Origin of the sequence: Pantoea sp. ARC270, from assembly GCF_003236725.1 — a bacterium.
GTDB classification, from domain to species: Bacteria; Pseudomonadota; Gammaproteobacteria; order Enterobacterales; family Enterobacteriaceae; genus Pantoea; species Pantoea anthophila.
On sequence record NZ_PUGA01000034.1, the window covers coordinates 1 to 57,671 of the forward strand.

The 57,671-nt window shown below is 57.4% G+C and carries 53 protein-coding genes and 3 tRNA genes (1 of these 56 running past the window's edge); 38 read left to right on the plus strand and 18 right to left on the minus strand.

The window, feature by feature from the left end:
* Positions 1-190 precede the first annotated feature (190 nt).
* Positions 191-454, minus strand: coding sequence for a peroxide/acid stress response protein YhcN (gene yhcN / locus CKF42_RS15435; protein WP_009087487.1), 264 nt, complete (start codon positions 452-454; stop codon positions 191-193).
* A 508-nt stretch (positions 455-962) separates the two neighbouring features.
* Entirely contained in the window at positions 963-1,433 is a 471-nt protein-coding gene (gene argR / locus CKF42_RS15440) for a transcriptional regulator ArgR (RefSeq protein ID WP_009087485.1), read from the minus strand.
* Between the two features lie 428 nt (positions 1,434-1,861).
* Here argR and mdh point away from each other — a divergent pair, with 428 nt between their 5' ends.
* The gene (gene mdh / locus CKF42_RS15445) at positions 1,862-2,800 is read left to right on the plus strand and encodes a malate dehydrogenase (protein WP_009087483.1); all 939 of its coding nucleotides are present in this window, start codon (positions 1,862-1,864) and stop codon (positions 2,798-2,800) included.
* A 289-nt stretch (positions 2,801-3,089) separates the two neighbouring features.
* Here mdh and mscM read toward each other — a convergent pair whose 3' ends face one another.
* The 3 genes from mscM to rsgA form a co-directional block, all read right to left on the minus strand.
* A complete protein-coding gene (mscM, locus tag CKF42_RS15450; RefSeq protein ID WP_046102617.1) occupies positions 3,090-6,422 on the minus strand; it encodes a miniconductance mechanosensitive channel MscM in 3,333 nt (1,110 codons plus the stop codon).
* A 14-nt stretch (positions 6,423-6,436) separates the two neighbouring features.
* A complete protein-coding gene (asd, locus tag CKF42_RS15455; RefSeq protein WP_009087480.1) occupies positions 6,437-7,336 on the minus strand; it encodes an archaetidylserine decarboxylase in 900 nt (299 codons plus the stop codon).
* A 170-nt stretch (positions 7,337-7,506) separates the two neighbouring features.
* Positions 7,507-8,556 carry a small ribosomal subunit biogenesis GTPase RsgA gene (gene rsgA / locus CKF42_RS15460; RefSeq protein WP_009087478.1) on the minus strand — a complete coding sequence of 350 codons (1,050 nt, stop codon included), beginning with the start codon at positions 8,554-8,556 and terminating at the stop codon, positions 7,507-7,509.
* A gap of 101 nt (positions 8,557-8,657) precedes the next feature.
* Between rsgA and orn the strand changes: the two genes are divergently transcribed.
* From orn to CKF42_RS15480, 4 genes are all read left to right on the plus strand, one after another.
* Positions 8,658-9,206, plus strand: coding sequence for an oligoribonuclease (orn, locus tag CKF42_RS15465; protein WP_009087476.1), 549 nt, complete (start codon positions 8,658-8,660; stop codon positions 9,204-9,206).
* 154 nt (positions 9,207-9,360) lie between these two features.
* Positions 9,361-9,436: transfer RNA gene (locus tag CKF42_RS15470), tRNA-Gly, on the plus strand.
* 24 nt (positions 9,437-9,460) lie between these two features.
* Positions 9,461-9,536 (plus strand) — tRNA-Gly (locus CKF42_RS15475).
* A gap of 25 nt (positions 9,537-9,561) precedes the next feature.
* A tRNA-Gly gene (locus CKF42_RS15480) sits at positions 9,562-9,637 on the plus strand.
* A gap of 350 nt (positions 9,638-9,987) precedes the next feature.
* Here the strand turns inward: CKF42_RS15480 and queG are convergent.
* Positions 9,988-11,127, minus strand: coding sequence for a tRNA epoxyqueuosine(34) reductase QueG (queG, locus tag CKF42_RS15485; protein ID WP_009087474.1), 1,140 nt, complete (start codon positions 11,125-11,127; stop codon positions 9,988-9,990).
* Here queG and nnr point away from each other — a divergent pair.
* From nnr to CKF42_RS15560, 15 genes are all read left to right on the plus strand, one after another.
* Positions 11,126-12,646, plus strand: a complete 1,521-nt coding sequence (nnr, locus tag CKF42_RS15490) for a bifunctional ADP-dependent NAD(P)H-hydrate dehydratase/NAD(P)H-hydrate epimerase (RefSeq protein ID WP_111208578.1) — start codon at positions 11,126-11,128, stop codon at positions 12,644-12,646. The genes queG and nnr overlap by 2 nt on opposite strands.
* Positions 12,643-13,119 (plus strand): tRNA (adenosine(37)-N6)-threonylcarbamoyltransferase complex ATPase subunit type 1 TsaE, encoded by a 477-nt coding sequence (tsaE, locus tag CKF42_RS15495; RefSeq protein ID WP_009087471.1) that lies wholly within the window; start codon positions 12,643-12,645, stop codon positions 13,117-13,119. The genes nnr and tsaE overlap by 4 nt, the downstream gene beginning before the upstream one ends.
* Positions 13,116-14,777: an N-acetylmuramoyl-L-alanine amidase AmiB gene (gene amiB / locus CKF42_RS15500; protein WP_111208579.1), complete on the plus strand. Its 1,662-nt coding sequence runs from the start codon at positions 13,116-13,118 to the stop codon at positions 14,775-14,777. Before tsaE ends, amiB begins: the two co-directional genes overlap by 4 nt.
* Positions 14,778-14,825: 48 nt before the next feature.
* A complete protein-coding gene (gene mutL / locus CKF42_RS15505) occupies positions 14,826-16,682 on the plus strand; it encodes a DNA mismatch repair endonuclease MutL (protein WP_111208580.1) in 1,857 nt (618 codons plus the stop codon).
* Entirely contained in the window at positions 16,675-17,625 is a 951-nt protein-coding gene (gene miaA, locus CKF42_RS15510) for a tRNA (adenosine(37)-N6)-dimethylallyltransferase MiaA (RefSeq protein WP_111208581.1), read from the plus strand. Before mutL ends, miaA begins: the two co-directional genes overlap by 8 nt.
* Before the next feature lie 104 nt (positions 17,626-17,729).
* Positions 17,730-18,041 (plus strand): RNA chaperone Hfq, encoded by a 312-nt coding sequence (gene hfq / locus CKF42_RS15515; protein ID WP_009087468.1) that lies wholly within the window; start codon positions 17,730-17,732, stop codon positions 18,039-18,041.
* 73 nt (positions 18,042-18,114) lie between these two features.
* Positions 18,115-19,395, plus strand: a complete 1,281-nt coding sequence (gene hflX, locus CKF42_RS15520) for a ribosome rescue GTPase HflX (protein ID WP_009087467.1) — start codon at positions 18,115-18,117, stop codon at positions 19,393-19,395.
* A 92-nt stretch (positions 19,396-19,487) separates the two neighbouring features.
* Positions 19,488-20,726 carry an FtsH protease activity modulator HflK gene (gene hflK, locus CKF42_RS15525; protein ID WP_009087466.1) on the plus strand — a complete coding sequence of 413 codons (1,239 nt, stop codon included), beginning with the start codon at positions 19,488-19,490 and terminating at the stop codon, positions 20,724-20,726.
* A gap of 3 nt (positions 20,727-20,729) precedes the next feature.
* Positions 20,730-21,734: a protease modulator HflC gene (hflC, locus tag CKF42_RS15530; RefSeq protein ID WP_009087465.1), complete on the plus strand. Its 1,005-nt coding sequence runs from the start codon at positions 20,730-20,732 to the stop codon at positions 21,732-21,734.
* A 56-nt stretch (positions 21,735-21,790) separates the two neighbouring features.
* A complete protein-coding gene (locus CKF42_RS15535) occupies positions 21,791-21,991 on the plus strand; it encodes a DUF2065 domain-containing protein (protein ID WP_009087464.1) in 201 nt (66 codons plus the stop codon).
* A 166-nt stretch (positions 21,992-22,157) separates the two neighbouring features.
* Positions 22,158-23,456: an adenylosuccinate synthase gene (locus CKF42_RS15540; RefSeq protein ID WP_009087463.1), complete on the plus strand. Its 1,299-nt coding sequence runs from the start codon at positions 22,158-22,160 to the stop codon at positions 23,454-23,456.
* Between the two features lie 218 nt (positions 23,457-23,674).
* Complete coding sequence (nsrR, locus tag CKF42_RS15545; RefSeq protein WP_111208582.1) at positions 23,675-24,118, plus strand: nitric oxide-sensing transcriptional repressor NsrR; 444 nt, start codon at positions 23,675-23,677, stop codon at positions 24,116-24,118.
* Positions 24,119-24,134: 16 nt separating this feature from the next.
* A complete protein-coding gene (gene rnr / locus CKF42_RS15550) occupies positions 24,135-26,627 on the plus strand; it encodes a ribonuclease R (protein WP_046102608.1) in 2,493 nt (830 codons plus the stop codon).
* Between the two features lie 71 nt (positions 26,628-26,698).
* Positions 26,699-27,433 (plus strand): 23S rRNA (guanosine(2251)-2'-O)-methyltransferase RlmB, encoded by a 735-nt coding sequence (gene rlmB / locus CKF42_RS15555; RefSeq protein ID WP_009087460.1) that lies wholly within the window; start codon positions 26,699-26,701, stop codon positions 27,431-27,433.
* Positions 27,434-27,528: 95 nt separating this feature from the next.
* On the plus strand, positions 27,529-29,157 hold the full coding sequence (locus CKF42_RS15560; protein ID WP_111208583.1) for an isovaleryl-CoA dehydrogenase: 1,629 nt from the start codon (positions 27,529-27,531) through the stop codon (positions 29,155-29,157).
* Here CKF42_RS15560 and bsmA read toward each other — a convergent pair.
* Together bsmA and CKF42_RS15570 are read right to left on the minus strand one after the other, a co-directional pair.
* On the minus strand, positions 29,131-29,457 hold the full coding sequence (gene bsmA, locus CKF42_RS15565) for a biofilm peroxide resistance protein BsmA (protein ID WP_009087458.1): 327 nt from the start codon (positions 29,455-29,457) through the stop codon (positions 29,131-29,133). The genes CKF42_RS15560 and bsmA overlap by 27 nt on opposite strands.
* Positions 29,458-29,513: 56 nt before the next feature.
* On the minus strand, positions 29,514-31,445 hold the full coding sequence (locus CKF42_RS15570) for a methyl-accepting chemotaxis protein (RefSeq protein ID WP_111208584.1): 1,932 nt from the start codon (positions 31,443-31,445) through the stop codon (positions 29,514-29,516).
* 158 nt (positions 31,446-31,603) lie between these two features.
* On the opposite strand from CKF42_RS15570, the gene yjfP reads away from it, so the two are divergent.
* Entirely contained in the window at positions 31,604-32,353 is a 750-nt protein-coding gene (gene yjfP / locus CKF42_RS15575) for an esterase (RefSeq protein ID WP_111208585.1), read from the plus strand.
* 49 nt (positions 32,354-32,402) lie between these two features.
* Here yjfP and CKF42_RS15580 read toward each other — a convergent pair whose 3' ends face one another.
* Entirely contained in the window at positions 32,403-32,609 is a 207-nt protein-coding gene (locus tag CKF42_RS15580) for a hypothetical protein (protein WP_009087452.1), read from the minus strand.
* Between the two features lie 404 nt (positions 32,610-33,013).
* On the opposite strand from CKF42_RS15580, the gene rpsF reads away from it, so the two are divergent.
* From rpsF to rplI, 4 genes are read left to right on the plus strand one after another with little or no spacing between them, the layout of a single operon-like run.
* Complete coding sequence (gene rpsF / locus CKF42_RS15585; RefSeq protein WP_009087450.1) at positions 33,014-33,409, plus strand: 30S ribosomal protein S6; 396 nt, start codon at positions 33,014-33,016, stop codon at positions 33,407-33,409.
* Positions 33,410-33,415: 6 nt separating this feature from the next.
* Positions 33,416-33,733 (plus strand): primosomal replication protein N, encoded by a 318-nt coding sequence (priB, locus tag CKF42_RS15590; protein WP_009087448.1) that lies wholly within the window; start codon positions 33,416-33,418, stop codon positions 33,731-33,733.
* A 4-nt stretch (positions 33,734-33,737) separates the two neighbouring features.
* Entirely contained in the window at positions 33,738-33,965 is a 228-nt protein-coding gene (gene rpsR / locus CKF42_RS15595; RefSeq protein WP_002210155.1) for a 30S ribosomal protein S18, read from the plus strand.
* A gap of 39 nt (positions 33,966-34,004) precedes the next feature.
* Complete coding sequence (gene rplI, locus CKF42_RS15600) at positions 34,005-34,454, plus strand: 50S ribosomal protein L9 (RefSeq protein WP_046102603.1); 450 nt, start codon at positions 34,005-34,007, stop codon at positions 34,452-34,454.
* A gap of 68 nt (positions 34,455-34,522) precedes the next feature.
* Here rplI and CKF42_RS15605 read toward each other — a convergent pair whose 3' ends face one another.
* Positions 34,523-35,194 (minus strand): LysM-like peptidoglycan-binding domain-containing protein, encoded by a 672-nt coding sequence (locus CKF42_RS15605; RefSeq protein WP_158526768.1) that lies wholly within the window; start codon positions 35,192-35,194, stop codon positions 34,523-34,525.
* A gap of 220 nt (positions 35,195-35,414) precedes the next feature.
* On the opposite strand from CKF42_RS15605, the gene fklB reads away from it, so the two are divergent.
* Complete coding sequence (gene fklB, locus CKF42_RS15610) at positions 35,415-36,035, plus strand: FKBP-type peptidyl-prolyl cis-trans isomerase (RefSeq protein ID WP_009087442.1); 621 nt, start codon at positions 35,415-35,417, stop codon at positions 36,033-36,035.
* A gap of 44 nt (positions 36,036-36,079) precedes the next feature.
* Here the strand turns inward: fklB and CKF42_RS15615 are convergent, their stop codons facing one another.
* Positions 36,080-38,023: a bifunctional 2',3'-cyclic-nucleotide 2'-phosphodiesterase/3'-nucleotidase gene (locus CKF42_RS15615; protein WP_111208586.1), complete on the minus strand. Its 1,944-nt coding sequence runs from the start codon at positions 38,021-38,023 to the stop codon at positions 36,080-36,082.
* Positions 38,024-38,316: 293 nt separating this feature from the next.
* Here CKF42_RS15615 and cysQ point away from each other — a divergent pair, with 293 nt between their 5' ends.
* Positions 38,317-39,060, plus strand: coding sequence for a 3'(2'),5'-bisphosphate nucleotidase CysQ (gene cysQ, locus CKF42_RS15620; RefSeq protein ID WP_111208587.1), 744 nt, complete (start codon positions 38,317-38,319; stop codon positions 39,058-39,060).
* Positions 39,061-39,120: 60 nt separating this feature from the next.
* On the opposite strand, the gene CKF42_RS15625 is transcribed toward cysQ, so the two are convergent.
* Entirely contained in the window at positions 39,121-39,681 is a 561-nt protein-coding gene (locus CKF42_RS15625) for a YtfJ family protein (protein ID WP_111208588.1), read from the minus strand.
* Between the two features lie 315 nt (positions 39,682-39,996).
* Between CKF42_RS15625 and CKF42_RS15630 the strand changes: the two genes are divergently transcribed.
* Positions 39,997-40,203: a DUF1107 domain-containing protein gene (locus tag CKF42_RS15630; protein ID WP_003855513.1), complete on the plus strand. Its 207-nt coding sequence runs from the start codon at positions 39,997-39,999 to the stop codon at positions 40,201-40,203.
* 50 nt (positions 40,204-40,253) lie between these two features.
* Here the strand turns inward: CKF42_RS15630 and CKF42_RS15635 are convergent, their stop codons facing one another.
* The gene (locus tag CKF42_RS15635) at positions 40,254-41,582 is read right to left on the minus strand and encodes a hemolysin family protein (protein ID WP_009087434.1); all 1,329 of its coding nucleotides are present in this window, start codon (positions 41,580-41,582) and stop codon (positions 40,254-40,256) included.
* A 516-nt stretch (positions 41,583-42,098) separates the two neighbouring features.
* On the opposite strand from CKF42_RS15635, the gene CKF42_RS15640 reads away from it, so the two are divergent.
* From CKF42_RS15640 to CKF42_RS15650, 3 genes are read left to right on the plus strand one after another with little or no spacing between them, the layout of a single operon-like run.
* Positions 42,099-43,814, plus strand: coding sequence for an autotransporter assembly complex family protein (locus CKF42_RS15640; protein WP_181161960.1), 1,716 nt, complete (start codon positions 42,099-42,101; stop codon positions 43,812-43,814).
* Entirely contained in the window at positions 43,811-47,578 is a 3,768-nt protein-coding gene (locus CKF42_RS15645) for a translocation/assembly module TamB domain-containing protein (RefSeq protein WP_111208589.1), read from the plus strand. The genes CKF42_RS15640 and CKF42_RS15645 overlap by 4 nt, the downstream gene beginning before the upstream one ends.
* A gap of 2 nt (positions 47,579-47,580) precedes the next feature.
* Complete coding sequence (locus CKF42_RS15650; RefSeq protein WP_009087429.1) at positions 47,581-47,934, plus strand: gamma-glutamylcyclotransferase; 354 nt, start codon at positions 47,581-47,583, stop codon at positions 47,932-47,934.
* Positions 47,935-47,993: 59 nt separating this feature from the next.
* On the opposite strand, the gene ppa is transcribed toward CKF42_RS15650, so the two are convergent.
* The 3 genes from ppa to CKF42_RS15665 form a co-directional block, all read right to left on the minus strand.
* Positions 47,994-48,524: an inorganic diphosphatase gene (gene ppa / locus CKF42_RS15655; protein ID WP_009087427.1), complete on the minus strand. Its 531-nt coding sequence runs from the start codon at positions 48,522-48,524 to the stop codon at positions 47,994-47,996.
* Positions 48,525-48,624: 100 nt separating this feature from the next.
* Positions 48,625-49,074, minus strand: a complete 450-nt coding sequence (locus tag CKF42_RS15660; RefSeq protein WP_046102597.1) for a DUF441 domain-containing protein — start codon at positions 49,072-49,074, stop codon at positions 48,625-48,627.
* Between the two features lie 59 nt (positions 49,075-49,133).
* Positions 49,134-49,544, minus strand: a complete 411-nt coding sequence (locus CKF42_RS15665) for a lysozyme inhibitor LprI family protein (RefSeq protein WP_111208590.1) — start codon at positions 49,542-49,544, stop codon at positions 49,134-49,136.
* Between the two features lie 171 nt (positions 49,545-49,715).
* Between CKF42_RS15665 and CKF42_RS15670 the strand changes: the two genes are divergently transcribed.
* Positions 49,716-51,275 (plus strand): methyl-accepting chemotaxis protein, encoded by a 1,560-nt coding sequence (locus CKF42_RS15670; RefSeq protein WP_009087420.1) that lies wholly within the window; start codon positions 49,716-49,718, stop codon positions 51,273-51,275.
* A 46-nt stretch (positions 51,276-51,321) separates the two neighbouring features.
* Here CKF42_RS15670 and fbp read toward each other — a convergent pair whose 3' ends face one another.
* On the minus strand, positions 51,322-52,329 hold the full coding sequence (gene fbp / locus CKF42_RS15675; protein ID WP_009087416.1) for a class 1 fructose-bisphosphatase: 1,008 nt from the start codon (positions 52,327-52,329) through the stop codon (positions 51,322-51,324).
* Between the two features lie 168 nt (positions 52,330-52,497).
* Between fbp and mpl the strand changes: the two genes are divergently transcribed.
* Positions 52,498-53,850, plus strand: coding sequence for a UDP-N-acetylmuramate:L-alanyl-gamma-D-glutamyl-meso-diaminopimelate ligase (gene mpl, locus CKF42_RS15680; RefSeq protein WP_009087414.1), 1,353 nt, complete (start codon positions 52,498-52,500; stop codon positions 53,848-53,850).
* 91 nt (positions 53,851-53,941) lie between these two features.
* Here mpl and yjgA read toward each other — a convergent pair whose 3' ends face one another.
* Entirely contained in the window at positions 53,942-54,484 is a 543-nt protein-coding gene (gene yjgA, locus CKF42_RS15685) for a ribosome biogenesis factor YjgA (RefSeq protein ID WP_009087413.1), read from the minus strand.
* Between the two features lie 115 nt (positions 54,485-54,599).
* Between yjgA and pmbA the strand changes: the two genes are divergently transcribed.
* The 5 genes from pmbA to CKF42_RS15715 form a co-directional block, all read left to right on the plus strand.
* Positions 54,600-55,940 (plus strand): metalloprotease PmbA, encoded by a 1,341-nt coding sequence (gene pmbA, locus CKF42_RS15690; RefSeq protein ID WP_009087411.1) that lies wholly within the window; start codon positions 54,600-54,602, stop codon positions 55,938-55,940.
* 63 nt (positions 55,941-56,003) lie between these two features.
* Positions 56,004-56,390 (plus strand): cytochrome b562, encoded by a 387-nt coding sequence (gene cybC / locus CKF42_RS15695; protein WP_046102594.1) that lies wholly within the window; start codon positions 56,004-56,006, stop codon positions 56,388-56,390.
* 294 nt (positions 56,391-56,684) lie between these two features.
* Entirely contained in the window at positions 56,685-57,020 is a 336-nt protein-coding gene (locus CKF42_RS15705; protein ID WP_009087405.1) for a glycine dehydrogenase, read from the plus strand.
* A gap of 13 nt (positions 57,021-57,033) precedes the next feature.
* Positions 57,034-57,390 carry an SFCGS family glycine-rich protein gene (locus CKF42_RS15710; protein ID WP_009087404.1) on the plus strand — a complete coding sequence of 119 codons (357 nt, stop codon included), beginning with the start codon at positions 57,034-57,036 and terminating at the stop codon, positions 57,388-57,390.
* A gap of 2 nt (positions 57,391-57,392) precedes the next feature.
* A protein-coding gene (locus CKF42_RS15715) for a DUF4312 family protein (RefSeq protein WP_009087401.1) crosses the window boundary here: on the plus strand, positions 57,393-57,671 show its 5' portion. It continues 21 nt past the right edge of the window; the window shows 279 of its 300 coding nt (coding positions 1-279); it begins with the start codon at positions 57,393-57,395; its stop codon lies beyond the right edge, outside the window.

A 57,671-nucleotide genomic window follows, 5' to 3' on the forward strand; every position in this document is an offset into this window, starting at 1 on the left:
GTCTGGTTCATTGACTGCAAACCCTGCGCCTGTTCATTAGAAACCAGGCTGGCGGCACTGGCACCTGCTGAAAACAGGGCGATGCTCAGTGCAGCGATGGCAAGTTTGGTTTTCATTTTCTGCTCTCCTGAAATTCTGCTTACGCTCTCCGGCACGCGGCTTATCGCATCAGCCGGAGTGGGGCGACGCCTTAGTTATAGAGCGCGGCGGTCGCGTGATAATTGCCGTTGTTGTAAGCCTCAATGACGCGATAGGCTTTTGCGCCCTGCTGATCGGCTTTGTCGCTCAGTTTCTGTCGGATATCCATCGGTGAGCCCGCTACACCGCTGACACTGATGGTGCCGACAGCCTGCAGATCCTGTGCCTGAGAGGCGGTGATAGATTCTGCTGCCACAGCACCGAATGACAGGGCAGAGAGCACGCTAAGAGCAGCGATGGTAGTTTTTACGTTCATGAAATTTTCCTCGTCGTCTGTTTTTATCTTTTTAGTTAGTGTGATTTGCATCACGAAAAGAAGTATAGGACTAATAACGTCAGAAATTAATACCGCGCTAATAATGTTTTTTTGTGATTCTTTATCCTTATGGCTACTTTTAATAACCGGACGTTATAAAAACAGGGTGAAAAATGAGCTTTGAGCGTGTTTTAACAGCAGAAACAAGGGGATAAATGACTTTAACGTTTCGTGCGAAAGAAGGTGGTATATCGGGCTGGTGTTTGATCTGGATCCGGGCAATGCGGCCGGATTAGTGATGTAAAGCAGTGTAAAATAGCGCAAAAGGTGAAGCAGACGACGCTATCTGACCACCAGCCTGCTGCCTGAAAACGGGGGCAAGCCTCGCAGAACGGCAGTCACGAGAGGAGCGCGTAACGGGAAGAGGAGAAGCGCAAACCGCAGAGAAAGCGCGGGCAGAGAGATGAACTGACGACCAGGCGCAGGATGGCCGGCCGCCAGTCAGCGATCAGAGTTCCTGTTCAAACAGGTTGAGGATCGCGCTATGCAGTTGCTTGACCGTGAAGTCACGCGCACGGGTAATAAAGATGGTGTCATCCCCGGCAATGGTGCCAAGAATTCCTTCCGACTTTCCTAATGAATCCAGCAGGCGTGCAATCAGCTGTGCTGCGCCCGGACTGGTGTGAATGACCACCAGCGCATCGTTGTAGTCGATATCCAGCACCAGGTTTTTTAACGGGCTGGTGGTCGTCGGCACACCCAGCTCGGCAGGCAGGCAATAGACCATTTCCATTTTGGCATTACGGGTGCGCACTGCGCCAAACTTGGTCAGCATCCGCGAGACTTTGGACTGATTGATATTTTCAAAGCCCTCATCCTGAAGCGCCTGAACAATTTCGCCCTGGGAACTGAATTTTTCTTCTTTTAATAAGGCCTTGAAAGCCTTGATCAGATCGTCTTGTTTCGATGGGTTTCGCATAGGTTACCAATAAATAGAAAGAATAACCGCGCATCCGCCCGCGGCAGAGTGGTGATTATGCATTTAAATGCATTTTTATGCAATCGGTCGATTGATGAGCAGGGTTCGGGCGGCTAGCGGGCGGCGATAATAGCAAATAAATCCCTTCAGACCAAAACCCCTGTCACAGCCCCGAAAGGCGAAGGTTGCAAAGTTGTTATACTATTGGTGGTGTAGTAACAGAAAACGAACATAGCCGTTCTCTGTCTGACGACGGCACGGTTGTCGGTCATTCAGGCGACATGATAAGTAACTTTTGAATCCGGCGATTAAGTGTGAAAACACGTAGAATTAACAGCGGATTATCATTATCGCCTGAGCAGTTGATTAAGGTCTGACACAGATAGAATTTCGGCCCATCTCTGCCCCACCTTAATAAGGAGTCAAGAATGAAAGTTGCCGTTCTCGGTGCCGCTGGCGGCATAGGCCAGGCGCTCGCACTTCTGCTCAAAACCCAGCTTCCGGCAGGTTCAGCACTCTCACTGTATGACATCGCCCCGGTGACACCGGGTGTTGCCGTTGATCTCAGCCATATTCCCACGGCCGTCACTATTGAAGGGTTCAGCGGAGAAGACGCGACGCCAGCCCTGAAAGGTGCCGACGTGGTCCTGATTTCAGCAGGTGTCGCACGCAAACCCGGTATGGATCGTGCGGACCTGTTTAATGTTAACGCCGGTATCGTCCGTAACCTGATAGAACAGGTGGCGGCAACCGCGCCAAAAGCCCTGATCGGGGTGATCACTAACCCCGTCAACACTACCGTTGCTATCGCGGCGGAAGTGCTGAAAAAGCATGGCGTCTACGATAAGAACCGTCTGTTTGGCGTCACCACGCTGGATATCATTCGCGCCAATACTTTTGTCGCGGCGCTGAAAGGCAAGCAGCCTGACCAGGTTGAAGTGCCGGTGATTGGCGGCCACTCTGGCGTGACCATTTTGCCGCTGCTCTCTCAGGTCAAAGGGGTGAGCTTCAGCGATCAGGAGGTGGCGGATCTGACCAAACGTATTCAGAACGCCGGCACCGAGGTCGTGGAAGCCAAAGCCGGTGGCGGTTCGGCCACGCTGTCGATGGGGCAGGCAGCTGCGCGTTTCGGGCTGTCACTGGTACGCGCGCTGAATGGCGAAGCGAACGTGGTGGAGTGTGCCTATGTGGAAGGCGAGGGCGAACATGCGCGCTTCTTCTCACAGCCGCTGCTGCTGGGTAAAAACGGGATTGCTGAACGCAAGCCGATCGGCACACTCAGTGCGTATGAGCAGCAGGCGCTGTCAGGCATGCTGGAAACCCTGAAGAAAGATATCGAACAGGGAGAGGCGTTCGTTAAGCAGTAGCAGACGTCGCTGACTGAAAACGCCCGGCTTTCGTCGGGCGTTTTGTTTGTGACAAATTCGGATTCATCTGGCTGTGAGAGTGTGCCTGCGCGGGGAACACGGTCAGATCGGAAAGACGCAAAAGCCGTCATCCATGACACGCTCGGCCCGCACCATCCCTGGTGCGGGACGCTTTCCTCTTCTGACCGTGTTCCCCTCGCTTCAGGTTTATTCGTCGCGGTTAAATTCACCCTGCGCACACTTTATCAGCTTAACTTCACATCTCCCCGACTCTGCCAGGCATGCTCTCCTACAGGCCACCTGATTTATAGGCACGGGCCGCCGGTGTCCCGTTACTGGCAGGCAGCTTCTTACCCAGGGTCTCCATCCGCATCTGGAACGGCGGGAACGGCATCTCAATACCGTGCTGCTCAAATCCGCGCAGGATGAGCTGATGCAGCTCGTGACGCAGGGGCATACGATGTCCCATCTCCGCGGCATGCACCCGGAGTTCAAACAGCTGAATCCCCTGCTGCAAATCGACGAGGAAGGCTTCCGGCTGCGGTGTATCCAGCACATAACTGCAGCGTTCCGCCGCCTGCGTCAGGATGGTGGTGACCTGTTCGCTGCTCACTTTGGCCGGGGCCGGGATGGTAAGCACTACACGCGTAACGGAATCGGAGAGCGACCAGTTAATAAACTGTTCGGTGATAAAGGCCTTATTCGGCACGATAATCTCTTTGCGGTCCCAGTCGGTGATGGTGGTGGCACGGGTGTTAATCCGCGTAATGCTGCCGGTCAGGTCGCGAATCGTCACGGTGTCGCCAATACGAATCGGTTTTTCAAACAGAATAATCAGGCCTGAGATAAAGTTGGCAAAAATCTCCTGCAAACCAAACCCCAGTCCCACACCTAATGCGGCAACCAGCCACTGCAGCTTCGACCATTCGATGCCGATCATGGAGAAGCCAATGAGTCCGCCAATCAGCAGCAGCAGATATTTGGTCAGTGTGGTGATGGCGTAGCCGGTGCCTGGCGTCAGATTAAGATGCTGTAACAGCGCCAGCTCGAGCAGGGCTGGCATGTTGCGCACCAGCTGAGTCGTGATGATAAACACCAGAATAGCAATCAGTACCGACCCCAGGGTAATCGGCTGAATCGACTCCACGCCCTGCACGGAGGTACTGACATCCCACAGCTGAATATTTTCCAGGAAGCCGAAGGCCGAGTGAATTTCGGACCACAGGACAATCACCGAGACCAGGGCGATCAATGTCAGAAGGGAGCGCACCAGCCGCAGCGACTGCGCACTGATCGCATCCAGGTCGATCACCGGCTCCTCGACTTCAATCGCGTCGGTGTTCTGGGTGCCTTGCTCTTTCTCTTCTTCACTGCGCGCCCGGTTCGCCAGCATATCGGCACGGCGCTGACGGGCGCGATCAAAGCCCAGACGCCGCCGCTGAATCAGCATCCAGCGGCGGATGATGTGATAGATGACCAGCAGCAGGAACCAGATAGCGACTGAGGTTTCCAGACGGGCTAGCAGCGCCTGCGCGGTCGCCAGATACCCTACGGCAGAGGCGAGGGCTGCCATCAGCGGCATGGCGATCATCATGTTCCAGAGCATCCGGTTCACTATGTTATCGCCGTTTCCCTCTTTATCGAGATAGAGAGGGATGCCGGAACGCTTCAGGCTGACGGTGACGATGCTGATGGCCCCGCAGATCAGGATGAAACAGAGGCGGCCCAGCGATGCTGAGAACTTCCGGTCTTCAAGATTACCAAAGGCGATAAGCAACATGATCAGCGGCACAATCAGCCCGATACTCAGCGAGTAGTAGCGCATGGCGCGCGCGACCCGGTTCTGCGGCCAGCGGAAATGGACGATGAACAATCCGTTGGGGCGGGCAAAGGCGGCGCTGATCATGAATGCCCACAGCAGCGGCAGCGTGGCGGTAATGCCATCACCAATCGCCACTGCGATAGGGTAGGGCCAGGCGTTCTGCAGGCCATACCCCAGCGTACCCCACAATACGGGCAGCGGCAGCGCCACCAGAATCGACCAGAACACGGTGCGGATGGTCAGACGGAAGCGATCCTGTGTCACTTTGCCGACTTTGCTGGCAGAACGATCCAGAAAAGCATTGAAGTGGCGTCGCGAGCTGATACTGAAGCCAACCAGCAGCAGCGCACCAATAATCGGCAGCACCGTGTTGCGACTGGTAAACATCATTGCTATCGCTTTCCCAAGCTGACCCAGCGTATCCAGCGACAGCAGCCGGGAAAGATCTCTCGCCAGGTCCAGCGGATAGCTTAACCCTATGGGGCTGACGTCGGCGGTCCAGAAGAGATAGCGGTGCGTCGCATCTTTGACTTCACTGAGCGCATCCTGAAGCTGTGTATTGCCGACCTTCAGCTTGGTGATCTCCAGAATCAGCGTGTCACAGCCGGAGATCAGCGAATTGAGCAGTTCACGCTGGGTGCGGAGTTGCGCATCGAGGATACGCTTCTGCTCGGCGGTAAAGGGCTGACCATTGGCCTGATGCCCCTTACGCAGGGTTTCCTGCTGCGCCATCAGATCTTCGTAGTAGAGACGCTGCACGCGAAGTTGCGCCATCTCGCTGTCAATCTGCTGGGACTTTGGCATCTCGGGCAGTCGCGCAACCTGCGCCCGCAGCGCTTCACCCAGCAGGTTAGAGGCACCCAGCCACTGCGACTGCTCACGCAGCGTCGAGAGAGCCTGACGAACCTGAATGATCTGGTTAGTGGCGAGACGCTGTTGCGACGCAACCAGATCCATCCGCTGCGCCTGCTGATTCAGGGCGACAGAGAGTTCACGGTTAACCCGGAACTGATCGCTGATGTCCTGCGGCAAATCACCGCTGTTTTCTGCCAGCTGCTCGGTGCGGGCCAGCGCAACTTCGGCTTCGCGTTGCCGCTGGTCATTGAGTTGATTGCGCAGCGCCTGCAGGTAGTTATCCAGCTGCGTTGCTTTACGCTGATGGGCTTCCGCCCGCATCCGAGCCAGTTCCTGACGGTTATTGGCAGAGAGTTGTGCCAGGTCAAGCTCATCGACGAGTGCTTTATTCGCCGCATTTTCCGCCTGGCGAGCCGCCAGCTGGAGCTGCCCCTGCGGTGAGCTGCTGTTGCTGGCACTCTGCAGACGACGCTCACTCTCCGTCATCGCCCGGCGGGCATCCGTCTGCTGCTGCGGCAGTTGCGACAGGGAATCACTGATTTCCCGCGCCCGATCCTGCTCCTGGCGCGCCTGCCGCCCCTCTTCCAGAAGCTGACTGCTGACCTGCAGGATCTCCTGATCCAGTTCGGCGCTGCTCATATTACTGCGCACTGTTTTTCCGCTGTCGCTGAGCGTGGCGATCTGCTGACGCAGCTCCCGCGCCAGACGCGGAAAATCATCAATGACCTGCTGATACTGCGCTGCGCGCTCCAGGGAGTCATCACGTTCAGAGAGGAAATTCAGGGCGGCTTCAATCGACTGGATCTGCTCTGCCTGCGCGGGCGAGCTTTTGGCCGATTTTATCTCTTCCAGCTGCTGTTTGAGCTGGCTGGCGTCAGGAAGGCTGGCCGCAAAGGCCGGGCTGCTGAGCCAGAGGCTCAGCAGCAGAAGGAGAATCGAACGCACGGAGGACACTCAATTTAGTCGACGATGACGTCGGAGAGGTCTGTCGCGACCGGCAGCGCCAGGGCCAGCGGTTGTCCCAGACGGGTTTTACTTTCCGCTTCCAGGCTTTCAGCCAGTTTGACGCGACCCGGTGCGAACAGGTTGATGACGGTAGAGCCGAGTTTGAAGCGACCCATCTCCTGACCTTTCAGCAGGACCACGGCGCCTTCATCATCCGCTGCCGGATAGTGCCAGCGCTTAATTACGCCTTCACGCGGTGGCGTAATCGTGCCTGCCCAGACGGTTTCGATACTGCCAACAATGGTGGCGCCCACCAGGATCTGCACCATCGGCCCGATATCGGTTTCAAAGTAGCAGATGACGCGTTCGTTACGGGCGAACAGATTCGGGATGTTACGCGCGGTCAGCGGATTGACCGAGTAGAGATCGCCAGGTACATAGATCATCTCACGCAGGATACCGTTGCACGGCATATGAACGCGGTGATAATCACGCGGGGCCAGATAGGTCGTGACGAATTCGCCCTCCACAAACCGGGCCGCCATTCGTTCATCACCCGCCAGCAGTGCCTCAAGCGAGTAGTGATGACCTTTGGCCTGGAAAATCTGGTCACCGTCGATGTGACCGAGCTGGCTGATAGCGCCATCTGCGGGCAGGGCGATCAGGCTGGCGTCAGCATCCACCGGACGCGCATCCTCTTTAAGCGGACGCACGAAAAAGTCATTAAACGTCCGATAGCTGGCGGTGTCGGGCTTTCGTGCTTCCGCCATGTCGACTTTGTAAAACCAGACAAAGATGTCAATGACCAGTTTGGTCAACCAACCACCGCGGCGACTGGCGCCCCAACCGGCGAGTTCAGTCAGCCATTTCTTCGGGAGAATATGATTCAAGCCGAGTTTTAAACGATCAAACACCTTAGCCTCCTGGCTATTTTATGACGTTGAAAAAAAGGAAGCGGATTGTAGCAGTGCCCCGTTCTGATGGCGACTATACCTGATTCCGCGCATGCTGCACGGTCTGGGTCGCCGAATGGAAGGCACCTCGCAAAATCTTCTGGTCAGACCGGATCACGCGGTTATACCGGTTAACTCTCACCGTCAGGGAAATTTTTACGCGTTTTTACCTGCGCCATGCTCTCCAGGATACGGTGGTAGTTGTCGAAACGGGAGCGATGAATTTTACCGGCTTCCACCGCTTCGCGAATCGCACAGCCCGGGTCGCTGCCATGTTTGCAGTCGCGGAATTTGCATGCACCCAGGAAGGCGCGAAATTCGACAAATCCACGGGTAATCTGTTCCGGCTCCAGATGCCATAAGCCGAACTCGCGCACGCCGGGGGAGTCGATAACATCTCCGCCGTGCGGGAAGTGATAGAGCCGTGAGGCGGTGGTGGTGTGCTGACCTAAGCCGGAGCCGTCTGACACCTCGTTGGTCAGAATCGCGAGCTGCTCTTCTTTGTCGAAGCCGAGCAGGGCGTTCAGCAGGCTCGACTTGCCGACGCCGGACTGACCGGCAAAGATACTGACGCGATCGGTTAAGGCGGCTTCGAGATCGTCCAGGCCATTTTTCGCCCGGCTGGAGACCATCACTACGCGATAGCCAATCGCACGGTAGATATCCATCTGCTCATCGACCACGGCGCGCGCGCGCTCATCCAGCAGATCGGTTTTGTTGAGGACCAGTAGCGGCTCGATTTCCAGGGTCTCGCTGGCCACCAGATAGCGATCGATGATGTTAAGCGACAGTTCCGGCAGGATCGCAGAGACAATAATGATCTGATCGATGTTGGCCGCCATCGGCTTCACACCGTCATAAAAATCGGGACGGGTCAGCACGCTGGTGCGTTCATGCACCGCTTCCACAATCCCTTTGCCGCCGCTGGTTGCCGGACGCCACAGCACCCGATCGCCGGTCACCAGCGAACGGATCGTGCGGCGGATATTGCAGCGGTGGGCAACGCCTGCGCTATCCTCAACGTCAGCGTGCATGCCGAAACGGCTGACAACAACCCCATCTGCGGCTTCCCCAAACAGGTTGTCGTCCGCTTCCGGGCGCTCTTTACGCTGATTGAGACGGCGATCGTGGTTAGCGCTTACGCGGCGTTGTTGGCCCTTCGACAGTTTATTTTTACTCACTCACCCTCACAGCATTAGCCAGATTTCGCCCGGCTGGGCAAAACGTCTATGATACACCTTATTCATTGTGAATGACGACTATAGCAACCGCAGGAAACAGCATGGCTACTGGAAATGAACAGAACCTGATCTGGATTGATCTTGAGATGACCGGGCTTGATCCGGCTCACGACCGTATTATTGAGATTGCGACCCTGGTGACTGATGCCAACCTGAATATTCTGGCAGAAGGGCCGGTTATCGCGGTTCATCAGTCTGACGCGCAGCTGGCGCTGATGGATGAGTGGAATGTCCGCACCCATACCAACAGCGGTCTGGTTGAGCGGGTGAAGGCGAGCACGATTGACGATCGCGCGGCGGAGCTGGCCACCCTGGAATTTCTGAAGCAGTGGGTGCCGGCGAACACCTCACCTATCTGCGGCAACAGCATCGGGCAGGATCGGCGCTTCCTGTTTAAGTACATGCCTGAGCTGGAGGCGTACTTCCACTATCGCTATCTGGATGTCAGCACCCTGAAAGAGCTGGCCCGCCGCTGGAAACCCTCTATCCTGCCAGGCTTCAAAAAAGGCGGCACACACCAGGCGCTGGATGATATCCGCGAGTCAGTGGCGGAGCTCGCTTACTACCGCGAACACTTTTTGCAGCTTTAATCCGCGAAGGGTGCGCATGAAATCGCCAGGTTGCCGATTTAATCGGCAAACGCGCTGAAAACGAAAAATTCTGCTTTCAGACGCTTGCAGCAGCAATGATTTCTCGTATAATGCGCACCCCGTACCGGTGAAGAATTTAGTGTCGGTACAAGGCGCGGGAATAGCTCAGTTGGTAGAGCACGACCTTGCCAAGGTCGGGGTCGCGAGTTCGAGTCTCGTTTCCCGCTCCAGTTTTAATCAGCAGTACCCTCTTTGCGGGAATAGCTCAGTTGGTAGAGCACGACCTTGCCAAGGTCGGGGTCGCGAGTTCGAGTCTCGTTTCCCGCTCCAGTTTTGTTTAGCAGTGCCCTTCTATGCGGGAATAGCTCAGTTGGTAGAGCACGACCTTGCCAAGGTCGGGGTCGCGAGTTCGAGTCTCGTTTCCCGCTCCAGATTTAACATCAACCTCATTGTGATCAGTTATCCGACGGTTTAGCGTCGTCTGATTTTGATTGTCAGCCTAAGGTTATCCACAGCACGGCACCCCATCGTCTGCGCCTTTTACGGCGATCTGTAAAATGTTTCTGAACAGAGTTATCCACAGCTTTATCGTTAAAACGAAGCGGTAGACTCATTATTAAATAAACACAACTTTTTCTTAAGTTGTTGATATTTATGATTATGAGGATATTTCAATTTGTTATTCCAGCGTGAAACGCCCGTTATTGCAGTTGAATGACAACAGCTTTTTATTTTTATTCACAGCGTGTGGAAAACGATAAACTGCCGGCTGGCTGGTTAATCACGCATCACGGGGTAAACCTTTTTCAATGGCACGCACCAGACGTTTCTGCTGAGCAGGCTGCACGTCCACGACGAGTTGCTGGCGTTTCTGCTGCTGACAGGCGACCGCCCACAGAATATGTTCATCCAGCAGTTCACTCTCTCCGAGCCGCTGTTCCAGTACTGGCACAATATCCGCTGACCAGGGCGCATTACCCAGCGCCACCGCAATATTACGCAGCCAGCGCAAATGACCAATCCGTCGAATTGCCGAGCCTTCGGTGATACGCAAAAATTTCGCCTCATCCCACTGAAACAGATCGATAAGCTCCGGTGCATGCAGGGCCGCGCGGGGAGAGAAGTCACTTTCATCGCTGAGTTGCCCGTAACGATTCCACGGACAGATCAACTGGCAGTCATCACAGCCATAAATCCGGTTGCCCATCAGCGGGCGAAACGCTTCCGGGATCGCCCCTTCCAGCTCGATAGTGAGATAGGAAATACAGCGGCGGGCATCCACGACGTAAGGCTCAACGATAGCGCTGGTCGGGCAGATGGTCATGCAGGCGACACAGCGGCCACACTGCTCCTGCTGCGGCGTATCAATCGGCAGGGGTATATCGATCAGCAGCTCGCCAAGGAAAAACCACGAGCCAGCTTCACGATTCAGAATCAGCGAATGTTTGCCGGTCCACCCCAGTCCTGCTTTAGCTGCCAGCGGTCGCTCAAGCAGCGGGGCCGAGTCTACAAAGGGCCGGAAGTTAAGCTCGCTGCAATGCTGCTGGATCATTTCTCCGAGCTTTTTCAGGCGATTGCGCAATACTTTGTGGTAATCGCGGCCTAATGCATAACGGCTGACATAGCCCAGTCGGGGATTTTTCAGCGTGCTGGCAAAGGCGGCTTTGGCCGGAAGGTAGTTCATGCGAACGCTGATGACGCGCAGCGTGCCGGGAAGCAGTTCATGCGGACGCGCCCGCATCATGCCATGTCGCGCCATCCACTCCATCTCGCCATGATACTGCTTCTCCAGCCACGCCTGCAGGCGCGGCTCTTCCGCACTGAGATCGGTATCGGTGATGCCGACCTGCTGAAAGCCGAGATCTAATCCCCACTGTTTAATCTGTTGTGCAAACTGATGAAGATCGAGAGGGTATGACATGAGTGACCAGGATTCGAAGAGAAACGACCGCAGTTTACCATATTCTGTCTGGCCTGCGCAGGCGGTGGCGCAGCTTGAGCAGCAGGGAGCCGATGCCCTTGGCATTACCCTCTATGAACTGATGCTGCGCGCCGGGCAGGCCGCCTATGAGCATCTGAACCGGCACTGGCCTGACGCCCGCCACTGGCTGATTTTGTGCGGCCACGGTAACAATGGCGGGGATGGCTATGTGCTGGCCCGACTGGGGCAGGCGGCGGGTAAAACCATCACGCTGCTGGCGTGTGAGAGTGAAAAAGCGTTACCGGAAGAGGCGCAGCGCGCCCGGGACGCCTGGCTGGATGCGGGCGGCGAAATCCATGCGGCTGGTGCAGCCTGGCCAGAGCAGGTGGATGTGATTGTCGATGCGCTGCTGGGCACCGGCACACAGCGCGCGCCTGCGGAACCCTATGCCACGCTGATTCAGCAGGCAAACGCCCACGCGGCACCGATCCTCGCCATCGACATGCCGTCCGGCTTATCCGCGCGAAACGGCACGACGCCCGGTGAGGTGATTAACGCCACACATACCCTGAGCGTCGTGGCGCTGAAGCCAGGCCAGCTTACCGGCAAAGCCCGCGACGTTATCGGCACGCTCTATTATGCCGACCTTGGCCTGACGACGTTTCTCGCGGGAGAAACCGCGCCGATGGCGCGTTATGATGCCAGTGCACTGACCCGCTGGCTCAAGCCGCGCAAACCCACCTCGCATAAAGGCAACCATGGCCGTCTGCTGGTCGTCGGGGGCGATGCCGGAACGGCCGGGGCAGTGCGCATGACGGCTGAGGCCGCGTTGCGCACCGGCAGTGGATTGGTGCGAGTGCTCACTCACAAAGATAACATTATCCCGATCCTGACAGCCCGCCCCGAAGTGATGGTCGATGAACTGACCGATGAACGCCTGAAAGAGGCGCTGGAGTGGGCCGATGTCATCGCGGTCGGGCCTGGTTTAGGACAGCGCGAATGGGGTAAGCAGGCGCTGAAAGCAGTGGCAGGCAGTGAAAAGCCGATGCTTTGGGACGCAGATGCACTTAACCTGCTGGCAATCAGTGCGGAGAAACGTCAGAATCGCATCATTACGCCGCATCCTGGCGAAGCGGCACGTTTGCTGAATATCGAGACCAGTGAAATTGAGAGTGACCGCTTACATGCAGCGCAGAGACTGGCGCAGCAATATGGTGGCGTAGTGGTACTGAAAGGTGCCGGTACGATTATTGCCAGCGAGCAGGGCGAAATGGCCTTTGCTGATGTGGGCAATGCCGGTATGGCCTCCGGCGGTATGGGCGACCTGTTGAGTGGCATTATTGCCTCGCTGATGGGTCAGCAACTGCCGCTGTTCGGGGCGGCCTGCGCTGGCTGTGTGGCGCATGGTGCCGCAGCCGATGCGGTGGCGGCACAACGCGGCACGCGCGGTATGCTGGCAACAGATTTACTGGATCTACTGTGGCAGTTTGTTAATCCTGAGATGAATAAAGAAGCATGAAGACCTGTGTTATCTCTTTGCCCGATGAGGCGGCTACGCTCAGTTTGGGCGCTCAGCTGGCGCGCGCCTGTGGCAGCGCGGCAGTGATTTATCTCTATGGCGATCTGGGGGCGGGTAAAACCACCTTCAGCCGCGGCTTTCTTCAGGCGCTTGGCCATCAGGGCAACGTTAAAAGCCCCACTTACACGCTGGTGGAGCCTTATGCGCTGGGTGATCGCACCCTTTATCATTTTGACCTCTACCGCCTGGCCGATCCCGAAGAGCTGGAGTTCATGGGGATCCGCGACTATTTCAGCGGCGAGGCAATCTGTCTGGTCGAATGGCCGCAGCAGGGCGCTGGTTTTCTGCCGTCGCCCGATGTCACACTGACGCTGCGCTATGTGGGTGAGGCGCGGGAAGCGGAGCTGACGGCACAATCCGCAGCCGGACAGCAATGGATTGAACACGTTGATCAGGGCAGGGATCAGGCATGATGTCACGGATGAAAATCGCGCTGGTGACACTGCTGCTGCTGGTCTGTACGCCGCTGTTTGCCGCCACGTTGTCCGATATTAAAGTGGCTAACGGCGACAGCCAGGCCACCATTACCCTGAACTTTGCCGGACAGCCTGTTTACGGCTTCTTCCCGCTGCGCAATCCCGATCGTGTGGTGCTTGATGTGCGCCAGAGCGGCGTGGTTCAGGGACTGCCGCTGAACTTCAGCGGGGAAAATATCGTAAAGCGGATTCGGACCAGTACCCCGAAAGATAAACAGAGCGTGCGGCTGGTGTTTGAGCTGACGCAGGCGGGGAAAACCCGTGCGGTTACCCAGCGCAATGGCAACAGCTACAGCGTGGTCTTCACGATTACCGGTAAAGCGCCGGCGGTGACGCGCAGTGCACCCGCTCCGGTGACAGCCCCGTCGCGAGCGCCCGTCCAGAGTGCCGCTGCCAATCCGTTTAATGCCAATCCGGTTACCTCAGTGAGCAGTTCCGCCAGCACGGTACGCCCTGGCGCGACGGTCAGCCACAACGACACGGTGATTGTGGCGATTGACGCCGGGCATGGCGGTCAGGATCCGGGCGCCATCGGACAGCGCGGGCTGCAGGAGAAGAACGTCACTATCGCGATTGCACGTAAACTGCGGGTGCTGCTGAACAACGATCCGATGTTTAAAGGCGTTCTGACCCGCGATGGCGACTATTTTATCTCGGTGATGGGCCGTTCTGACGTGGCGCGTAAAGCCAATGCGAACGTGCTGGTGTCAATCCATGCGGATGCGGCACCGAGCCACGCAGCCACCGGTGCATCGGTCTGGGTCTTATCCAACCGCCGTGCCAATAACGAGATGGCTAACTGGCTGGAGCAGAAAGAGAAACAGTCTGAGCTGCTGGGCGGCGCAGGCGACCTGCTGGCTAACAGCCAGGCGGATCCCTACCTCAGCCAGGCGGTGCTGGATCTGCAGTTTGGTCACTCGCAGCGCGTCGGATATGACATCGCGCAGAAAGTGTTGCAGCAGCTGCGCGGCGTCACCTCGCTGCATAAACGGCTGCCTGAACATGCCAGCCTGGGCGTGCTGCGTTCACCTGACATTCCTTCTCTGCTGGTGGAAACCGGCTTCATCAGTAATTCCTCGGAGGAGCGACTGCTTGGCAGTAGCGCACACCAGGATAAGATTGCGCAGTCGATCTACAAAGGTCTGCGCACTTATTTCCTGGCGCACCCGCTGCAATCCATCCCAAAGGAGGAAAACCGGCCGCTGGGCTCGTCGCCGGCGGTTAGCGTCGCCAGCAACCCGGCGACCGGGGTGACGCAATATACGGGGGCAACGCAGCGTCATACGGTGACGCGCGGTGAGACGCTTTCCGGTATTGCCGCGAAGTATGGGGTCAGCATGGCGACGCTGCGTGAGCTGAATACGCTGAAGCGGGATGTGGTCTGGGTCGGACAGCGGCTGAAGGTGCCCGCCAGTGCCACGACCAGCCGCACGACCCGCGCCCGGGGTGTTGTGCGGCACAAAGTGGTCGTCGGGGATTCCCTGACCGGTATCGCCGCACACTATGGCGTCAGTCCAAAAGCGATAATGCAGACCAATAATCTGAAGTCGACCAACGTAATGTTGGGGCAGAACCTGAAAATCCCTGCATCCTGATTGTTCGCCCGGCCACGCGCCGGGCTGTCAGCCAAAAGGATATCCACCATGCCGATACAAATTTTACCGCCTCAGCTGGCAAACCAGATTGCGGCGGGGGAAGTGGTTGAGCGTCCTGCATCGGTTGTAAAAGAGCTGGTGGAAAACAGCCTTGATGCTGGCGCAACGCGCATTGACGTTGATATTGAAAAAGGGGGCGCAAAGCTTATCCGCATCCGTGACAACGGCTGCGGCATCGTGAAAAGCGAACTCTCGATGGCGCTCGCCCGGCACGCCACCAGTAAAATTGCCTCGCTGGATGACCTGGAGGCGATCATGAGTCTGGGGTTCCGGGGGGAAGCGCTGGCCAGTATCAGTTCGGTCTCCCGCCTGACCTTAACCTCGCGTACCGCCGATCAGACCGAAGCCTGGCAGGCTTATGCCGAAGGGCGTGAGATGGCGGTGACGGTCAAACCGGCTGCGCACCCCTGCGGCACCACGCTGGAAGTGCTGGACCTGTTTTATAACACCCCCGCGCGGCGCAGATTCATGCGCACCGAGAAAACCGAATTTGGTCACATCGACGAGGTGATTCGTCGTATTGCGCTGGCGCGGTTTGATGTCGCCTTTTCGCTCAGCCATAACGGCAAAATGATGCGCCAGTATCGGGCCGTCAGCGAGGAGAGTCAGCGCGAACGGCGGCTGGCCGCCATCTGCGGCACCACCTTTATGCAGCATGCGCTGCGCATCGACTGGCAACATGACGATCTTTCGCTGCGCGGCTGGGTCGCCGATCCGGCCGGGTCGCGTCAGGTCAGCGAGCTGCAATATTGCTACGTCAATGGCCGCATGATGCGTGACAGGCTGATCAACCACGCTATCCGCCAGGCTTTTCAGGACCAGCTGCAGGATGAGCAGCAACCCGCTTACGTGCTCTATCTGGAGATCGATCCGCATCAGGTGGATGTCAACGTCCATCCGGCCAAACACGAAGTGCGGTTTCATCAGTCACGTCTGGTGCATGACTTTATTTATCAGGGCGTGGTCAGCGCGCTTCAGGCGGTTGCCGCACCAGCGCTGCCCGCGCTGAAAGCAGAAGAACCGGCCCCACGCTGGCAGCCGGAGAATCGTCAGGCCGCCGGGGGCAACCATTTTGCCCAGCCTGTGACCTCCGCCAGTGAGAAGCGACCGGCCGCGCCCGCCCGTGAGCCAGCCCCCGCATGGCAAAACAAAGAGAACGTCTATCGTCAGCGTGAAGGCGCGGTTTATCAGCAGCTGCTGAAAACGCCTGCCGCCAGTGCGGTGGCGCCTGAAGCCCGCGAACCGGCTGCGCGGCGTCAGCCGGAGAAAGCCACGCCGCTGGCGGCCCATGCGCAGAGTTTTGGCCGGGTGCTGACCGTCCTGCAGAACCACTATGCGCTGCTGGAACAGGACCAGAAACTGTTCCTGATGGCGCTGCCGGTCGCGGCGCGCTGGCTGAAGCAGGCGCAGCTCGAACCGGGTGAAGAGGGGCTTAAACCGCAGCCCCTTCTGATTCCGGTGCGCCTGAAAATGGCGCGGGAGGAGTGTCAGGCCGCCAAAGAAAACAGCAGTCTGCTCAGTCAGATGGGTATCGATCTGCAGCCTGACGGTGACCACGTGACCCTGCGTGCGGTGCCTTTACCGTTACGAACACAAAATTTACAAATCTTGATTCCTGAACTGTTAGGCTATCTCGCCCGGCAGCAGGAGAACTCTGCGACGCAGCTGGCCCAGTGGCTGGCACGGCGTCAGGATGCAGCGTCCTCCGACTGGAATCACTCACAGGCGATCAACCTGCTGGCAGAGCTCGAACGGCTCTGCCCACAGCTACTGAAATCGCCACCTTCAGGCTTGTTACAGCCCTTAGAGATTGAGAGCGCGATTAACGCGTTGAAGCATGAGTGAACTGAACCAGGCTGGCCGGCCAAAGGCGATTTTTTTGATGGGACCCACTGCATCGGGTAAAACCGCATTAGCCATTGAACTGCGCAGGCAGTTACCGGTGGAACTAATCAGCGTCGATTCTGCCTTAATCTATCGTCAGATGGATATTGGTACGGCAAAACCGTCGGCTGAGGAGTTAGCAGTGGCCCCCCATCGTCTGCTCGACATCCGCGATCCCGCAGAAGCCTATTCGGCTGCGGAGTTCCGGCGCGATGCTTTAGCAGAAATGGCGGATATCGTTCATGCTGGACGAATTCCGTTGCTTGTTGGTGGAACCATGCTCTACTTCAAGGCGTTACTTGAAGGATTGTCGCCGTTGCCCTCGGCCGATCCCGACGTTCGTCAGCAGATAGAGCAAACGGCGCGTGAAAAAGGCTGGGAAGCTTTGCACCGCCAGCTGTGTGAGATCGACCCGGTTGCTGGTAGTCGTATTCATCCGAATGATCCGCAGAGACTTTCGCGAGCACTGGAAGTTTTTTTTATTTCGGGTAAAACTTTAACGGAACTGACAAAAACCTCCGGTGAAGCGTTACCCTACGACGTGCATCAGTTTGCCATCGCCCCCGCGAGCCGCGAACTGCTGCACCAGCGCATCGCGTTACGTTTTGAGCAGATGTTGGCGTCAGGATTTGAAGCGGAGGCTCGGGCCCTGTTTGCACGAGGTGATTTGCATACGGACATGCCTTCCATTCGTTGTGTTGGCTATCGTCAGATGTGGTCTTATTTATCAGGCGAAATCGATTACAGCGAGATGGTTTATCGGGGAATTTGCGCAACCCGGCAGCTCGCTAAGAGACAGATGACCTGGTTACGTGGCTGGGAAAACGTTCACTGGCTTGACAGTGACGAGCCCCGGCTGGCGCGTGATACGGTGTTACAGGTTCTTAGTGCGAAGCATGGGTGATTGTGTACAATTGATGAGTTATCGTGCGCAAATTTTTACGCAGTTTTTTTCAGAACCATAGGTTCTACGAGCAACAAACAACAAGCATATAAGGAAAAGATAGAATGGCTAAGGGGCAATCATTACAAGACCCGTTTTTGAACGCACTGCGTCGTGAACGTGTTCCGGTTTCGATTTATCTGGTTAACGGTATTAAGCTGCAGGGTCAGATTGAGTCATTTGATCAGTTCGTCATTTTGTTGAAAAACACGGTAAGTCAGATGGTTTATAAACACGCCATTTCTACCGTTGTTCCTTCACGCCCGGTTTCTCACCATAGCAATAATACCGGTGGCGGCAGCAACAATTACCATCATGGTGGCAGCAACACATCTGCGCAGCCACAGCCACAACAAGACGGTGATAACGCAGAGTAACGCGTCGCCGTACAGCCAGGATCGGAGAACAGAGGTTTTCCGTCCTGGTCTTTTATTTTAGCGAGGTTATAGCTTGTTTGACCGTTATGATGCCGGTGAGCAGGCCGTACTGGTACACATCTGGTTCTCCCAAGACAAAGAAGTAGAAGATCTGCAGGAGTTTGAAACCCTGGTCTCTTCTGCTGGCGTTGAGGCGCTGCAAGTGGTAACTGGCAGCCGTAAAGCGCCACACCCCAAGTATTTTGTCGGTGAAGGAAAAGCCGTTGAAATTGCCGATGCGGTAAAAACAACAGGAGCATCGGTCGTCTTATTCGATCATGCCCTTACGCCCGCTCAGGAAAGAAACCTCGAGCGCCTGTGCGAATGCCGGGTCATTGATCGCACCGGTTTAATTCTGGATATCTTTGCCCAACGGGCACGCACCCACGAAGGTAAATTGCAGGTCGAGCTGGCACAGCTTCGCCATCTCGCCACACGTCTGGTGCGCGGCTGGACCCACCTTGAACGCCAGAAGGGCGGGATTGGTTTGCGGGGTCCGGGTGAAACCCAGTTAGAAACAGACCGCCGTCTGTTACGCGGACGCATCAGCCAGATTCTGTCTCGCCTTGAGCGGGTTGAAAAGCAGCGCGAACAGGGGCGTCAGTCACGTGCCAAAGCGGATGTGCCGACCGTTTCGCTGGTGGGGTATACCAACGCCGGCAAATCGACCCTCTTTAATGCCATGACCTCGGCCAACGTCTTTGCCGCAGACCAGCTGTTTGCGACGCTCGACCCTACGCTGCGCCGTCTGAATGTGGCTGATGTCGGGGAAGTCGTGCTGGCGGACACGGTCGGGTTTATTCGCCATCTTCCTCACGACCTGGTTGCCGCGTTTAAAGCCACGCTGCAGGAGACACGCCAGGCGACGCTGCTGCTGCACGTGGTTGATGGCGCCGATGTTCGCGTCACCGATAATATGGCTGCCGTCGATGCCGTCCTCGAAGAGATTGAAGCGGATGAGATCCCGACGTTACTGGTGATGAATAAAATCGATATGCTCGACGGATTTGAGCCGCGTATCGATCGCAACGAAGAGAATCTGCCGATTCGTGTCTGGCTCTCTGCCCAGACCGGTGCAGGCCTTCCGTTGCTCTGGCAGGCGCTCTCTGAGCGGCTGTCCGGAGAGATTGCTCAGCATGCATTACGTCTGCCACCGGAAGCGGGGCGACTTCGCAGTCGCTTCTATCAGTTGCAGGCGATTGAGAAAGAGTGGAATGAAGAAGACGGCAGTGTAGGATTGCAGATACGTATGCCCATTATTGAATGGATGCGTTTATGTAAGCAGGAACCGTCGCTGACCAGTTACATTGTTTGATATTGCCAAAACGCATTTACCTTAACATTAGACGATTGTCGCATCCGAAAAATGAAGGGTAAAAACCGTAATTACAATAAATGGAGTAGAACATGGCGTGGAATCAGCCCGGAAATAACGGACAGGACCGCGACCCGTGGGGAAGCAGCAATAATCAAGGCGGCAACTCTGGGGGGAATAAGGGAGGACGGGAATCCGGGCCTCCTGATCTGGATGATATCTTCCGTAAACTGAGCAAGAAGCTTGGCGGACTGGGCGGTGGCAAACAGAGCGATAACGGTCAGCGCGGCTCCGGCAGCGGTGGCAAACTGGCTGGCATCGTCGCGGTAGCGGCGGTCGTCATCTGGGCTGCAAGCGGTTTCTACACCATCAAAGAAGCGGAACGGGGCGTGGTCACGCGTTTCGGTAAGTTCAGTCACCTGGTCGAACCGGGTCTGAACTGGAAGCCGACCTTCATCGATCAGGTTCGTGCGGTCAACGTCGAGTCGGTGCGTGAACTGGCGGCGTCTGGCGTCATGCTGACCTCCGACGAAAACGTGGTGCGCGTAGAGATGAACGTGCAGTACCGCGTGACCGATCCGGAACGCTATCTTTATGCGGTCACCAGCGCCGACGACAGCCTGCGTCAGGCGACCGACAGCGCGCTGCGTGGCGTAATTGGCCGTTCTACCATGGATCGCATTCTCACCGAAGGCCGTACCGTGGTGCGTAGCGATACCCAGCGTGAAATTGACGAGACGATTCGCCCGTACAACATGGGCATCGCGGTACTGGACGTCAACTTCCAGGCGGCCCGTCCGCCAGAAGAGGTGAAATCTGCGTTTGATGACGCTATCGCCGCGCGTGAAAACCGCGAGCAGTACGTCCGTGAAGCGGAAGCCTACGCTAATGAAGTTCAGCCTCGTGCGAATGGCCAGGCGCAGCGTATTCTGGAAGAGGCGCGCGCTTACAAAGAGCGAACCGTTCTGGAAGCGCAGGGTGAAGTGGCGCGTTTCGCCAAGATTCTGCCGGAGTATAAAGCGGCGCCAGAGATCACCAAGGAGCGTCTCTATATTGAGACCATGGAACGCGTACTGAGCCATACCCGCAAAGTTCTGGTTAACGATCGCGGTAATAATCTGATGATGCTGCCGCTGGACCAGCTGATGCGTGGCGGTCAGGCTGCATCCGGCCAGCACGGTCAGAAGGGCGGAACCAGCTCGTCACTGCCTGCGCTCTCCGATCGCAATGCCAGCCGCAATGACACGTCGTCATACAGTCCGGACAACATCATGGATCAGCGCCGGGCGAATGCTCAGCGCAGCGACAGCCAGCGCGAAGGGAGAGAGTAATCGATGCGTAAGCCAATAATATTTTTAATTATCGTCGTGCTGGTGGCGCTCTATGCGTCGCTGTTTGTGGTGCAGGAAGGCGAGCGCGGCATCGTGCTGCGCTTCGGTAAAGTTCTGCGCGACGGCGAAAACAAGCCGCAGGTGTTTGAGCCGGGTCTGCATTTCAAGATCCCATTCCTGGAAACGGTTAAGACGCTGGATGCACGTATCCAGACCATGGACAATCAGGCCGATCGCTTCGTCACCAAAGAGAAGAAAGATCTGATTGTGGACTCCTACATCAAGTGGCGTATCAGCGACTTCAGTCGTTACTACCTGGCCACCGGTGGCGGGGATGTCTCTCAGGCGGAAGTGCTGCTGAAACGTAAGTTCAGTGACCGCCTGCGTTCTGAAATGGGCCGTCTGGATGTGAAAGATATCGTTACGGATTCCCGCGGTCGCCTGACCACGGACGTGCGTGACGCGCTGAACACCGGTTCTGTCGGCAGCGATGATGAAGTAGCGACGCCAGCGGCGGATGACGCGATTGCCAGCGCAGCGGCCCGTGTTGAGCGTGAAACCAACAGCAACGAGCCCGCTCCGAATCCGAACAGTATGGCCGCGTTAGGTATTCAGGTCGTTGATGTGCGCATCAAGCAGATCAACCTGCCGACCGAAGTGTCTGATGCGATCTTCAACCGTATGCGCGCTGAGCGTGAAGCGGTTGCACGCAGCCAGCGTTCACAGGGTCAGGAAGAGGCGGAAAAACTGCGCGCCCAGGCGGACTATCAGGTCACGCGTACGCTGGCCGAAGCGCAGCGTGAAGCGCTGATCACCCGCGGTGATGGTGATGCGGAAACGGCCCGGTTGTTTGCCGATGCGTTCAGCAAAGATCCTGACTTCTACGCCTTTATTCGTAGCCTGCGTGCTTACGAAAACAGCTTCAGCGAAAATCAGGACGTGATGGTGTTAAGCCCGGATAGCGACTTCTTCCGATATATGAAGGCGCCCTCTAACGCGACACGTTAAGAACTGATATAACCTACAGGCCGACAATGTTGTCGGCCTTTTTTTTGGGTATCAGAATGAAAACAAGCATCTGGATGGCACTGGCGCTGGTGTTAGTGCTCGAAGGGTTGGGGCCGATGTTTATGCCACGCCTCTGGCGACGCATGATCCTGTCGATGACCCGCTTACCGGATCGTCTGCTGCACCGTTTCGGTGGCGGACTGGTGGTGGCAGGCATGGTCATCTACTGCATGCTGAGTCTGCACGGCAACGTCTGAAACCGTGGCTGAAACCGGCTAAATTGTGCCTTTTTGCGCCAGAATCCCCAACATGTTGTAGTGATCAAAACTCAGGCAAAAAAGCGCGCAATCGTATGCTAAAAGTGCTGAAAACAGCGGGATCAGATGGTAGAATCCTTTTTTAAGCAATCGGTGATTTTGAGAAATGGGTAAGAACGTCGTCGTACTGGGCACCCAATGGGGTGACGAAGGTAAAGGTAAGATTGTAGACCTTCTGACTGAACGCGCGAATTACGTTGTGCGTTATCAAGGCGGCCACAATGCGGGCCACACGCTTGTCATCAACGGTGAAAAAACCGTCCTCCACCTGATCCCTTCTGGCATTCTGCGCGATAACGTGACCAGCATCATTGGTAACGGTGTTGTGCTCTCTCCTGAAGCTTTAATGAAGGAGATGAAAGGTCTGGAAGCGCGCGGGATTCCGGTACGTGAACGTCTGCTGATTTCTGAAGCCTGTCCGCTGATCCTGCAATATCATGTTGCGATGGACATGGCGCGTGAACGTGCGCGCGGTGCCAAAGCGATCGGGACCACCGGCCGTGGCATCGGACCGGCTTATGAAGATAAAGTGGCGCGTCGCGCACTGCGCGTCAGCGACCTGTTCAACAAAGAAACCTTTGCTGCCAAGCTGAAGGAAGTGGTCGATTTCTACAACTTCCAGCTGGTGGAGTACTACAAAGAGCCCGCCGTCGATTTCGACAAAGTGCTGAGCGATGTGATGGAAGTCGCTGACATCCTGACCGGCATGGTGGTTGACGTCTCTGAACTGCTGGACAGCGCGCGTAAGCGTGGCGACCTGATCATGTTTGAAGGCGCGCAGGGTACCCTGCTGGATATCGACCACGGGACCTATCCTTACGTGACCTCGTCCAACACCACCGCAGGTGGCGTGGCGACCGGTTCAGGTATCGGCCCGCGTTATGTCGACTACGTGCTGGGTATTGTGAAAGCGTACTCCACCCGCGTAGGTGCAGGCCCGTTCCCGACCGAGCTGTTCGATGAAACCGGTGAGTTCCTGTGTGCACAGGGCAACGAGTTTGGTGCGACCACCGGACGTCGTCGTCGTACCGGCTGGCTGGATGCGGTGGCCGTTCGCCGTGCAGTTCAGATCAACTCCCTGTCAGGTTTCTGCATGACCAAGCTGGACGTGCTGGATGGCCTGAAAGAGGTGAAAATCTGTGTCGCTTACCGTATGCCGGATGGCCGCGAAGTGACCTCTACGCCGCTGGCAGCAGAGAACTGGGAAGGCATTGAGCCGATCTACGAAACGCTGCCAGGCTGGAGCGAGACAACGTTTGGCGTTAAGACGCTGGAAGGTTTACCTCAGGCGGCGCGTGATTACATCAAGCGCGTTGAAGAGGTAACGGGTGTGCCGATTGATATTATTTCAACCGGTCCCGATCGCAGTGAAACAATGATTCTGCGCGATCCGTTCGACGCATAATGATTGAGGCCGGACGCTGTCCGGCCCTTGTTTTTCCACTCTCTGATGCCACTTATCTTCCCTTCGCTTGTCAAACCCGGTGCTGACTGAAAAAAACGCACGGCCAATCACACTCTGGTTTATCATCGTAGTTAATCGAATGGCGATCCGATTTAATCCCGACACCCATTGTAAGGCGAACAATGTCATGCCACGCCTGAAGGTTCACTGAGGTTACTGTGCAGCTCACGAGTTTTACTGATTATGGCTTACGGGCCCTGATTTATCTGGCCTCGTTACCCGAAGGCCAGCAGACCAATATTACTGCGGTAACCGACACGTACGGTTTGTCGCGTAACCATATGGTCAAAATCATTAATCAGCTGAGCCGGGCGGGCTATGTCGCTGCAACACGGGGTAAAAATGGCGGTATTCGTCTGGGTATGCCGCCGCGTCAGATTGTGATTGGTGAAGTGGTCCGCAGGATGGAGCCGCTACAATTAGTCGATTGCCCCTCCTGCTCCATTTCGCCCGCCTGCCGTCTTAAACAGGCGCTGCATGATGCAGTACAGCGATTTTTGCAGGAGCTGGATAACTATACGCTGGCCGATTTGGTCGAAGGCAATACGCCACTTTATGAAATCATACTGTCCAGATCGCCGGCGGATATAAATATTAAATGACATCGGAGGAACCGTTATGTCAAAAGATCCTTTTCAGGATAGAGAAGCTGAAAAATACGAAAACCCTATTCCAAGCCGTGAATTTATCCTGGCTTTATTAGAAAAACGTGAAAAACCGGCCAGCCGTGAAGAGCTGGCTGAAGAGATGAATCTGCACGATGAAGAGCAGCTTGAGGCGCTGCGTCGCCGCCTTCGCGCCATGGAGCGTGATGGTCAGCTGGTCTTCACCCGCCGTCAGTGTTATGCCCTGCCAGAACGCCTCGATCTCCTGCGCGGTAAAGTTATCGGCCATCGTGATGGCTACGGCTTCCTGCGGGCGGAAGGTCAGAAAGATGACCTCTATCTTTCCGCTGAACAGATGAAATTCTGCATGCACGGTGACGTGATCCTGGCGCAGCCGCTGGGTGCCGATCGCAAAGGCCGTCGCGAAGCGCGCGTGGTCCGGGTGCAGGAACCCCGCAACAATCAGATCGTTGGCCGCTACTTTACCGATGCCGGTGCCGGCTTCGTGGTGCCGGATGACAGTCGCCTGAGTTTCGATATTCTCATCCCGCCAGAAGAGACGATGCAGGCCCGTATGGGTTCCGTGGTGGTGGTGGAGCTGGTGCAGCGCCCGAACCGTCGCAGCAAAGCGATCGGTAAGGTGATTGAAATCCTCGGCGAAGATATGGGCACCAGCCTGGCCGTGGACATGGCGCTGCGCACCCATGAAATTCCGCACACCTGGCCGCCGCAGGTAGAAGCCCAGATCAGCCAGCTGAAAGAAGAGGTGCCGGAAGAGGCGAAAAAAGGCCGCGTCGATCTGCGCAAACTGCCGCTGGTCACCATTGATGGTGAAGATGCCCGTGACTTCGATGATGCCGTCTACTGTGAGAAAAAGCGCGGGGGTGGCTGGCGTCTGTGGGTAGCGATTGCCGATGTGAGCTACTACGTTCGTCCGGGCACGCCACTGGATGATGAGGCGCATCAGCGCGGCACCTCGGTTTACTTCCCGTCACAGGTGGTGCCGATGCTGCCGGAAGTGCTGTCGAATGGCCTCTGTTCGCTTAACCCGCAGGTGGATCGCCTGTGTATGGTGTGCGAGATGACCATTTCGACCAAGGGTAAACTGACCGGCTTCAAACATTATGAAGCGGTGATGAACTCCCATGCGCGTCTGACCTATAACAAGGTCTGGAATATCCTGCAGGGCGACAAAGAGCTGCGTCAGCAGTACGCGCCGCTGGTAAAAGATCTTGAAGAGCTGCATAACCTCTATCAGGCGCTGGATGCTGCCCGCGAAGAACGCGGCGGTATCTCGTTTGAGACGGAAGAGGCGAAGTTTATTTTCAACGCCGAGCGCCGTATTGAGCGGGTGGAACGCGTCTCCCGTAATGACGCCCACAAGCTGATCGAAGAGTGCATGATCCTGGCGAACATCGCCTCGGCACGCTTTGTGGAGAAAAATCAGGAACCGGCGCTGTTCCGCGACCACGATCGTCCGACCGACGAGAGCATCAAGAGCTTCCGTACCGTGCTCAATGAACTGGGACTGAGCCTGCCAGGCGGCAACAAACCGCAGCCTGTTGACTATGCGGCGCTGCTGAAGCAGGTGGCCGATCGTCCGGATGCGGAAATGCTGCAGACCATGCTGCTGCGTTCCATGAAGCAGGCGGTGTACGATCCGGAGAACCGCGGCCACTTCGGTCTGGCCCTCTCCTCCTATGCTCACTTTACCTCGCCGATCCGTCGCTACCCGGATCTGACGCTGCACCGCGCCATCAAATATCTGCTGGCAAAAGAGCAGGATGAAGGCAAAGGGCTGGTTCAGCGCGCCATTAAGTACCTGATGCCGAAAGATCGCAGCGTCGCCAAAGATCTGACGACCGCGACCGGTGGCTATCACTATGACATGCCGCAGATGCTGCAACTGGGCCTGCACTGCTCCCTGACCGAGCGCCGCGCAGATGAAGCGACGCGCGACGTGGCGGACTGGCTTAAGTGTGACTTCATGCAGGATCAGGTCGGTAACGTGTTCAACGGCGTCATCTCCAGCGTCACCGGATTTGGCTTCTTTGTGCGCTTAAACGATCTCTTCATTGATGGTCTGGTGCATGTCTCCTCACTCGACAATGACTACTACCGTTTTGACCCGGTGGGTCAGCGTCTGATTGGTGAATCGGGCGGGCGCACCTATCGCCTGGGTGACACCGTGGAAGTGCGGGTCGAAGCCGTGCATATGGACGAGCGTAAAATCGACTTTGCCCTGATCTCCAGTCAGCGGCAGGTGCGTGGCGAAGGAAAAACCGCGCGCGACCGCGCAAAACGCGACGATAAAGCGCCAGCGAAGCGCCGTCGCGATGCGAGCCGTAAGTCTAACTTCGAGCCGGACGCCGCCTTCCGGGGAGGCAAAGGCAAATCTGCCGGGGCAAATAGCGAGAAAAAAAGTAAAAACGTCTCGGAAAAAACCCGTAAAATCGCCGCCGCCACAAAGGCGAAGCGCGCCAGAAGAAAGACCGAGTCTGACTGAGGCGCGTCACCGCCTTTTCTCTCCGGAGAAAGGGCGGTCATTCTTTTCATTTCCAACCACTGAGCAGATTGATGAGCGAAATTATTTTTGGTATCCATGCCGTGCAGGCGCTGCTGGAACGTGCTCCACAACGTTTTCAGGAAGTCTTTATCCTCAAAGGCCGCGACGATCGTCGCCTGCAACCCGTGGTCGCCGCGCTGGAAGCTCAGGGGATCGTCATTCAGCTGGCGGAGCGTAAATGGCTCGACAGTCAGGTCGAAGGCGGGGTGCATCAGGGCATCGTGGCACGGGTAAAACCCGGGCGTCAGTATCAGGAGGGCGATCTGCCGGATCTGCTGCAGAGCCTGGATAAACCGTTCCTGCTGGTGCTGGATGGCGTCACCGACCCGCACAATCTGGGCGCCTGTCTGCGCAGCGCGGATGCGGCCGGTGTGCACGCGATTATCGTGCCGAAAGATCGTTCTGCCCCTCTGAACGCCACCGCCAAAAAAGTGGCCAGCGGCGCGGCGGAAAATGTGCCGTTGATCCGCGTCACCAACCTGGCGCGTACGCTGCGTCTGCTGCAGGAGTACAACATCTGGGTTGTCGGCACCGCAGGAGAAGCTGACCATACCGTCTTCCAGAGCAAAATGACCGGCCCGATGGCGCTGGTGATGGGCGCAGAGGGTGAGGGCATGCGTCGCCTGACCCGTGAACATTGCGATGAGCTGATCAGCATTCCGATGGCGGGCAGCGTTTCGTCGCTCAACGTCTCGGTGGCCACCGGCGTCTGCCTGTTTGAAGCGGTGCGCCAGCGCAACGCCTGATCCCCGATGTGATCCTCGCCACAAATTAGTTTCTGTACCAGGCATAACCCCGCGTCCTTCGCATACTTACGGAGTGACATCCGCGAGGAGTGGTTATGACCTGGACAACACACACCGTTTTTAATCAGCCCCATCCTCTCAGCAACAGTAATCTGTTTCTTTCTGATACGCCGCTCAGCGAAGCCCTTTCCCGTGAGGGGGCCGGGTGGGATCGGGAATGGCTGACCTCCGTTGGCTCACAGCTCGGCGGGGCCGAGTCGCTGGAGCTTGGCCGGCTTGCCAATACCGACCCCCCTGAGCTGCAGCGCTATGACGCCCGTGGCGTGCGGCTGGATGAGGTCCGTTTTCACCCCGCCTGGCACCTGCTGATGCAGGGCGTCTGCGCCAGCCGCCTGCACAACCTCAGCTGGCAGCCTGCGGTTCGGGAACAGGCGAGCGTGGCGCGTGCCGCGCGCTTTATCCTGCATGCACAGGTTGAAGCGGGCACGCTCTGCCCGATGACCATGACACACGCTGCCATTCCGCTGCTGCAGACCTGGCTGCCCGCCGCATTTGAGGGCTGGCTCGATCCGCTGCTCAGCGACCGCTACGATACCCATGCGCAGCCCGGCGACCAGAAACGCGGCCTGCTGATCGGCATGGGAATGACAGAGAAGCAGGGGGGCAGCGATCTGCTTACCAGCACCACCTTTGCTGAACCGCTTGAGGCGCGCGGCCCCGGCGAAGCCTGGCGGCTGACCGGCCATAAATGGTTCTTCTCTGTGCCGCAGAGTGATGCGCATCTGGTGCTGGCACAGACGCCCGCCGGATTAAGCTGCTTCTTCCTGCCGCGACTGCTGCCCGACGGCACCCGCAATGCCATTCAGCTTGAACGGCTCAAAGAGAAGCTGGGCAATCGCTCGAACGCCAGTTGCGAAGTGGAGTTTCGCGAGGCGACGGGCTGGCTGCTGGGAGAAGAGGGTGAAGGGGTGCGGCTGATCCTGAAGATGGCCGGGATGACGCGCTTCGACTGCGCACTCGGCAGTCACGGGCAGATGCGGCGGGCCTTCTCGGTGGCACTCTGGCATGCTCACCAGCGTCAGGTGCAGGGGAAAAACCTCGTGGATCTGCCGCTGATGCGGCAGGTGCTGGCTCAGCAGGCGCTGCAGCTGGAGGGGCAGACTGCGCTGCTGATGCGCCTGGCGCGCGCCTGGTCCCAGCCGGCGAAACCGCATGAGGTCACCTTTGCCCGCTTATTTACCCCGGCCGCTAAGTATCAGATCTGCAAAGCGGGCGCGCCGTTTGTAGCGGAGTCGATGGAGGTGCTGGGCGGGATTGGCTACTGCGAAGCGAGTGAGCTGCCGCGTCTCTATCGTGACATGCCGGTCAACAGTATCTGGGAGGGGTCGGGCAACGTAATGTGTCTGGACGTCCTGCGCGTGCTCGCCCGCCAGGCGGAGGTGACTGAGATGCTGAATCAGGAGTTTGAGGCGGTAAAAGGAAGTAACCGGCATTTTGATGCGCGCTGGCGTCAGCTGCGGCTGATACTTAACCACATCCCTGAAGAGCAGGCGCGCGAGGTCACCCGCACGCTGCTACTGCTGGCGACGGGCGCTCAGCTGCTGAAATATGCCGAACCGCCGCTGGCCGATGCCTGGTGCCAGCAGTGGCTCGACCCGCGCGGTTCACGCCCGCTGGAAGCCGCAGTGACCGATCGTTTACTGGCCCGCGCCTGTGGCCGGTGACGCACCATAAAGAATCGCACTGGCGTACCACAAGCCAGGCATCACCGTTTCACTCAGCGCCACGATCTGATAGTAAACCGCTCCGGCCTGATTGGCCCGGGCGGCCACCGCCCGCTGGGCGTCATCCGGCGAGCCATGCACATTCACGGTGATATTACCCAGCTTCGGTAAGCCGCCACTTTGCGACCGTGAAATCTCCTGTGCCTGCTGCGTTGGGGCAGGCGGCGCTTCTGGCGTTGTCTGAAGGGCGGAACAGCCTGCCAGAAGCAGGCTCAGGATCAGTAAGTAAGCGGAACGCATAGCAAAACCCCTTTTCAGGACGAGACAGTAAGTGTATGTCATCGTCCTGAAGGCGGTCAGGCTTTAAGGCTGAATACGCTGACCAGCTGGGTGAGATGATGACCTTTATCACTCAGCGTCTGCGCACTGTTTTCCGCCTGCGCCACCAGCTCGCTGTTCTGATGGGTCGCCTGACTGATCTGATTCATCGCCAAGTTAACCTGACCAATGCCCGCCGCCTGCTGCTGCGCCGCTACGTTGATCTCGCCCATCAGCGCCTGCACCTGCTCGATGTGCGTCACAATGTTAGTCATCGCATCGCGCGTCTGTTCAGAGAGCTGATGTCCCTCTGCCACGTTGCCGATGGAGGTGGCAATCAGCCCATCGATCTCTTTGGCCGCCTGCGCCGAACGCTGTGCCAGTGCCCGCACTTCTGCCGCGACCACGGCAAAACCGCGGCCCTGCTCACCGGCTCGCGCCGCTTCAACGGCAGCATTCAGCGCCAGGATGTTGGTCTGGAAGGCAATCGACTCAATCACATGGGTAATGTCCGCAATGCTTTGTGACGACACTTTAATCGCTGACATGGTGTTCACCGAGCGCTCCACCGTCTGGCTGCCGTGGCTGACGATTCCGCTGGCTTCCGCCACCAGGGACATCGCCTGACGCAGGCTGTCGGCGGTGTGTTCCACCGTTGCGCCAAACTGCTCCATGCTGGCGGAGGTCTGCTCGACGCTGCTGGCCTGACGTCCAATCTGCTCGCTGATGTTATGGCTGCTGACGGCGATGGTATCCGTACCGTCACTGATCTCCTGTGCGGCAACGCGCACCTGGCTGACGATTTTTTCCAGACCGTTTCCAATACCGTTAATTGCCACGATCAGCTGGCCTACCTCATCAGAGCGGGTGGTCTTCAGGTTGACCTGCAGATTACCGGCGGCATACTGCTCCGCCAGATGGATCACCTGCTGCAGCGGATGGGTAATGGCCCGGCGGCTGTACCAGACAAACCCCAGCGCAAAGATCACCACCAGAATCAGTCCGGTCATCAGGAACAGGTTACGGCTGTGGGTAATCGGAGCCAGCAGGCTGGCACGGTTAACTTCGCCGGTGATCACCCAGTTCCAGCCCGGCAACTGCTGCCAGGCCAGGATTTTCTGCTCACCGTCAATCTCCACCTGCTGCATGCCCTGTGGCTGCGTCAATAGCGGCTGCAGGATGGCGCTATCCCAGCCGGGCTGTTTTCCTTCGTTGTGCTGGTCAAACAGATAGTTGCCCTGCGTCTTACCGGGCGTGCCGTTGAGCACAAAGAAATGACCGCTGTCACCCAGCCGGCGAGCCAGGATTTTTTCGCGCATCAGCGCATACTGCTTGTCAATGCCAACGCCGACGAAGAGGATGGCAACGACCCTGCCACTCTCATCCTTTACCGGCTGGTACTGCGTGATATAGCGGTGGCCGAACAGCGTGGCCAGGCCCTGATATGCCCTGCCTTCGTGAACGCTTTTCCAGGCGGCGCCGGTGCGATCAAGCTGAGTACCGATAGCCCGACTGCCATCCTCCTTTTTCAGCGAGGTGGAGATGCGGATAAAATCATCGCCATCGCGCACAAAAATCGTCGCCACCGCCGCGGTGCGGTCAGTGAAATCGTCGACGGCGACCTGATCGAGGTTCAGCGTTTTTAATCCGGCGCGCAGCACGGGCGTTGAAAATGCGCCCACCTGAATTCTGGCGCTGTCATCAAGGCTGAAACGCCTGGGTAAAAAGCTGATAAACAGATTGGTATAGTGGCTCACCTCTTCGGTGAGGGTGGCGTTGAACATGGAGGCCATTTCATTAATGCCCTGCACCTGATTGTGCATGTCATCGATGGCGAGATTTTCCAGCTGGCGTGAGGCGTTGTGGCTTTGAGTCAGGGTGAGTACCAGCAACAGCAGCGCAACGCTGAGAGACGTCAGTACAGACAGCTTAACTCCGAGACTCAGGCCGCTGAGAGAGAGACGCTTCATAAATTACCTTTGAACAAGTTATGGGGGTACACCATCAACGGCAGGGAGGGGGAAAAGTTTAGGGCGAAATCCGGCCGCTAAGCGCAGCGGCACGTTTCGTTAAATCATCCACAGCACGTACACTGAAGCGGCACGCTTTCACCCCATCAGGAGAGACGATGATCGAACTCACGACAGAAACGCTGGCTGGTATTGAATGCCTGCACGCCACGCCTGCCGGACAGCGCCAGGCACCGCTGCCCACGGTGCTGTTTTATCACGGCTTTACCTCGTCGAAAGAGGTCTACGCCTACTTTGCGGTGGCGCTGGCGCAGGCAGGTTTTCGCGCGGTGATGCCCGATGCGGCGCGACATGGCGCGCGCTATGACGGTGATGCCGGGACACGCCTGGACCGCTTCTGGGAGATCCTGAAGCAGAACATTGATGAGCTGCCGCAGCTGGAAGCGGCGCTGCGAAATGAAAATCTGATTGCCGGTTCGCGTTTTGCGGTGGCGGGAGCCTCAATGGGCGGCATGACCGCCCTGGGGGCCATGGCGCGCTACCCACAGATTCACAGCGTCGCCTGCATGATGGGATCGGGCTATTTTATGCAGCTCAGTCACTCACTGTTTCCGCCGCGGCTCCCCGATACGCCCGACCGGCAGGCGAAATTTGCTGCCCGTATGGCGCCTCTGGCGGAGTATGACCCCTGCAACCGGCTCACGGCACTGGCAGACCGGCCGCTGCTGCTGTGGCATGGCGAGGCTGATGAGGTGGTGCCCTGGGCGGAAACCGAGCGGCTGGAGAGGGCCCTGCGTGACAATGGCCTGGATCAGCATCTGACGTCGCTGTCGGAAAAGGGGATTGGGCATAAGATCACCCCCTCCGCCCTGACGGCGCTGGTCAGCTTCTTTCGTCATCAGCTGTAAACGATGAACGGGCGGAGCAGGATGCCGCCGCCCGTGACGCGACCGGTACTTACCAGCGCGCAGCCGATTTCTCAGCTGGACTGACAGGCGCGCTGACCGGGTTTCGTTCCGGCCTGTCCAGCCGGTTAACGTAGACATAACCGGATGCCGCTTCACTGCTGTGACTTCTTATCTGCTGCGCACAGTCAGCATGGCTGGCAAGGGCGGGTGGAGACAGGAAGAGACCCAGGAAAGTGGCGATGACGAACGTTTTCATGCCCGACTCCTCACTTCAGGGAAGACACTCTGTGTGACGCCAGCGACCCTGTCGTGACGTCTGCTTTAATTTTAGCCACTGCCCCTGCGAACGCCAGATCGTCCCGCTGAACCTCTCTGTCAGCGTTTTTGAACGATCCCGCATTAACCCGCTGTTTTTACACTGTTCCCTTCCTGACCCACCGACTCTGCGTCCCCAGCCGCATTTTATTGAAATGTGCGCTTGAGTTTAGCCACGGTCGCCAGTATGATTACGCGTCAATTTTTCAGCCGCATTCTCAGGCTGTGTCCCACAAAGGCTCGTTACGGCGAACGGTTGTGGGACACAGCCTATAACGTTCCTTGCTTCCATGGGCCGCGGCTGACCCCGACAGGAGGCTGAATAATCCGTAAGGAGCAATTTCGATGCGTCATTACGAAATCGTATTTATGGTTCATCCTGACCAGAGCGAACAGGTTCCTGGCATGATCGAGCGTTACACTGGTGCTATCACTGGTGCACAGGGCACGATTCACCGTCTGGAAGACTGGGGCCGCCGTCAGCTGGCTTACCCGATCAACAAACTGCACAAAGCTCACTACGTTCTGATGAACGTTGAAGCGCCGCAGGAAGCGATCGATGAGCTGGAAACGAACTTCCGCTTCAACGACGCCGTTATCCGTAGCATGGTTATGCGCGTTAAACACGCGGTAACTGAAGCATCACCGATGGTTAAAGCGAAAGATGAGCGTCGTGATCGTCGCGAAGATTTTGCTAACGAATCCGCTGATGAGTCAGATGCTGGGGATTCTGAAGAGTAATCCATCGTGACGGTTAATCGACTGCGCTTGTCCGGCACTGTGTGCAGGACGCCGGTTCGAAAAATTAGCCCGTCAGGAATTCCTCACTGTCAGTTTGTGCTAGAGCACCGCTCAGTGCAGGAGGAGGCCGGGTTTCACCGGCAAGCCTGGTGTCGTATGCCGGTGATTATCAGCGGCAGCACCCATCAGGTGATTACTCAACATATAACGGTCGGCACGCAACTCACACTGGACGGTTTCATTAGTTGCCATCAGGCACGCAATGGCCAGAGCAAAGTGGTGTTCCATGCCGAGCAGATTGAATTGATAGATTCTGGAGACTAGCCTAATGGCACGTTATTTCCGTCGTCGCAAGTTCTGCCGTTTCACCGCGGAAGGCGTTGTTGAGATCGATTACAAAGACATCGCAACGTTGAAAAACTACATTACCGAAAGCGGTAAAATTGTCCCGAGCCGTATCACCGGTACTCGTGCAAAATACCAGCGTCAGTTGGCTCGCTGCATCAAGCGCGCGCGTTATCTGTCTCTGCTGCCGTACACTGATCGTCATCAGTAATCGGCAACTGTCCATTAACGACTTTAAGAGGATAAGGTAATGCAAGTTATTCTGCTTGATAAAGTAGCAAACCTGGGCAGCCTGGGTGATCAGGTTAACGTTAAAGCGGGCTACGCTCGTAACTTCCTGGTTCCACAGGGCAAAGCTGTTCCTGCTACCAGGAAAAACGTTGAGTATTTCGAAGCACGCCGTGCTGAACTGGAAGCCAAACTGGCTGACGTTCAGTCTGCAGCGACTGCACGCGCTGAGAAAATCAATGCACTGGGCACCGTGACCATCACGTCTAAAGCAGGCGATGAAGGTAAGCTGTTCGGTTCAATCGGTACCCGCGACATCGCTGATGCAGTTACTGCAGCTGGCGTTGACGTAGCGAAGAGCGAAGTTCGTCTGCCGAACGGCGTTCTGCGTACTACCGGTGAGCATGAAGTAGACTTCCAGGTCCACAGCGATGTATTCGCTAAACTGACCGTGAAGGTTGTTGCTGGTTAATTTTATTAACTGAGCACAACAAAATCGCCGGCCCTGTGCCGGCGTTTTTGTTTTTATGCCTTGCTCAGCTACTGCGCGCGGATAAAGCTGCCGTCTGTCTGACGGGTAAACAGCACCGGGCCCTCTGCGCCCTCCACCGTCAGTCCCGTTACCACACCCTGTGCATCCTGTCGGATTTTGACCTGCTGACCACTTTTCAGTGAGCTGAGGGGCTGATCGTTGCCTTCCACCCGCGCCATCGCAAACACATCATTGACCGGCAGGCTGTTGTCACGAAACAGCTGCGCCAGCGTCTGGCCGGACGCGATAGTCAGACTGCGCCACGCGCCCTGAGAGTCTGCTTTTGGCGTCTGCTGTGATGAGGAGGCCTGCCCGGAGCGGGTGTTATCGTAGATATCGGCCTGCATCGGCACCTCTTTCTCTGCGGAAGGCGTAACCGGCTGCTCGACCGGATAACGCGGCGTCGTGGCAGGCCAGAGAAACGCCACCAGCATAACCAGCAGCGCCGCCACAATGCCGCGACGGTGCGGTGCGGGCAGCGGTGCCATCCAACGGATGTCGTCGGTAAAATGCCAGATTCGCTGAAGCCATGTCGGCAGGCGGGATGACGTCTCAGAAGCCATGCGGGGTTCCTCCTCTCCGGCAGGCTGCGCTGGCCTGCGTGCGGCCAGCCAGTTCTGCAGCCGGGATATCATATGTGTTGCGCGCGTCCGGCGGCGTCGTGGGGCGATCTGGCCCATAGTTGCTCTCTTCTTCGTGTGCCACAGACGGGGGGTATTCCGTCGATAGTTATAGTATGGGCAATACTGGCGCGAAGTGCCTGCCAGCATTGATAAATCTGACGGCTCTATTGTTTCTCTTTCGCCGGGAAAAGTCATCTGCGATGCAGGGCATTTTACGCCAGCGGCCTGCGCTGCTATGCTGCCGGTTCGAATTTATCCGAGAGTGAAAGGAACGAAGATGACTACCCCTTCTTTCGACAGCGTCGAAGCACAAGCAAGTTACGGTATTGGTTTACAGGTTGGCCAGCAGTTGCTGGAATCTGGTCTGCAGGGGCTGCAGCCAGAAGCACTGCTCGCGGGCCTGCGCGACGCGCTGGAAGGGAACTCGCCTGCCGTACCGGTTGATGTCGTTCATCGCGCACTGCGTGAAGTTCATGAACGTGCTGAAGGCGTGCGTCGTGAGCGCACCGAAGCCATGGCAGCAGAAGGTCAGGCGTTCCTGCAGGAACATGCGCAGCGTGAAGGCGTGAACAGCACCGAATCCGGTCTGCAGTTCAGCGTGATTACTCAGGGCGAAGGTCCTATCCCATCGCGTCAGGATCGCGTACGCGTGCACTACACCGGCAAACTGATCGACGGCAGCGTGTTCGACAGCTCGGTGGCGCGTGGCGAACCGGCAGAGTTCCCGGTGAGCGGTGTGATCCCAGGCTGGATCGAAGCCCTGACCCTGATGCCGGTTGGCTCAAAATGGGAACTGGTGATCCCACAGAACCTCGCGTATGGCGAGCGCGGTGCGGGTGCCTCCATCCCACCGTTCAGCACCCTGATTTTCGAAGTGGAACTGCTGGAAATTCTGTAATTGCCGGACGCTGCAACCGCCCGGTTGCAGCGTTTTATCCTGCCTTACTTCTGCTGTAAATTCACCTGCCACAACGCGAAGCCAGTCGCATCGGTCCCTTTGGGCTGAAGCGGATATTGCGCATGCTGCTTAATAAACCCGGTCGCTTTCTCCCCCGGTGCCGTCTCAAACCGGATGTCCAGCGGCGTGGATGCGTTAATCGGGGCCAGCCGCCAGTTATTGTCCGCTTGTGGCTGGACTTCCCCGTGCGCCTTAGTCTCTGCACTGATATAGGCTGCCACCACCGAACGGTTCTCATCCGGCGAGGCAAAGGCGACATACTTATCGCCGGTGCCGGCAAATTTGCCGCCATAAGCACGATAGTTGTTCGTCGCCACCAGGAAGGTCGCCTGCGGGTCGATCGGCTTACCCTGCCAGCTCAGCTGACGGATACGGGAGGCATCAGGATGGATCAGCTGGCACTCGCTGTCGTAGCGCGCTGGCTGGGTCACATCGATCTGATAGGTGACCCCGTCGATCACATCGAAGTTATAGGTGCGGAAATCCCAGTTAATCAGCGACTGGGTTTTCGTACTGTGCGGATCGATCTGGTTAAACTGGCCTGCAGAGCACTCCAGCCACTCTTTAACCTGCGCCCCGCTGACCTTCATGACCACCAGCGTGTTGGGGTAGAGATAAAGATCGGCGGCGTTGCGGAAGGTCAGCGGCCCTTTCTCCACTTCGACATAGCTGGCCGGATCGTTTTTACGCCCGCCCGCCTTGAAAGGCGCCGCCGCTGAGAGTACCGGCAGACGGCCCAGATCGGGATCGCCCTGAATGAAGTGCTCGACATAGGCGCGCTGTGCGTTGTTGACGATCTGCACGGTGGGATCGTCCTGTACCAGCGACAGGTAGCTGTACATCACGTCGGCGGACTTGCCGATGGGTTTCGCCACAAAGTCGCGCGTGGCGCGGTGATCCTCAGCCAGGACCTTCACCAGCGCGGGATCTTCGGCGGCGAGAGACTTTTTCGCTGCGATGTCATAGATCGGGCGCGCCTCAGCTTTGCCGCTCGTGACCTGCCACCTGCCGTTGTCATTGTTCAGCACCAGGTCGACCACACCCAGGTGATCGCCCCACATGCCGGGCATCACCGCAGGCACACCGTTCAGGGTGCCGTTCTTAATGTCTGCGCCTTTAATCGCGGCAAAATCTTTACCGGGGAAGACGGCGTGAGCATGGCCAAACAGGATGGCGTTGATGCCTTCAACCTGGCTGAGATAGTAAACCGAGTTCTCCGCCAGGGTGTGATACGGCTCGCTGCTCAGGCCGGAGTGCGGAATCGCGATGACCAGATCCGCGCCCTGCGCACGCATCTCCGGCACATAGCGGCGCGCCGTTTCCGTGATGTCATCGACCCGCACCTTGCCCTGCAGATTGGCTTTATCCCACACCATGATCTGCGGCGGCACAAAGCCGATATAGCCAATCTTCAGGGTCCGGGTTTTGCCTTCACGATCAACCAGCGTGGTGGATTTGATGAGGTAAGGCGTAAACAGCGGCTTGCCACTCTTCACGTCGATGACGTTGGCATTGACGTAGGGAAAGCGGGCACCGGCCAGCGCTTTCTTCAGGTAGGGCAGGCCATAATTAAATTCATGATTGCCGAGGTTGCCGACGCTGTAATCCAGGGTGTTGAGCGCCTTGTAGACCGGGTGGATCTCCCCCTCACGCAATCCCTTTGCCGCCATGTAGTCGCCCAGCGGACTGCCCTGAATGATATCGCCGTTGTCGACCAGCAGGCTGTTTTTCACCTCCTGGCGCGCGGCGTGAATCAGCGTGGCGGTGCGCACCAGGCCAAACTTTTCGGTTGGGGTATCTTTGTAGTAGTCGAAATCCATCATGTTGCTATGAAGATCGGTGGTTTCCAGTATGCGTAGATCGACCGTTGCGGCCTGTGCGGCGGCGGAAACGCCAAGTGCCAGTAAGACTATGCCGGGCTTAAACATGCCTGCTCCTGCTGCAAAAATAATTGGGGATCTCAAAATAATGTAAAAGCCTGCCGGTGGGTCATTTTAAATCGTGATGGATATAACGTTTTGGCGCATCGGAGGCGGCACCGGATTCCGGCGGGCGCGCAAAGTGGCGCAGGCGTGGCGATAAACGGGTAACTATGATATTGATATATCTATAAATTGGCGCGCTGGTCAGCCTGTAAATGGGCAGGTCAGGCGAAACTGCTAAAATGTCACTGTCTGACGGAAAGCTGATCCTGCAGCAGAAAGACACAACGAGGTGAAAAATGTTAGAGCAAATCTGCCAACTGGCACGCGAAGCAGGCGACGCGATTATGCAGGTCTATAACGGTGCCGCGCCGCTTGACGTTTCTCACAAATCGGATGATTCGCCGGTGACCGCCGCGGATATCGCTGCGCACGAGGTGATCCTCTCTGGCCTGCAGCAGTTAACCCCCGATCTGCCGGTGCTGTCAGAAGAAGATCCGCCCGCCTGGACAGAGCGTCAGCACTGGCAGCGTTACTGGCTGGTCGATCCCCTGGATGGCACCAAAGAGTTCATCAAACGCAACGGCGAATTTACGGTGAACATTGCGCTGATTGAGGCGGGCAAGCCGATTATGGGCGTGGTTTATGCCCCCGCGCTGGGTGTGATGTACTCTGCGGCGGAGGGGAAGGCGTGGAAAGAGGAGGGCGGTCATCGTGAGCAGATTCATGTGCGTGACGCACGACCACCGCTGGTGGTGGTAAGCCGTTCTCATGGCGACGATGAGGAGATGAAAGAGTACCTGAAGCAGCTGGGCGAGCATCAGACCGTTGCAACCGGCTCCTCACTGAAATTCTGCCTGGTAGCGGAAGGGAAAGCTCAGCTCTATCCCCGTTTCGGACCCACCAATATCTGGGACACCGGTGCAGGACATGCGGTGGCGATGGCCGCAGGCGCGCATGTGCATGACTGGCAGGGTAAAACCCTGGATTACGCGCCGCGCGAATCTTTCCTGAACCCCGGCTTCCGCGTGTCGCTGTTTTAACGCGGGCTGAGCGTCTGTCTTCTGACGCCCCGGCGAGCTTCGCGCCCGCCGGGGCGTCTGCTATTCCGCCTTCAGCAGTGAGGTGACCAGAGCAATCACGTCTGTCACTTCATCCTGCGTCAGCGGGCCATCCTTCACAAATTTCACCGTACCCTGTCTATCCAGCACGACGATGGCGGAGCTGCCCGGCTGCAGCTGCCAGGCGTGCTGCACATTGCCCTTGCTGTCGACGATAAACTGCGACCAGGGATACTGCTGCTTATTGGTCTCAATGCTGCTGCGCACAAACATGCCGGTGCCGGGGATCGCATCATCGGTGTTAACGATGGTAGTGGTCTGATAGCGGTCATGCGGCAGCTTCGCGGCCTTAATCGCCTCTATCAGCGCGGCGTTCATCTCTTTAGCGGAGGAGCGCCCGGCAATGTGCTGGATCACGCGAACTTTTCCACTCAGCTGCGCGCTATTCCAGTTTTTATAGCTAAACTTCTCCTGCTGCAGTATCAGCTCGCCTTTGTCGTTGACGCCCGTGGCGGGCACGCGGGAATCGAGCCTGAGGTCGTGGGCCATGGCGCCTGCCGGCAGGAGTAATGACAACGCCACGGCTGCCAGAATATTTCGCATCGCACTTTCCTTAAGTGATCAGACCAGTCAGTCATTTTACTGCAATAGTAAGCAGGGATGATGCGCCTGTCGTGGAAAGGTGTCAGGTTTGTTATGCCCGCCACAATTCCTTAACCAACGAAGGTTTATACTGTGTCATATGAGAGTCATAACAGACTGTTCTGTAATGATGTGTCAACTCAGTAAAAAAATTCATTTTTCGGAACACCAGTAGTGTTCGGTGTTCTATAGTTATCGCGAATTCGCGCTTCATGGGCTGGTACCTACTTTGGAAACGGCGAAGCGTGCTTTAAAAATGTACAGGAGTCAGTCAGTATGAAAATCTTCCAGCGCTATAATCCGCTGCAAATAGCGAAATATGTCAAAACGCTGTTCAAAGGAAGGTTGTATATCAAGGACGTTGGCGCGTTCGAGTTCGATAAAGGGAAAGTGTTAATCCCGCGCGTCAAAGACAAACAGCACCTGAGCGTGATGTCAGAAATTAACCGCCAGGTCGTTCGTCTCAAGCTTGAGTTCAACTAATCAAAAGGGCGCCGATGGCGCCCTGAGTGTTTTATAAGCCAGCCCCTTCGCTATCCCTGCTCGTCTTCGCTTTTTGTCATGCTCAGCACCGGCGGTCGTTCATCGATGCGGGTGACCAGCAGCTGGTCGATGCGGTAGCTGTCAATATCCACCACCTCGAACTTGTAGCCGGCAAACTTCACAAAGTCGGTTCGCTTCGGGATCTTACGCAGCATATACATCATAAAGCCGCCGATGGTTTCGTAGTTGCCTGACTGCGGGAAATCGTCGATGTCCAGCACGCGCATCACGTCATCAATCGGCGTGCCGCCTTCAACCAGCCACGAGTTCTCATCACGCGCGACGATCTGCTCTTCCATGCCCTGACCGACCAGATCTCCCATCAGCGTGGTCATCACGTCGTTCAGGGTAATGATGCCCACCACCAGCGCATATTCGTTCATGATTACCGCAAAATCTTCACCGGCGGTTTTGAAACTTTCCAGCGCTTCAGAGAGGGTCAGCGTATCCGGCACAATCAGCGCAGAACGAATCTGCAGGCCACTGTTCAGCGCCATACTCTGATTGCCCAGCACGCGCAGCAGCAGCTCTTTGGAGTCGACATAGCCGACGATATGGTCGATATCCCCGCTGCAGACTAAAAACTTGGAGTGCGGATGTTCGGCGATTTTGCTCTTGAGGCTGGCCTCATCTTCATGCAGATCAAACCAGACGATGTTCTCACGCGAGGTCATGGAAGAGGGAACGGTTCGCGACTCCAGCTCAAACACGTTTTCAATCAGCTCATGCTCCTGCTTACGCAGCACGCCCGCCAGCGCACCGGCTTCCACCACCGCGTAGATATCATCGGAGGTGATGTCATCTTTACGCACCATTGGCAGCTTGAAGAGGCGGAAGAAGACGTTAGCCAGACCGTTAAACAGCCAGACCAGCGGACGCATCACCAGCAGGCAGAAACGCATCGGATTGATGATGCGCAGCGCGATGGTTTCGGGGGCGACCATTCCAACCCGCTTTGGGGTTAGGTCGGCGAACAGGATAAACAGGCTGGTCACGATGGTGAAGGAGCAGATAAAGCTGAGCTGCTCAGCCAGTTCCGGCGGGACGAAGCGGCTGAAGAGGCCGCTGAAGACCGGTGAAAAGGCAGCGTCACCGACGATACCGCCGAGGATGGCGACGGCGTTAAGGCCAATCTGGACGACGGTAAAAAACATACCCGGCGTTTCCTGCATTTTCAGGACGCGCTGCGCGTTAACGTTGCCTTCATCGGCGAGCAGTTTCAGTTTGATCTTGCGGGCGGCTGCCAGCGAGATCTCCGACAGAGAGAAAAAAGCACTGACGACAATCAGTAAAAGAATGACAAGTAAGCTATCTAACATAAGTGATCCAAAGGGTTATCCACTTGTCATTTTTGGCCTGGGCAGCGTGAGCAAGCGCGAACGGGGCGGTTACTCGTTAAACAGGGCTATCCGTGCCAAAAATGTCTGCGCCAGTTCGACAGGCTGAACGCTGCCGGGGCAGAAATGAAAACAGGCGGGATGCCTGTGGCTGCAGATTATAGCAGGAGCGCTTATCTGGCCGCCAGAGGGCAAACCGCCGGTTCGGGCGGCATTCACGGTCAGGGCGGTCAGTAGCCCGCTCAGATTTCTCTGAGTGACTCCATCAGGCGGGATCAATCCCCGTCGCAGGAGTTGTATCGATCTCCTCATTTACCGACAATAGCCCGGATATTTGACTTAGATGTTACTGCTACGCCGCCATTTGGCATAAAGTGCGGCTATGATAGGGGTGTTGCCGTTGCGGTAGTGCGGGCAAAGATGATTAATAAGCGCCCCGCGGAAAAGGGGCCGGCATGATTAACAGGAGTACAGGTGCCACGATTTCATATTTATTGCATGGCTGGCCTGCTGCTTGCTGCGCCTGCCCTTGAGGCGGCGACTGTGCGATTACAGGTAGACGGCTTAACCGGGGATCTGCAGCGAAATGTCAGAGCACGCCTCTCCACCATCGGCAGCGATGAAGTCTCCAATGATGGTCGCTTTCGTGCCCGCGTCTCTGTCGCGATAAAAGAAGGCCTGCGCGCGCTGGGTTATTACGAACCTGAGATCGACTTTGAATCCCGTCCTGCTCCCGCGCAGGGGGGACGGCCGGTGCTGATCGCGCACGTGAAACCGGGTCCGCCGGTTAAAATCGGCGGCAGCACCATCGTGCTGGAAGGGGATGCCCGCAATGATGCCGACTACAAAGAGTGGATAGCCCAGGGGCGTCCCAAAGTCGGCACGCAGCTTAACCACGGGCAGTACGATCGCTTTAAAAGCGGCTTCTCGAATCTCGCGCTGCGCAACGGCTATTTCGATGGCACCTTTAAAAAAAGCCAGCTGGGGGTGTCGGTCGAGCGGCATGAAGCATTCTGGGATATCGACTACGACAGCGGCGAGCGTTACCGTTTTGGCGACGTGACGTTTCAGGGCTCGCAGATTCGCGAAGCCTACCTGCAGAACCTGGTGCCGTTTGAAAAGGGCGACTACTACAGCTCGCGCGATCTGGCTGAACTGAACCGTCGCCTCTCCGCCACCGGCTGGTTTAACTCCGTGGTCGTTGCACCGGAGTTCAGCAAAGGCCGGAAAACAAAAGTGCTGCCGCTGAATGCCGTGATGTCGCCGCGCACCGAAAACACCATCGAAACCGGGGTCGGCTACTCCACCGACGTCGGCCCGCGCCTGAAAGGCACCTGGAAAAAGCCGTGGGTTAATGACAGAGGCCACAGCCTGGCGGCCAGCGCCTACATTTCCGCGCCGGAACAGCAGGTCGATCTCAGCTACAAAGTGCCCCTGCTGAAAAGCCCGCTGGAGCAGTACTACACCTTCTCCGGCGGCCTGAAGCGCACCGACCTCAATGACACCAAAGCCGACACCACGACGCTGGCGATGTCGCGCAACTGGGACAGCAGCAGCGGCTGGCAGAAAGCGGTCAACCTGCGCTGGAGCCTGGATCACTTTACTCAGGGCAGCGTGACTAATACCACCATGCTGCTCTATCCCGGCGTCAGCGTAAACCGCACCCGCTCGCGTGGCGGCCTGATGCCGACCTGGGGCGACTCTCAGCGCTACTCAGCGGACGTCTCCGATACCACCTGGGGTTCAGACGTTGACTTCCTGATTCTGCAGGCGCAGAACGTCTGGATCCGTACCCTCGGCGACAGCCACCGCTTTGTGGCGCGCGGCAATCTTGGCTGGATTGAAACCAACGACTTTGAAAAAGTCCCGCCGGATCTGCGCTTCTTTGCCGGTGGTGACCGCAGTATTCGTGGCTACAAATATAAGAACATCTCACCGCGTGATGAGGATGGCAAACTCACCGGTGCGTCAAAACTGGCCACCGGCTCGCTGGAGTATCAGTACAACGTCAGCGGCAAATGGTGGGGAGCGGTATTTGTCGACTCCGGTGAAGCGGTCAACGACATCAAACAGAGTAACGTGAAAACCGGTGCGGGCGTCGGCGTGCGCTGGTCGTCACCGGTGGGTCCCATCAAATTAGACATCGCCAGACCTATCGGGGATGACGATGCACATGGACTGCAATTTTATATAGGACTGGGGCCAGAACTATGAAGCTGTGGAAAAAGGTCCTCATCGGCATCCTGATCTTTCTGGTGCTGCTGCTGGGTGGGGTGGCATTTTTAATCGGCACCACGCCGGGGCTGCATCTGGTGCTGAATGGCGCGTCGCGCTGGGTACCGGGCCTGTCAATCAAACAGGTCGAGGGCGGCTGGCGTAACCTGACCCTGAGCGGTCTGCGTTACGAAATGCCTGGCGTCAGTGTGGATGCCGGGCAGATCCATCTGGCGGTGAACCTTAACTGCCTGCTGCATTCGTCGGTCTGCGTGAATGATGTCTCCCTGCGTGATATCAGCGTGGTGGTCGACAGTAAAAAGATGACGCCTGCCGCGCCAGCGCCGGAAGAGGAGAGCGGCACGACCAACCTCAGCACGCCCTATCCGATTACGCTGCGCCATCTTGGCCTGCACAATATCAATGTCAAAGTGGATGACACCGCGATTTCGCTGCTCGACTTTACCACCGGTCTGCAGTGGCAGGATCGTGCGCTGACGCTCAATCCTACTCATATTCAAAGCCTGTTGATTGCGCTGCCGAAAGCAGCCAAAGTCGTGAACGAACAGGTGGTGGAGCCGAAAGTTCAGCAGCCGCATCCGGCTGAGAAACCGCTGGGTGAAACGCTGCAGGCGATGTTTGCACAACCGCTGCTGCCTGCGCTGCCCGATTTCCGTCTGCCGCTGGATATCGACATTCAGCAGATCCTGGGAGAACAGCTGCGCATCACCGGCGACACCGATATTTCGGTCAGCCGCCTGCTGATGAAAGCGAAAACTGCCGACCGGCAGATGCAGCTGACCACGCTGGAGGTTGACTCTGACCTCGGCAATCTCAGAGGCAGCGGGCAGGCGACGCTGGCCGATAACTGGCCGGTCGATTTTGCCCTGAACGGCACGGTCAACACCGATCCGGTCAAAGGCGAAAAGATTGCGCTGAAACTTAACGGCGCGATGCGCGACGAGCTGAAGCTGGCGCTGAACCTCTCCGGCCCGGTGGATGCACAGCTCAGCGCCGCGACCCAGCTGGCGGTGGCGGGGCTGCCGCTGTCGCTGCAGCTGACCAGCCCGAAACTGCGCTGGCCGCTGACAGGCCCGGTCGCCTATCAGGCCGATAATCTGGACTATCAGTTCAAAGGCAAAGCCACCGACTATGTGATGTCACTGCAGACCGCCGTGAAGGGGGAGTCGGTGCCACCGGCGACCGTCTCGCTGACCGGTAAAGGCAACGTTGAGCAGTTCAGTCTCGATCTCCTGCGCGTGGCTGCGCTGCAGGGCAACATCGACCTTACTGCGCTGGTGGACTGGAGCAAGGCGATCAGCTGGCGCAGCGAACTGACGCTGGCGGGGATCAATACGGCTAAACAGTATCCCGACTGGCCGGCGCGGCTGGATGGCAAAATCACCACCCGCGGCAGTCTCTATGGCGGCAGCTGGCAGCTGAGCGTGCCGCAGCTGCAGCTGAAAGGGAATGTGAAACAGAACGCCGTTACCGCAGATGGCTCCCTGACCGGCAACAGCTACAACCAGTGGACGGTGCCGGGCATTAAGCTGGCACTGGGACGCAACCAGCTGGATGTCAAAGGGTCGCTGGGCGACCGTCTGGATCTGGATGCCAGCATCAATGCGCCGCAGCTCGACAATGCGCTTCCCGGTCTGGGCGGCGTCGTCAACGGGGCCATCAAAGCGCGCGGCATCCTGAAGGCACCGCAGCTGCTGGCCGATCTCAATGGCCGGGGCCTGCGCTGGCAGCAGATGCGGATTAATCGCGTTACGCTCAAGGGCGACGTGCGCTCTGACGAACAGGTGGCGGGCAAACTGCAGCTGCGCGTCGAACAGCTGCAGCAGGATGCGCTGAACATCAGCCTGCTGACCCTGAATGCCGACGGCAATGAGCAGCAGCATCAGCTGAAACTCAACGTGCAGGGCAAACCGGTCTCCGGCCAGCTGGCGCTCAACGGCAGCTTTGATCGCCAGACGCAGCGCTGGCGAGGGTCGCTGAACGACACCCACTTCGATACGCCGGTAGGCGAATGGCGACTGACCCGTGCGATGGCCATCGACTATCTCAACAGCCGTCAGACGGCGACCATCGGACCGCACTGCTGGCAGAACCCCAATGCCCGCCTCTGCGTGCCGGAACCGGTTGAAGCGGGCCCGGAGGGGCATGCCCATGTGGTGCTGAACCGCTTTGACCTGGCGATGGTGAAACCCTTTATGCCGGATGCCACCCAGCTCAGCGGCCTGTTCAGCGGCGACGTGCGCGTCAACTGGACGGCTGACGGGGCGCTGCCGACCGGAACGGTCGCGCTGAAGGGCAACGGCGTCAAGGTGGTGCAGGATGTGCAGGGCAATAACCTGCCGATCGCCTTTGATACGCTGAACCTCAATGCCGCACTGCGAAACGGTCGCGCGCAGCTCGACTGGCTGATCCGCATTGCCGGTAACGGGCAGCTGGATGGCAACGTGCAGATCGACGATCCGCAAAGCCGCCGCACGCTGGGCGGTAACGTCAACATCCGCAACGTCTCACTGGCGATGCTCAACCCGGCGCTGATGCAGGGCGAGAAGATCAAAGGCAGCCTCAACAGCAGCCTGCGTCTTGGCGGCAGCGTGCAGCAGCCGCAGGTCTATGGCCAGCTTGGCCTGACCGGGGTGGATGTGGATGGCAACTTTATGCCGGTTGACCTCACGGCCGCCAGCCTCAACCTGGTGTTCAATGGCATGAGCTCCACCCTGAACGGGCTGGTGCAGACCAGCCAGGGCAACATCAACCTCAGCGGTAATGCGGACTGGAGCCAGCTCGATAACTGGCGCGCCCGCGTCGCCGCGCAGGGCAGCCGGGTTCGCGTCACGGTGCCGCCGATGGTGCGCATGGATGTCTCGCCGGATCTGGTCTTTGAAGCGACGCCTGCCGCCTTTAACCTCGATGGACGGGTCGATATTCCATGGGCGCGCATCACGGTGCAGGAAGTGCCGGAGAGCGCCACGGGCGTTTCGTCGGATGAGGTGATGCTGGATAAACAGCTGAAGCCGATTGCGCCACAGACCGCGGCGATTCCGATCAACAGTAATCTGGTGATCCATGTCGGCAACGATGTGCGCCTCTCCGCCTTTGGTCTGAAAGCGCGACTGAATGGCGACCTGAAGCTGGTGCAGGATCGGTCGGGCCTCGGCTTAAACGGTCAGATCAACATCCCGTCCGGCCGCTTCCACGCTTACGGTCAGGATCTGATCGTGCGTAAAGGTGAACTGCAGTTCGCCGGCCCGCCGGATCAGCCCTACATCAACCTGGAGGCGATTCGTAACCCGGATGCCACCGAAGATGGCGTTACCGCGGGTCTGCGCGTCACCGGCCTGGCGGATGAGCCGAAAGCGGAAGTCTTCTCCGACCCGGCGATGTCGCAGCAGGAGGCGCTTTCTTACCTGCTGCGCGGTCAGGGGCTCGGCAAAGATGGCGACAGTAATGCCCTCACTTCTGCGCTTGTGGGCTTAGGGGTTGCACAAAGTGGGCAGGTTGTGGGTAAAATCGGGGAGACTTTCGGTGTCAGTAATCTGGCTCTTGATACTGCGGGTGTTGGCGACAGCCAGCAGGTGCAGGTCAGCGGCTATGTACTGCCGGGTCTGCAGGTAAAATACGGTGTTGGCATATTTGATTCACTGGCGACGTTAACCTTGCGTTACCGCCTGATGCCCAAACTCTATCTGGAAGCCGTGTCCGGTGTGGATCAGGCTCTCGATTTGCTCTATCAGTTTGAGTTTTAGCAATGCGAATAATTGTCTACGGCAGTTTACGGCGCAAACAGGGAAACAGTCACTGGATGACGAATGCGCAGTGGCTGGGTGATCACCAGATTGAAGGCTTTGAGCTTTACAGTCTGGGCCATTATCCCGGCGTTATTGAGGGCAACGGCGCGGTACAGTGTGAAGTGTACCGCATTGATGCCTCAACCCTTGCGGAGCTGGATGCGCTTCGCACCAAAGGGGGAGAGTACAAACGTTTTCTGACTCAGACGCCGTTTGGCAGTGCATGGCTTTATGTCTATCAACGCTCAGTGGCAGGACGCCAGCGCATTACGAGCGGCGACTGGCTGAAGCGCGATGCGGAGCCAGAGGCCTGAACAAAAACACCGTCCTGATGGACGGTGTTTTTTTTTCGACTCACAAACGGGCAGCAGGCTTATTTCTTCTGTGCGCGCTCGAAAGAGGAGATGATTTCGGCTTTCGCGGCTTCGGCGTTGTCCCAGCCATCCACTTTCACCCATTTGCCTTTTTCCAGATCTTTGTAGTGCTCAAAGAAGTGGGTGATCTGCGCACGCAGCAGCTCTGGCAGGTCGTTCACATCTTTGATGTGATCGTACTCTTTAGAGAGTTTGGTGTGCGGCACGGCAACCAGTTTGGCATCTTCGCCAGACTCGTCGGTCATTTTCAGTACGCCAACCGGACGGCAGCGGATCACGGAGCCCGGTACCAGTGGGTACGGGGTCGGAACCAGTACGTCAACCGGGTCACCATCCAGAGAGAGGGTGTGGTTGATATAGCCGTAGTTGCACGGATAGAACATCGCGGTAGACATGAAACGGTCTACAAACAGGGCACCAGACTCTTTATCAACTTCATATTTGATCGGATCAGCATTCGCTGGGATCTCAATGACAACGTAGATATCTTCTGGCAGGTCTTTACCTGCTGGCACCTGGTTCAAACTCATCGGGTATTCCTTCAGTAGTCGTATGTTGAGTGTCGGCTATTATAGCCAACTGACTCTGAAAGTATGCCCTCTTTTTGGCGTTTCGGAATGCGCCCTAAGGCTACTTCGCCGACACAAACAGCGAAACGATTCCTGCGGCTATCAGTGGCCCTACCGGCACGCCACGGAAGAACGCCACGCCAATCACCGTACCAATCAGCAGGCCCCCGATAACCGACGGCTGAACGCTCATAAAACTGACGCCACGACCGCCGAGCCAGGCCACAAAAATGCCCACCAGGATAGCCACAATCGACTTCCAGCTGGCAAAGGATTTGATCAGCGCAGCGGCCGGCAGAGAGCCGCTGGCCAGCGGGGCCATCACGGCCACCGTCAGGATAATGATGCCTAAGGTAATGCCCTGTTTTTCCACGTAGGGAAAGAACTGTGCCAGCGGGGTTACTTTGATTGCCAGCAGCACCAGAATCGACAGGGTGACCGCGTTGTTGTGCACGAAATAGCTCAGCACGGCGAGGCCAATCAGAATAAGCGTTGAAGCGTAAGCGGCCATGGTTTCTCCCTGAAGGTCAGTAAACGCGCCAGCTTCAGCCAGCGCAAAATCGGATCAGATCAACAGTCGTCGGGGTTAGCGCAGCTGCCCCTTGCCATCGCCTGCAGCATCTGCGCCTGATTGCGCACCAGGCTCAGACGCTGGGCGCTCAGCGCCACGCTGCCCAGAGAGCCCTGTGAACTGAGCTGGCTGTAGCCCGCCTCAAGCCAGCTGTCCCGATAGCTCAGCCAGGCGCGCTGAGCAGCACGCAGTTTATCCCGGGGTTCGCCGTTGAGGGTTTTCATCAGCCTGCCGTACTCCTTATTCATCGCCTGATCCCAGGCCTGAGTGGCGGCAGCGTAACACTGGTTCATGTCCAGCGTGGTCCGGGCGTTATTCAGGCAGCGGTCGAGCGAGGCATCTGACGGCAGATCCCCCGCTATCGTCACCGTGCTGGTCAGCAGCAGCGTCAGAAACAGGCCTGCTTTCATCGTGTTTCTCCGGGTCGGGGGTAAGCGGCGATTAGCTTGATTGATGTTTCCGTGATGATCAAGCTGTTAACACTCAATCAGGGTTAAAGTTTCGGTCCGTTACTGCCGATATCTGTTCCGTTTTAGGGCCGCTGGACATTTCGCCTATTCTCATAAACGGAAACGATCAAGATGAAACAGTTATCACTTCGCACGGGGTTGCTGGCACTGCTGGCATTTATGACACTGCTGCTGTTGGCGGTGAGTTTTATGGGTATTGTGGCAATTAACAAAGGGAACCGCTCGCTGGATGTTATCAACCGCATTCAGGGGATCGAGCTGAACAGTCTTTATCAGAGCAATGCAGATTTAATGCGGGCCCGCGCGAACGCGGCGCTGGCGGTACGAAAAATTGAAATCGGCATGCTGGAAGAGGGCGCCGCCGTCACCCGACTGTCGCAGGCGGATGTCGACTCCTCCCAGCAACAGCTCAAGCGCTTTATCGATGCCGGAACGGTAACGGCACACGGTAAAATGCTGGCGGATGCGATTTCAGCCAGCTACAAGGCCTATCTCGACCAGGGCATCAAGCCGATGATGAGCGCCCTGGACAAGCAATACACCGACGAGTATTACCAGCTGCTGGAAGGCAACCTGGCGACGCTGGCGGCCAGCTACAACAAGGCGGTCACGGACTTCAGCCAGTTCGCCGATCAGGTCACGGCGGCGCAGCTGGTGCAGGCGGCCCATAACGAAACCAAAATGAAAATCCTGATCGCCGTGGCGGTGGCCTTAACCCTGCTGCTGCTGGTGCTCGCCTGGCAACTGCTGCGCCGGATGCTGCTGCAGCCGCTGGATAGCGCGATTGTGCATCTTGAGCAGATCGCAGCGGGCGATCTCTCTCAGGTGCTGCCGCCGTCCAGCAACAACGAGCTGGGACGCCTTAACCATGCGCTGACCGGGATGCAGCAGTCGCTGCGTCACTCTGTCAGTCAGGTGCGTGAGGCGAGTATGCAGATCGACCTCGGCAGCCGTGAACTGGCCGCCGGCAACGTCAACCTGTCACAGCGTACGGAAGAGTCTGCCGCTTCGCTTGAGCAGACGGCGGCCAGCATGGAGCAGCTGACGGCAACGGTGCGGCTTAACGCCAGCAACGCTCAGCAGGCCCATCAGCTGGCGAATGCGGTCTCCGATACCGCCGACCGCGGCGCGGAGGTGGTCTGCTATGTGATGGAAAAAATGCATGAGATTACCGACAGCGCCAATCGCATCGGCGATATTCTCAGCGTGATCGACGGCATCGCGTTCCAGACCAACATCCTGGCACTCAACGCTGCCGTTGAAGCGGCACGTGCGGGCGAGCAGGGCCGTGGCTTTGCGGTGGTGGCGAATGAAGTGCGTACGCTGGCGCAGCGTAGTGCTAATGCAGCCAAAGAGATCCGCACGCTGATCAGCGATTCACAGTCGCGGGTCAAAGAGGGCAGTGAGATGGCGACGCGTGCCGGGGAAACCATGGATGAGATTTCCGGTGAGGTGATGCGCGTGACCTCCCTGATGAAGGAGATCTCCATGGCGTCTGACGAGCAGAGTCGTGGCATCGAGCAGGTGAATCTGGCGGTCACGCAGATGGACGTGGCGGCGCAGCAGAACGCGGCGCTGGTGGAGCAGGCGAAGGCCGCGACCGAGTCGCTGGAAGCGCAGTCCGATCAGCTTCAGGCAACCATGGCGCAGTTCAGATTGCAGCCAGCGTGATAAAAAAAAGGGCGCGATGATCGCGCCCTTTTTTATCTCTGCCGGATTAGCCCTGACGGCAATCCGGGAACTCAGCCAGGAAACGCTCAACGTCGTTGACCATCGCCTCATTGCCGCAGTAGAACGGGCAGCGCTGATGCAGCGTGACCGGTGGAATGTCCAGAATACGTCTCTGACCGTCGCTGGCTTTACCGCCTGCCTGCTCCGCCAGGAACGCCATCGGGTTGCACTCATAGAGCAGACGCAGCTTGCCCTGAGGATGGCTGGCGGTGCTGGGATAGAGGTAGATGCCGCCTTTCAGCAGGTTGCGATGGAAATCCGCGACCAGCGATCCGATGTAACGTGAGGTGTAAGGACGGTGCGTAGGCAGATCCTCTTCCTGACAGAACTTCAGATATTTCTTCACGCCCTGCGGGAAACGAATGTAGTTACCTTCGTTGATGGAGTAGGTGTAACCGGTCTCCGGGTAGGTCATACGTTCATGGCTGAGGCAGAAGACACCCAGCGACGGATCGTAGGTAAAGGCATGCACGCCTGCACCGGTGGTGTAAACCATCATGGTGGAGGAGCCGTAAACCACGTAACCGGCCGCGACCTGTTTGTTGCCGGGCTGCATGAAATCCGCTTCAACCACCGGGGTGCCCGGTTCGCTGACGCGATGATAGATAGAGAAAATGGTGCCGACAGAGACGTTAACGTCGATGTTAGATGACCCATCCAGCGGGTCCATTAACACCACATACTTGCCGTTCTCCTCACCTTCGAAGATGACGAACTCGTCTTCTTCCTCAGACGCGATACCGGCGACGATGCCACGCGCTTTCAGTGCGGCCTTCAGTTTTTCGTTGGCAAACAGATCGAGCTTCATCTGCTGTTCACCCTGAACATTTTCCACACCACTGGCACCGAGGATATCCACCAGACCGGCTTTATTGATGTCGCGGTGGATAATTTTGGCACCCAGCTTGATAGCTGAGATCAGCGCCGTCAGTTCCCCTGTGGCGTGCGGAAAGTCGTGCTGCTTCTCGACGATAAATTCGCCCAACGTTTTCATAACACATTCCCTGAATCTGCGATGGAGTGGCAGCACGCGTAACAGTCTGCCAACGGATGCGTACGCAGTTTAGCCGATTGAACTTCAAAAACCATAGTCCTAATCCGTTTCTTCCGTCTGCGAGCAGGGTTACACTGTGCGCCGAACTTTAGAGTAATGGATCACGTTATGCGCATTCACATCCTCGGGATTTGTGGCACTTTTATGGGCGGTCTGGCCGTGCTGGCCCGTTCACTTGGTCATCAGGTGACCGGTTCAGACGCCAACGTTTACCCGCCAATGAGCACATTGCTCGAACAGCAAGGCATTGAATTAACAGAAGGTTACGATGCGAGCCAGCTCGACCCGGCCCCTGACCTGGTGATTATCGGTAATGCGATGACGCGCGGTAATCCCTGTGTGGAAGCGGTGCTGGAACGCAACATTCCTTACCTCTCCGGCCCGCAGTGGCTGCACGATTTCGTGTTACGCGACCGCTGGGTGCTGGCGGTGGCGGGAACCCACGGGAAAACCACCACAGCCGGCATGGCAGCGTGGATTCTCGAGGCCTGCGGCCTGGAACCCGGCTTCATTATTGGTGGGGTGCCAGGAAACTTCGATGTCTCGGCAAAATTAGGAAAAAGTCCATTCTTCGTCATTGAGGCGGATGAGTATGACTGCGCCTTTTTCGACAAGCGTTCCAAGTTTGTCCATTACTGCCCGCGTACCCTGATCCTCAACAACCTTGAGTTCGATCACGCCGATATCTTTGACGACCTGCGGGCGATCCAGAAGCAGTTCCACCATCTGGTCCGGATCGTGCCGGGCCAGGGCAAGATCCTGCTGCCGGAGCATGACGCCAACATCAGGCAGGTAATGGCGATGGGCTGCTGGAGCGAGCAGGAGAGCGTGGGCGACCACGGGCGCTGGCAGGCGAAGAAGCTGACGCCCGATGCCTCGCACTGGGAAATCTGGCTCGACGGCGAGAAGGTCGGCGAGGTGAACTGGGCGCTGGTCGGCGAACACAATATGCATAACGGGTTGATGGCGATTGCCGCCGCGCGTCATGTGGGTGTGAAACCGGAAGATGCAGGCCAGGCGCTGAACAGCTTTATCAATGCGCGTCGCCGGCTGGAGCTGCGTGGCGAAGTGAACAGCATCAAAGTGTATGATGACTTTGCGCACCATCCGACCGCGATTCTGGCAACGCTGGCGGCCCTGCGCAGCAAGGTTGGCGGCAGAGCGCGCATTCTGGCTGTTCTGGAGCCGCGCTCGAATACCATGAAGATGGGCGTCAGCAAAAACGATCTGGCGCCGTCACTGGCGCGGGCGGATGAGGTCTTTCTGTTCCAGCCGCACCACATTCCGTGGCAGGTTTCTGACGTCGCCGAAGCGTGCATTCCGCCTGCGCACTGGAGCGCAGATATCGATACGCTGGTCGAGATGGTGGCGAAAGCCGCACAGCCAGGCGACTCGATTCTGGTGATGAGCAACGGCGGGTTTGGCGGCATTCACCAGAAGCTGCTGGACAGACTGGCCTGAGATGACGGGCGCCCGTAACGGGCGCTCATTTTCCGGTGACGTTCTGACGTGCTTCCTGCTACCGGCCACGACAGACCGGCTGTCCGGGCTATCAGGCTTCGGCCAGTTCGCGCAGGTACTGGAAAATCTGACGGGCTGACTTCGGCGGCTTGTTGCCCGCTTTCTCTTTCTGCGCGTTGCGGATCATACTGCGCAGCTGCTGACGGTCGGCGTCAGGATAGAGTGCAATCACGTCGCTGATCGCCTCATCGCCCTGTTCAATCAGACGATCGCGCAGCATTTCCAGTTTATGGAACAGCGCAACCTGCTGGTTGTGGCGGTTCTTGAGCTTGTCCAGCGCAACGCGGATCGGCTCGACATCAATACTGCGCAGCAGTTTACCGATCAGCTGCAGCTGACGGCGACGGCCCTCTTTCTTAATACGCTGCGCCAGTTCGATCTCGGTGCGCAGGCGCTCATCCAGCGGGATCTTATCCAGCGAGTTTTTACCCAGTTCTACCAGTTCGGCGCCCAGGCGTTTTAACTCTTCGGCATCGCGTTTAATTTCACTCTTACTGACCCAGATAATCTCTTCATCTTCCTGTTCGTCATTATCTGGCACATCGTCGAGCCACTCATCGGGCTGTCTGGTCATTTCCGGGCTCCCAAAAAAAAGAGGCTAATCCTACCAGTTTATCGGGTGACTGCGAAATTGTTCTCTGACTCTGATAGACTCAAATCATTCACACATAAGATTAGACGGCAGGTCGATGAACGTATCTACTCAGGTTGCAGAACAGCGAAAAGTACTGGAGCAGGCGATTGCGCAGGCACTTGAACTGGCTAAAGCAAGCACTGACAGCGCGGAAGTAGCGGTCAGTAAAACCACCGGCATCGGGGTCAGCACCCGCTATGGCGAAGTGGAAAACGTCGAATTCAACAGCGACGGTGCGCTGGGCATCACCGTCTATCATCAGAACCGTAAAGGCAGCGCCTCATCGACCGACCTCAGCCCGGACGCGATCAAACGTACCGTGCAGGCGGCGATCGATATTGCGCGCTACACCTCGCCCGATCCCTTTGCCGGCCCGGCGGATGCGGCGCTGCTGGCCTATGATGCGCCAGATCTGGATCTCTACCACCCGTGGGAGATCGATGCCGACCGCGCCATTGAACTGGCCGCGCAGGCTGAAGAGGCTTCACTGCGCGCAGACAAGCGTATCACCAACACCGAAGGCGGCAGCTTTAACAGTCATGTCGGCATCAAGGTGTTCGGTAACAGCCACGGCATGCTGCAGAGCTACTGCTCAAGCCGTCACTCGCTCTCCAGCTGCGTGATCGCCGAGCAGGATGGCAACATGGAGCGCGACTACGCCTATACCATCGGCCGCGCGTTTGAGGATCTGAAAAGCCCGGAGTGGGTCGGCGCAGAGTGCGCGCGTCGCACGCTCTCCCGTCTTGCCCCGCGCAAACTTCCGACCATGAAAGCGCCGGTGATTTTCGCCTCTGAAGTGGCGACCGGCCTGTTTGGTCATCTGGTCGGGGCGATCAGCGGCAGCAGCGTTTACCGGAAATCAACCTTCCTGCTGGATGCGATGGGTCAGCAGATCCTGCCGGAGTGGCTCACGATCAGTGAGCAGCCGCACCTGCTGAAAGGGCTCGCCTCGACGCCATTCGACAGCGAAGGGGTGCGCACCCAGGCGCGCGACATTATCCAGGCGGGCGTCCTGCAGACCTGGCTGTTAACCAGCTACTCCGCCCGTAAACTGGGCCTGACCAGCACCGGTCACGCGGGTGGCATTCACAACTGGCGCATTGCCGGTCAGGGCCACAGCTTTGACGATCTGCTGAAGCAGATGGGCACCGGTCTGGTGGTCACCGAACTGATGGGACAGGGTGTCAGCGCCATCACCGGTGACTACTCGCGCGGTGCGGCCGGTTTCTGGGTCGAAAATGGCGTGATTCAGTATCCGGTCAGTGAAATCACCATCGCCGGAAATCTCAAAGAGATGTGGCGCAATATGGTGACCATCGGCGACGATATCGAAACCCGCAGCAATATTCAGTGCGGTTCAGTCTTACTGCCTGAAATGAAGATAGCGGGACAATAACGACGCATTCCTGAAGCAGCCTGTTGGCTGCTTTTTTTTCGTCACAATAATAAGGAAGTAATGATGCGTAAGCAGCTAATTGCAATGTTGTCGGCTTCTCTGATGTTCTCCAGCGTCAGCCTCTGTGCGGCGGATCTGGAGCAGGATATGGACACGCTGAATGCGAACCTGAAAATCGTCAAAAAAACGGACGATGCCCGGGAGATGCAGCAGGCATTAACCCGGATGCGTGCGGCAGCGCAGGATGCGAAGCAGTCCACGCCCGATAAGCTGGAAGGTCAGCCTGCTGACAGCGCGCAGATCAAAGATTATCACGCCGGTCTCGACTCGCTGATTGCGCAGATCGACGTGGTCAGCACGCTGGCGAAAGCGAACAACGTGGAGGGCGCAAAGCGCGAAGCCGCGAAGTTTGATGAGATCCGCAATACCAACCATAAGAAATTCCGCTAATCAGACCGCCGGTCAGCCCGACCGGCGGTTTTTTCCATCACTTCTGCTTATCACCGCGCCTTAAAACGTATCGGACCTGCCGTGATGTTGCACAACATCAAGATCCGGCACGGTTAAATTCATTATTTTGCGCACAAAGAGTCATTTTTCGCACGAAGTGTGCACTCTGCGATCTGACGCACAGCCTTCACCTCAATTTCCGCTTGCTGCTGGAAATGTTGCCTCTCCACAGCGGGAGCCGGGACGGTTAATTTATTTTCAACGCGAATTATCCGGTTCAACAGGAGTAACAAGGTGAGCAATAACGGCATCCCGGTGTATGAAGCGCCACCGGAGAAAGTGCAGCAACTGGCAGAACGTGTCATGACGCAAATTGCGGCGATCTATCAGCAGCATGGTATCCAGCCCAACGCGGTTCAGCAGCAGATGCTGGAATCCCACGTCCGGGCCATGGCATCACGCTCTCTGAGTGGCGAGCCGCTGCCGGAAGTGGAAGCGGAGCTGTTTGAGGATATTCCGCCGGAAACCGTCGCGCTGGCGCAGCAGGTGGTGGATTTGTTTGGCAATCTGCCGCGTGAAGAGGCCTGGCTGCTGTCGGTTCACATTGAAGTCGCACGATCCAACAACTGAAGAGGAAAAGAACATGGTGACAGTCGTGATTGGCGATCGTTTAGGGAAAGGGCAGAAAGTGGCCGCAGGTATCGAAAAAGCGGGCGGCCGTGCGGTGGTGGTGCCGGGTGTGGCGGCGGACATGAAACTGGGTGACGTCATGAAGGCAGAAAACGCCGATTTCGGCATCTCGTTCTGCGGCAGCGGCGGCGCAGGCGCCATCACCGCACAGAACAAATATGGCTACAAAGCGAAGCATGGCATGCGCTCTATCGATGAAGGGGTGACCGCCATCAACGAAGGGGCCACCGTACTGGGCTTCGGCTTTATGGACAAAGAAGAGCTGGGTGAGCGGCTGGTGCAGGCCTGGAACAAGAAGCACGGCAGCTGATTATGAAAGAACACTACGTTACCCAGGTGACGGTCGAGGGCAAAGGCGACACCAAAGCGAAAGCCTTCGCCGATGCCCTGAGTCGTGTGCAGAACCAGGTTCTGCGCGCGACGCAAAAAATTCTGCTGCGCATTGAACCTCAGGATGTCCGGGTGCTGCGCGCGCAGGAGAGCGTCAGGACCGAGAAGTTTCTCTTCTTCTTTCTGGCGCGCCAGCGGCGGAACTACAGCGTCACGCTGGAGATCACCGTCAGCGTCACCGTTTTCGACACCGAACAGGTG

Coding starts and splice junctions, on each gene's coding strand:
- yhcN (WP_009087487.1), bottom strand. CDS start 454: ATGAACGTAAAAACTACCATCGCTGCTCTTAGCGTGCTCTCTGCCCTG.
- argR (WP_009087485.1), bottom strand. CDS start 1,433: ATGCGAAACCCATCGAAACAAGACGATCTGATCAAGGCTTTCAAGGCC.
- mdh (WP_009087483.1), top strand. CDS start 1,862: ATGAAAGTTGCCGTTCTCGGTGCCGCTGGCGGCATAGGCCAGGCGCTC.
- orn (WP_009087476.1), top strand. CDS start 8,658: ATGGCTACTGGAAATGAACAGAACCTGATCTGGATTGATCTTGAGATG.
- nnr (WP_111208578.1), top strand. CDS start 11,126: ATGAGTGACCAGGATTCGAAGAGAAACGACCGCAGTTTACCATATTCT.
- queG (WP_009087474.1), bottom strand. CDS start 11,127: ATGTCATACCCTCTCGATCTTCATCAGTTTGCACAACAGATTAAACAG.
- tsaE (WP_009087471.1), top strand. CDS start 12,643: ATGAAGACCTGTGTTATCTCTTTGCCCGATGAGGCGGCTACGCTCAGT.
- amiB (WP_111208579.1), top strand. CDS start 13,116: ATGATGTCACGGATGAAAATCGCGCTGGTGACACTGCTGCTGCTGGTC.
- mutL (WP_111208580.1), top strand. CDS start 14,826: ATGCCGATACAAATTTTACCGCCTCAGCTGGCAAACCAGATTGCGGCG.
- miaA (WP_111208581.1), top strand. CDS start 16,675: ATGAGTGAACTGAACCAGGCTGGCCGGCCAAAGGCGATTTTTTTGATG.
- hfq (WP_009087468.1), top strand. CDS start 17,730: ATGGCTAAGGGGCAATCATTACAAGACCCGTTTTTGAACGCACTGCGT.
- hflK (WP_009087466.1), top strand. CDS start 19,488: ATGGCGTGGAATCAGCCCGGAAATAACGGACAGGACCGCGACCCGTGG.
- hflC (WP_009087465.1), top strand. CDS start 20,730: ATGCGTAAGCCAATAATATTTTTAATTATCGTCGTGCTGGTGGCGCTC.
- CKF42_RS15535 (WP_009087464.1), top strand. CDS start 21,791: ATGAAAACAAGCATCTGGATGGCACTGGCGCTGGTGTTAGTGCTCGAA.
- CKF42_RS15540 (WP_009087463.1), top strand. CDS start 22,158: ATGGGTAAGAACGTCGTCGTACTGGGCACCCAATGGGGTGACGAAGGT.
- rnr (WP_046102608.1), top strand. CDS start 24,135: ATGTCAAAAGATCCTTTTCAGGATAGAGAAGCTGAAAAATACGAAAAC.
- rlmB (WP_009087460.1), top strand. CDS start 26,699: ATGAGCGAAATTATTTTTGGTATCCATGCCGTGCAGGCGCTGCTGGAA.
- CKF42_RS15560 (WP_111208583.1), top strand. CDS start 27,529: ATGACCTGGACAACACACACCGTTTTTAATCAGCCCCATCCTCTCAGC.
- bsmA (WP_009087458.1), bottom strand. CDS start 29,457: ATGCGTTCCGCTTACTTACTGATCCTGAGCCTGCTTCTGGCAGGCTGT.
- CKF42_RS15570 (WP_111208584.1), bottom strand. CDS start 31,445: ATGAAGCGTCTCTCTCTCAGCGGCCTGAGTCTCGGAGTTAAGCTGTCT.
- yjfP (WP_111208585.1), top strand. CDS start 31,604: ATGATCGAACTCACGACAGAAACGCTGGCTGGTATTGAATGCCTGCAC.
- CKF42_RS15580 (WP_009087452.1), bottom strand. CDS start 32,609: ATGAAAACGTTCGTCATCGCCACTTTCCTGGGTCTCTTCCTGTCTCCA.
- rpsF (WP_009087450.1), top strand. CDS start 33,014: ATGCGTCATTACGAAATCGTATTTATGGTTCATCCTGACCAGAGCGAA.
- rpsR (WP_002210155.1), top strand. CDS start 33,738: ATGGCACGTTATTTCCGTCGTCGCAAGTTCTGCCGTTTCACCGCGGAA.
- rplI (WP_046102603.1), top strand. CDS start 34,005: ATGCAAGTTATTCTGCTTGATAAAGTAGCAAACCTGGGCAGCCTGGGT.
- CKF42_RS15605 (WP_158526768.1), bottom strand. CDS start 35,194: ATGGGCCAGATCGCCCCACGACGCCGCCGGACGCGCGCAACACATATG.
- fklB (WP_009087442.1), top strand. CDS start 35,415: ATGACTACCCCTTCTTTCGACAGCGTCGAAGCACAAGCAAGTTACGGT.
- CKF42_RS15615 (WP_111208586.1), bottom strand. CDS start 38,023: ATGTTTAAGCCCGGCATAGTCTTACTGGCACTTGGCGTTTCCGCCGCC.
- cysQ (WP_111208587.1), top strand. CDS start 38,317: ATGTTAGAGCAAATCTGCCAACTGGCACGCGAAGCAGGCGACGCGATT.
- CKF42_RS15625 (WP_111208588.1), bottom strand. CDS start 39,681: ATGCGAAATATTCTGGCAGCCGTGGCGTTGTCATTACTCCTGCCGGCA.
- CKF42_RS15630 (WP_003855513.1), top strand. CDS start 39,997: ATGAAAATCTTCCAGCGCTATAATCCGCTGCAAATAGCGAAATATGTC.
- CKF42_RS15635 (WP_009087434.1), bottom strand. CDS start 41,582: ATGTTAGATAGCTTACTTGTCATTCTTTTACTGATTGTCGTCAGTGCT.
- CKF42_RS15640 (WP_181161960.1), top strand. CDS start 42,099: ATGGCTGGCCTGCTGCTTGCTGCGCCTGCCCTTGAGGCGGCGACTGTG.
- CKF42_RS15645 (WP_111208589.1), top strand. CDS start 43,811: ATGAAGCTGTGGAAAAAGGTCCTCATCGGCATCCTGATCTTTCTGGTG.
- CKF42_RS15650 (WP_009087429.1), top strand. CDS start 47,581: ATGCGAATAATTGTCTACGGCAGTTTACGGCGCAAACAGGGAAACAGT.
- ppa (WP_009087427.1), bottom strand. CDS start 48,524: ATGAGTTTGAACCAGGTGCCAGCAGGTAAAGACCTGCCAGAAGATATC.
- CKF42_RS15660 (WP_046102597.1), bottom strand. CDS start 49,074: ATGGCCGCTTACGCTTCAACGCTTATTCTGATTGGCCTCGCCGTGCTG.
- CKF42_RS15665 (WP_111208590.1), bottom strand. CDS start 49,544: ATGAAAGCAGGCCTGTTTCTGACGCTGCTGCTGACCAGCACGGTGACG.
- CKF42_RS15670 (WP_009087420.1), top strand. CDS start 49,716: ATGAAACAGTTATCACTTCGCACGGGGTTGCTGGCACTGCTGGCATTT.
- fbp (WP_009087416.1), bottom strand. CDS start 52,329: ATGAAAACGTTGGGCGAATTTATCGTCGAGAAGCAGCACGACTTTCCG.
- mpl (WP_009087414.1), top strand. CDS start 52,498: ATGCGCATTCACATCCTCGGGATTTGTGGCACTTTTATGGGCGGTCTG.
- yjgA (WP_009087413.1), bottom strand. CDS start 54,484: ATGACCAGACAGCCCGATGAGTGGCTCGACGATGTGCCAGATAATGAC.
- pmbA (WP_009087411.1), top strand. CDS start 54,600: ATGAACGTATCTACTCAGGTTGCAGAACAGCGAAAAGTACTGGAGCAG.
- cybC (WP_046102594.1), top strand. CDS start 56,004: ATGCGTAAGCAGCTAATTGCAATGTTGTCGGCTTCTCTGATGTTCTCC.
- CKF42_RS15710 (WP_009087404.1), top strand. CDS start 57,034: ATGGTGACAGTCGTGATTGGCGATCGTTTAGGGAAAGGGCAGAAAGTG.